Raw genomic sequence first — 54,342 nt, 5'->3', positions numbered from 1 at the left:
CGCCCGCTGTTCCACACCTTCACGACGCTCCCGGACGTGTCGCCGAAGTTCTCGAGCCGCCCGTGGGTGCCGATCACCGTGTAGTTGCGCCAGTAGTCCGGGGTGAAGTGGCACTGCTGGTAGCTCAGGAACACCCCGTTGTCGAGCTGGAAGTTCGCCATCGACAGGTCCTCGACGTCCATCACCGGCGCCAGGCCCTTCTGCTCCAGCGGCGGCCAGTTGTCGTTCGACACGAACTCGCCGAAGCGCTGGTCGGAGCGGTCCTGCCGGTCCTCGATCCCGCCGTACAGGACGAGCCCGCCGAGCGCGGTCGCGTGCGTGGTGTAGCCGCCGGCCAGCCAGTGCATCACGTCGATGTCGTGGGCCCCCTTCTGCAGCAGGAGGCTGGTCGACCGGCGCCGGTCGGCGTGCCAGTCCTTGAAGTAGAAGTCGCCACCGTGGCCGACGAAGTGCCGGCACCAGATCGCCTTCACCTCGCCGATCGCGCCCGACTGGATCAGCTCACGCATGGTCTGGACGACCGGCATGTGCCGCATGTTGTGGCCGACGTACAGCCGCGTCCCGCTCTCGTACGCCGCCTGCAGCACCCGGTCGCAGCCGTCGGTGGTGATCGCCAGCGGCTTCTCGACGAAGACCGCGACGCCGGCCCGGAGGAAGTCGATCGCCGGGTCCTCGTGCAGGTCGTCCGGGGTGGTCAGGAACACACCGTCGAGCTTCAGGTCGAGCAGTTCGTGGTGGTCGCCGTACGCCGTCGCGTCGGGGTAGGTGGTCAGCGCGGCCTGCCGCTGCTTCTCGACCGGGTCGCAGACGGCCACGATCTCGGCGCCCTCGCCCGGTCTGTGCGCGTGCCGGGCCAGGCTGCTGCGCGCGCCGAGTCCGACCACACCGAACCGTAGATCAGTCATCGTTCACTACTCCTGCACGTAGTTGTTTGTAAGAGCCTATGTCCGAACACTTGCGGTCCTCAACACCTGTTTGCTCCCGCCGTGTTGCCCGACCGGCCATCTGGCCATCACCCAGCACCCGTTCGGTGTCGTCACCATGACGGAACGTGAGCCTCCACTACGTGGCACTCGGCGACTCGACCACCGTGGGTGTCGGGGACCCGCTGAACGGCAGCACGACCGACCTTTCCGGTGCCGGAGCGCGCCCGGGCGAGGGGTGGCGGGGCTGGGCCTCGCTGCTCGCCGACTCCCTGGGCAGCTCCCACCGTGTGACGTTCTCCAACTACGCGACCAGCGGTGCGACCGTTCCCCAGGTCACCGCCGACCAGTTGCCCGAGACCGGCGACGGCCCGATCGACCTGGCCTCGCTGATCGTCGGCGTCAACGACACGCTGCGCTCGACGTTCGACGCCGGCCAGATCCGCGACTGCCTGCACCAGTGCGCGGCGCAGCTCACCGAGCGCGGCGCGCTGCTCCTCACCGTCCGGTTCCACGACCACGGACAGGTGTTCGGCCTGCCTGCCTGGTTGCGGCGACCGCTCTGGCAGCGCATCGAGCAGGTCAACGCGGTGTACGACGACCTGTTCCTCCAGTACGGCGGGGTGCGGCTCGACATGGCCGACTACCCCGAGGTGTACCGCCGCGACTTCTGGTCCGTCGACCGCTTGCACCCGGGGGAGCGCGGCCACCGGCGCCTCGCGCGGGCGTTCGCCGACGAGCTGCATGCGCGCGGCGTACGGATCGACGTACCGCCTGATCTGTCCTGTGCCGGGGAGCCGCCGAGCCGGTGGGCGGACGCGGTCTGGATGGTTCGCGAAGGCGTTCCGTGGCTCGGTCGACGGGCGGGCGACCTGACGCCGTGGGCCGCGCGGATGGTCCTCGGACAGTTCCGTCCGCCTGCCGATGCGGGGGTGCAGCGCCTCCGGGCATAAGGTTTTGGGCATGGCTCGTAGCGATGGACGTACCCCTGACCAGCTCCGCCCGGTGACGCTGACCCGGAAATGGCTCGACCACGCCGAGGGATCGGTGCTGGTCGAGTTCGGCCGGACCCGGGTGCTCTGCGCGGCGTCGGTCACCGAGGGGGTTCCGCGCTGGCGCAAGGGCTCCGGCCTGGGCTGGGTCAGCGCGGAGTACGCGATGCTGCCGCGCTCGACCAACACCCGCTCGGACCGCGAGTCGGTGAAGGGCCGGATCGGCGGCCGGACGCACGAGATCTCCCGGCTGATTGGGCGCTCGCTGCGCGCGGTCGTCGACTACAAGGCGCTCGGCGAGAACACGATCCTGCTCGACTGCGACGTGCTGCAGGCTGACGGCGGCACGCGGACCGCGGCGATCACCGGTGCGTACGTCGCGCTCGCCGACGCCGTGTCGTACCTGCGCGACCGCAAGGCGCTCAAGGGCGAGCCGCTGACCGGCTCGGTGTCCGCGGTGTCGGTCGGGATCATCGACGGCGCCCCGATGCTCGACCTCTGCTACGAGGAGGACGTGCGCGCCGAGACCGACATGAACCTGGTGCTGACCGGCGACGGCAAGTTCATCGAGGTGCAGGGCACCGCCGAGGGTGCGCCGTTCGACCGCGCCGAGCTGGACGCGCTGCTCTCGCTCGGTACGGCGGGCTGCGAGGAGCTGACCAAGCTGCAGCTGGAGGCGCTGGCATGAGCAAGGTGCTGCTCGCCTCGAACAACGCGAAGAAGCTCGCCGAGCTGCGCCGGATCCTGGCGCCGATCGTGCCCGGGATCGAGGTGCTCGGGCTGGCCGACGTACCGGCGTACGACGAACCGGCGGAGACCGAGCCGACCTTCGAGGGCAACGCGCTGCTGAAGGCGCGGGCCGCGGTGGCCGCGACCGGGCTGCCGTCGATCGCCGACGACAGCGGGATCTGCGTCGACGCGCTGAACGGGATGCCCGGGGTGCTGTCGGCGCGCTGGTCGGGGCCGGCCAAGGACAACCACGCGAACAACGTGCTGCTGCTCGGGCAGCTCGAGGACGTCCCGGACGAGCGCCGCAGCGCGCAGTTCGTGGCGGCCGTCGCGTTCGTGCAGCCCAGCGGCGCCGAGGAGGTGCTGCGCGCGGAGATGCCGGGCTCGGTGATCCGCGAGCTGCGCGGCACCGGCGGTTTCGGGTACGACGTGCTGTTCGTCCCCGAGGGCTACGACCGGACGACGGCGGAGCTGTCGATCGAGGAGAAGGACGCGATCAGCCACCGGGGCAAGTCGCTGCGCGCCCTGGCGCCGCTGGTCGCCAAAGCACTGGAGGCCTGATGCTGTTCGCCGGATCCGACACCGAGGGCGTCGCCGAGGGCCGCATCACCGCGGCGTACCGGCGCTGGGCCGAACCGCGGGTGATCGAGGGCCGCGTCTACCGCACCAACGCGGGCCGGATCGAGATCGACAGCATCAAGAAGGTCAACCCCGACCTGATCTCCGACTACGACGAGATGCTGCACCTGGCCGGCCGGATGAACGCCCGGGACGCCCGCCGCCGCCTCCGCGGCGACGAAACCCTGCCCACCTGGCTGATCCGCTTCCACCTGGTCGAGGGCCCCGACCCCCGCGAGGAGCTCGCCAACTCCACCGACCTCACCCCCGCGGACGTCGAGGAGCTCACCACCAAGCTCGCCCACCTCGACGAGCTCAGCCGCCACGGCGCCTGGACCACCGCCACCCTCCACCTCATCCGCGACACCCCCGCCACCCGCGCGGGCGACCTCGCGGCGAGCCTGGACCGGGACACCCCCGGCTTCAAGATCGACGTCCGCAAACTGAAGAACCTGGGCCTCACCCACAGCCTGGAGGTCGGCTACGAGCTCAGCCCCCGCGGCAAGGCCTACTTGGATGCTCTAGGCAACTAGCAGGCTGCGCTCGTACTCGACCTGTTCGAGTGGGGTGCCGTTGCCGAAGTCCCGGGGCTGGGTGCGGCCGGTCTCGGTGAAGCCGGATTTTGTGTAGAAGCGGCGGGACTGTGGGGTGTCGCGGAGGGTCCAGAGATGGACCCGGTCGAAGCCTTGGGTGCGGAGGGTTTCGAGGGTGCCGGTCATCAGGGCGGCGGCGAGGCCGGTGCCCCAGCCGTCGGGGTGGGCGTAGAAGCTGAGGATCTCGGACTCCTCGAGCCAGGCCATCGCGAGCGGGCGGCCGTCGAGGAGAGCGATCAGGATGGTGCCGTCGGGATTGATCAGGCGGTCGTGCCAGCGGGTGCGGCGGCTTTTGATCTGGGCGGTGGCGAAGGCCGGGTCGAAGAAGGGCGCGTAGGCGGCGGCCCAGGACGCGGCGTGGATCTCGCCGACGGCGGTGGCGTCGGCCGGGGTGGCTTCGCGGACTTCGATCATGGTCGTGAATCTAGGTGGTCGCGCCGACAGTTCAGGCGGTCGCGCCGACAGTTCAGGTGGTCACGCCGATGATCAGGCCGGCCGCCAGTCCGCCGTACGCCGCGCTGCCGCCATACTGGCTGCACTCCAGCGGGCCTAGCGCTCCGGCGTGCGGTCCTCGCGTGGTGGCTGCTGCACCGCGGGAGTGGCTGTGCTTGGTGAAGCGGCGCGGGAGCCGGTGACGTGGTTGGTGGCGTTCAGCTCGCGGAGCTTCTGGAGCTCGGGGTCGAGTTGGGCGTCCGCGCCGGGGCGCCGGAAGACCAGGTTGTTGGTGTGGCGGCTGTAGATGTCGGTGGTCCCGCCGGGCGAGATCTCGATCAGGTTGCCCTTGGTGGTCGCCCGCAGGCCGCCGTCCGGCAGTCGCTCGGTGAAGTCCTCGCGCGGCGGGTACATCCGGCCGTCGAACTTCAGCCCGGGGTTGGGGTTGCGCTCGACGCCGCTGTGCTCGTCCTCGACCTGGTCGAGGGTCTCGGCGAGTTGCCGGAACGCCTCGTCGGCGGTCTTCGCCGGCGGCAGCGCGCTCAGCCGTTCGTAGAGCAGCCGGAGCCGGTCGGGCAGGCTCAGGCGTGGTTCGTCGGCCACCGCGAGGTCAGCCGGCGACGGCGGCGTGGGCCGCGCGCAGCGCCGCGTCGAGGGTCGGCGCGGTCTCGGTGTGCCCGGCGAAGGCCGCAGCGTCGTCGGGGTCGATCGAGAAACCCCACTCGTCACCGTTCGCCGTACCGTCGATGACGACGACGCGGGCGCCCCGGACGACGATCGAGACGGCGCCCGAGGAGTGCACGGTGACTGTACGCCGTACGTCGGTGCCGAAGGTCGCGTCGACGGCCTGCTCGACTGCCTGCTGCTCGCTCATCCCCAGTGCCTCCCCTTGTCCGGATCCCGCAGTATAGAAGGCGAAAGGGCGAGCGCCGACCTGTCTCGCAGGACGGGCAGCGGCCGGACCGCCCGCCGATCCCGGAGATGATTTCCGGGCCGGGTCGAGGCCGTGTGAAGTGGGTCTCGAAAGTTGGGATCGGATCCCCGAACCGGTAAAGTTGCTTAGGTTAGCCTTACCTATTGTCTGGGGAGATCGTGCGAGAGCTCCGAGTCGCCGTTGTCGGTGCTGGGCCGGCCGGCATTTACGCCGCCGACATTCTGACCAAGGAGTACGAGGGAGCTCACGTCGACCTGATCGAGCGGCTGCCCGCGCCGTTCGGCCTGGTCCGGTACGGCGTCGCGCCGGACCACCCGCGGATCAAGGAGATCATCAAGGCGCTGCACCGGGTCGTCGGCCGGGACCGGATCCGGTTCTTCGGCAACGTCGAGTTCGGTGTCGACCTCAAGCTCGACGACCTGCGCCGGTACTACGACGCGGTGATCTTCTCGACCGGCGCGATGGCCGACCGCGAGCTGGCCATCCCCGGCATCGACCTCCCGGGCAGCCACGGCGCCGCCGACTTCGTCAGCTGGTACGCCGGGCACCCCGACGTACCGCGGGAGTGGCCGCTCGAGGCCAAGCACGTCGCCGTGATCGGCGCCGGGAACGTCGCGCTCGACGTCGCCCGGATGCTGGCCAAGCCGGCCGACGAGCAGCTCACCACCGAGATCGCCGAGAACGTCTACCAGGGGCTGAAGGCGAACCAGGCGACCGACGTGCACGTGTTCGCGCGCCGCGGTCCGGCGCAGATCAAGTTCACGCCGATGGAGCTGCGCGAGCTGTCGCACTCGCCGAACGTGGACGTGATCGTGCACCCCGAGGGCTTCGAGATCGACGAGGCCAGCCAGAAGGCGATCAACGCCAGCAAGGGCACCCGGCTGGTCGTCGACACCCTGCTCAAGTACCTGGAGGCCGAGCCGACCGGCGCGGCGCACCGGATCCACATCCACCTGTGCCACGCGCCGGTCGAGGTGCTCGGCTCCGAGAAGGTCGAGGGGCTGCGGACCGAGAAGACCGAGCTGCAGGGCGACGGGACCGTGCGCGGGACCGGCGAGTACGTCGACACTCCGGTGCAGGCGGTCTACCGCGCCGTCGGGTACCTGTCGTCGCACCTGCCAGAGCTGCCGTTCGACCACCAGGCCGGCGTGATGACCAACGACCGCGGCCGCGTGCTCGACATCGACGACGTACCGCTGCCCGGTCTGTACGTGACCGGCTGGATCAAGCGCGGCCCGATTGGGCTGATCGGGCACACCAAGTCCGACGCGGCCGAGACGATCGCGTGCCTGCTGGAGGATCTCGACAACCTGCCGCGGCCGGAGGTCGCCGACCCGGACGCGATCGTCGCCCACCTGGCCGCGCGCGGCGCGACCGTCGTCGACGCCGAGGGCTGGACCCGCCTCGACGCGCACGAGCAGTCGCTGGGCGAGGCCGCCGGGCGCGAGCGGATCAAGGTCGTCCCGCGCGAGGAGATGCTGCGCGCCTCGCAGGGCTGAGCGGATCTGCAGCACTCAGTAACTCGCGCCGCCCGGCCTGGGTCGAGCGCGGACTCGCTCGGTTCGGCCGGGCGGCGTGAGGTTACTGAGTGCTGCAGGTACCGACGCCCAGCACCCACCAACCCCGTCGCCCGCAGCCGGCCTGAGCGGGGGCGCGACGGATCCGGCGCCGCGGCGCGGGGTTGGTGGGTGCTGGGCGCCGGTCGACCGGGGGCGACCTGCCGGGGAGTGCCGGCCTGGGGGAGGAGTTGCCGGGGAGCGCTGGGGCGACCTTCCGGGGGAGTGCCTGCTCGGTGGGTAGGGTTGGTGACCTGACTCGGGCGGGGAGGTGTGGTGAGCAAGGGCTGGTGGTTGATCGTCGTCGGCGCGGTCGCCGTGGCGGCGTGCGTTGCGCGCGGTCCGGAGGCGGACGACTCCAAAGCCGGCCCGCCGAGTGCCTCCGCCTCCACGCCGACGGCGAAACCGAGTGCGAAACCGACGCCCAGGGCAACGGACTGGTGGGTCGACTACGACCCGGCGCAGTTCGCCGCCGCGGTGCGGAAGTCGGCGGCCGCGGCGAAGGTGAATCCGCAGCTGCTGATGGCGATTCTCTACAACGAGTCGTACAAACCGCACGACCCCGAGTTCGAACGCTCCTGGCAGAAGATCGACTCCAACCCGGCGCTCGGCATCGCGAACATGCACGAGGCCGCGTTCGAGGACACGCAACGCGGCAAGCGAATGCGCGGCCGCACCTGGAACGAGCTGCCCGATCATCCCGAGCTGGCCATCGAGGCCGCCGCATGGCACCTGAGCGATCTCGCGCGCGGGCTGCCGGACAAGCTGCGGACCGATCTCACCAAGGACGAACTGGTTGCCCTCGGCTACAACGCCGGGCGGGGCAACATGCGGTTGTTCGCCAACGGCCGCAAGCCGGGGACCCAAGCTCAGTCGTACCTCGACCGCCTGCACGACAACTGGCAGAAGTCGGGCGAGGCCGTCCGAGGGTAGTTAAGTGCGTGATGAGACATGTGCCCGTTCGCCCTGTGGGCCGAACAGCGTGAGCACCTCCGCCGACCGCTTCCCGGCACTCCCGATCCAGTGCGGAATCCGCGTGTCGAACTCCGCCGCCTCTCCCTCCCCGAGCACGTACTCCTGATCCCCGAGCACGAAGCGAACCCGTCCGGTGAGCACGTAGAACCACTCGTAACCCTCATGCGTCTGGCGCTTGTTCGCCGACGCCTGACCGGCCGGCGGATAAAGCACCTTGTACGCCTGCACCCCACCCGCTTGCCGGGTCAGCGGCACGATGGTGAGCCCGAACCGCCGCATCGGTCGCAGGTGAATCCGCGGGTCACCGGTCGGCGGAGCGGCGACCAGGTCGTCGAGCGGTACGCCGTGCGCGCGAGCGAGCGGCAAGAGCTGCTCGAGCGTCGGCCGGAGCTTGCCGGTCTCCAGCCGCGAGAGGGTGCTCGCGGTCAGCCCGGTCTCGCTGGAGAGCGCCGCCAGCGTGGCTCCCCGAGCTCGCCGCAACTCCCGCAGCCGCGCGCCCACACCGTCCAGGACATCGTTCTCGCTCATCTCCTGAGCTTGCAGATCCGCAATTTCTCGTGCAACACAGCAAGCTGCCGCCGATGCTGGTCGGCATGGCACAACAGGAGAAGGACATACTCCAGGACGCTCTCGACGGCCTGCGGGCCGCGATCACGCGGAAGGTGGTCGGGGTACCGGAGCCTGACGTCCGGATGCCGGGCGTGCAGTCGGGCACGAATCTGCTCGGGCTGGTCAAGCATCTGACCGCCGTCGAGCGGTTCTACCTGCTGGGGGAGCCCGTCCGGAGCTGGCCGCGGACGTTCAAGCCGACCGACGACGAGACCGTCGAGAGCGTGCTGGCCGGCTACCAACAAGCCATCGAGCAGGCGAACGAGGTGATCGCCCGATGGACGGATCTGGACCAGGCCGCTCAAGGGCCCCCGAAGAAGGGCCCGAAGCCCTCGCGGCGCTGGGTGCTCGTGCATCTGATCGAGGAGACCGGCCGCCACGCCGGCCACGCCGACATCCTCCGGGAGCGGATCGACGGCGCGACCGGGAAGTAATTTCTTAACGAGCGACAGAAAGTCTTGACATCGTCTCGGGCAGCCTTCAAGGTTCCAATATCCTATCCGATCCGCCCCGGTCGGACGGCTCACCCGAAGACCACAGAGAGGGTCACCGCTCATGACCAGATCCCGTCGGCCGAAGGCGATCCGAGGCCTGATCGCGGGGCTCGTCGTCGCCGTCGTCCTCCCGGTGGGGGCGTCGGCCGTTTCGTCGGCCGCGCCGATCACCCCGGGCACGACCACCGCCGTGGGCAAGGCGGACACCACGACGACCCCCGCGACCCCGCCGGCCGCCGACCCGCTGGCCCCGGCCGGCGCGGTCGCCGCGAAGCCGTACATGGGGTGGAGCAGCTACAGCATGGAGGTCTTCTCGCCGCTCGGCGGCAAGTGGATCACCGCGGCCCAGATCAAGGCCCAGTCCGACGCGATGCACAAGAAGCTGCAGCCGTACGGGTACAAGTACATCAACATCGACGCCGCCTGGAACGACGGGATCGACGCGTACGGCCGGCCGACGCCGTCCAAGACGCTGTACCCGAACGGGTTCCAGGAGGTGATCGACCACATCCACAAGAACGGCCAGAAGGTCGGCATCTACAGCATCCCGGGCATCTCCGACGCGGTGCTGAAGGCCAACCTGCCGGTGTACGGCGCTCCCGGCTGCACCACCGGCAACCTGGCCAAGGAGCCGAAGCAGCAGGGCGACTACTGGGGCTTCGGCTGGCGCCTCGACATGGACAACCCGTGCGCGCAGAAGTACATCGACTCCTTCGCGGACCTGTTCGCGAGCTGGGGCATCGACTTCCTCAAGTTCGACAGCGTCACCCCGGGCTCGGGCAAGAACGACCTGTCCCTCGACGCCCGCGAGGAGGTGGCCGGCTGGTCGAAGGCGCTGGCCCGGCACAAGATCTGGTTCGAGCTGTCCTGGGCGCTCGACATCCGGTACGCCGACTACTGGAAGTCGGTCGCGAACGGCTGGCGGCTGGACTGGGACGTCGAGTGCTACTGCACCAACGAGGCGCTGACCGCCTGGCCGAACATCTCCCGGCTGTTCCCGAAGGTGGCCGACTGGTGGCGCCACGGCGGGCCCGGCGGCTGGAACGACCTCGACTCGCTCAACGTCGGCAACGGCACGATGGACGGCCTGACCAAGGACGAGCGCCGTACGGCGGCCACGCTGTGGGCGGTCTCGGCCGCGCCGTTCTACATCGGTAACGACATGACCAAGCTCGACCAGTACGGGCTCGACCTGCTGACCAACCGTGAGGTCGTCGCGGTGAACCAGGCCGGCCGCCCCGCGCAGCCGGTGTCGACCAAGACCAACCGCCAGGTCTGGTACTCGCTGAACGCGGACAGCTCGTACACCGTCGCGCTGTTCAACCTCGGCACCACCGAGGCCGACATGACCGCGAACTTCGCCGACCTCGGCCTGGACGGCTCCGCCACCGTGCGCGACCTGTGGGCCGGCAAGAACCTCGGCACCTTCAAGTCGGGGTACACCGCGCAGGTCGTGCCGCCGCACGGTGCTCGCCTGTTCAAGGTGACGCCGCAGAAGAAGGCGACGATCCGAGTCAACGACGACGACCTGCGGGCCCAGTACGACGGCGACTGGCAGCGCAACGGCAACAAGGAGGTCGCCGCGGTCTCCGAGCCGCTGACCGTCAAGGTCACCGACACCGGTACGGCGCCTGCTCCGCAGGAGAACAACGCCGGCGTCCGCACGGTGACGCTGAACAACGACGACCCGCAGATCAACTACACCGGGTCGTGGAGCCGCAGCACCGGGCGTGGTCTGGGTGACTACCAGGACGACGTCCAGTACACCGAGGCGAACGGCGACGCGTTCTCGCACACCTTCGTCGGCACCGGCGTCGACTTCTTCACCGAGACCCACGAGTCCCAGGGCGAGGTGGAGATCTACATCGACGGCGAGCTCAAGCAGACCGTCGACACCCACCAGGCCGAGGGGCGCGGCGCTCAGCAGAAGGTGTTCAGCATCTCCGACCTGCCGAACGGCACGCACACGATCCGTGGCGTGAAGAAGTCGGGACAGTTCATGCTCGTCGACAAGCTCGACGTCCGGCAGGTCAGCCTGCTCAACCCGGATACCGTTGCTTTCGACAAGAAGGCGCCGGCCGACGTGACGATGGAGATCGCCCGCGACTCCAGCGAGCTGGCCTCGATCGCCCAGGGCGGCAAGGTCCTTGCCAAGGGCACGGACTACACGGTGGCCGGTCGCAACGTCACGCTGAAGAAGGAGTACCTGGCCACGCTCGCCACCGGCGACAGCGCCCTGGACTTCACCTTCCGCGGTGACTACCGCGACGACGTCCACGCCACCACCGCCAACGGCGCCTCGGTCAGCTTCACCTTCCGCGGTACGTCGGTGGACTGGATCACCGCGAAGGCGCCTGACCAGGGCGACGCCGACATCTACCTCGACGGCAAGCTGGTCCGCCGGGTCAACCTGCGCAGCGACGAGCGGGTCACCCTGCAGCCGGTCTTCACGCAGTCCGGTCTGAAGGACGCGAACCACACGCTGAAGATCGTCAAGGTCTCCGGCGACGTGCTCCGCTCCGACCAGCTGCGCTACACGCTGGCCAAGTAGCACCCAACGACACAGCGGGGGTCCGGAAGTTCCCGGGCCCCCGCTGTGCTGCGGTCAGGCCTTCCGGATCCGGAACAGCGCGACCCGCGCCTCGTGCGAGTCCACGCTCATCGGCACCGCCCGCGTCCCGGTCAGCTCGAGCTGCACCGATCCGTCGCCCGGCAGCCAGTCGATCCGGTCGATGCCGTTGGCAAACACCTTCCGCTCGCCGTCCTGCCCGGTGGCCTGGCCGTACGCCGGGTTGTTGGTGTCGGCGGTCCAGATCACCAGGTGCCCGCGCTCGTGGTGCGCCATCACCCGCTCGCGGTGCGTCTTCTTGTGCAGGTCCCACTCGTCGCGCAGCGCCGGGTTCTGCTCGCCGTTGTAGGCGCCGGCCAGGTAGTGCGTGTTGATCAGCACGAACTTCAGCCCCGGCTGCGCCGCGTGCTCGACGGCCACCTCGGTGATCCACCGCGGCGGCGTGACCCCGCCGATACCACCGTGCACGAAGGTCGCGTTCGAGTTCACCACCGTCCAGGGCTGCGGCACCGAGATCGGCACCCGGTACGCCGTCTCGTGGTACAGGAACGCGTTCTGGTACGCCGGGCCGAAGTACTGCGAGATCATCGCCGGCTCGCCCTCGTCACCCTCCCGGATCTCCTGCCAGCCGACGAACGGCCGGTTGTCCGGGTCGGCGTTGTTCCGCACGTCCCGGATCGCCGCCTCGCGGGCGCCGAGGTTCTTCCGCCCGATGTTCGCCGTCACGACCGGCAACCGAACCCACTCCGAAGCTGCTGCCGCGGGCTTGTTCCGTCGCGCCGAGGCGCCCTGCGCCGACCCGACCATCGCGGCCAGCGCACCACCCCCGAGCATCAGGGCCCGTCGCCTGCTGACTCTCTCCACCATCACTACCTCCGCAAGATCCGGCCGTGACGACCGGTGGGCGTGTGTCTTGTCGGCGAGTACGACGTACGAGAAACCCCGGCGGGTTCCCGCCGGCCGGCCCAGCAGCTACCGGCCGCGGGTAAGAATCCGCTGGATCTCGTCACAGGAAGACGTGCTGTCCGGTCCAAGCTCGTGACAGTCATTGCCAGTCAGGGGAGAGCAGAGTCATGAGTGAGAAACCGACCGTCGTGCTGGTGCACGGAGCGTTCGCGGAGTCGGCCAGCTGGAACGGGGTGGTCTCGCGGCTGCTGGAGCAGGGGTTGAAGGTCGTGGCGGCGGGCAATCAGCTGCGCAGCCTGGCCGGGGACGCGGCGTACGTGCGGGACGTGATCGCGGGGATCGGTGGGCCGGTGCTGCTCGTCGGGCACTCGTACGGTGGGATGGTGATCACCGAGGCGTCGGCGCGCAACGACGCGGTGGTGGGGCTGGTGTACGTCGACGCGTTCACGCCCGACCACGGCGAGAGCGCGCTGGAGCTGTCGGCGAAGTTCCCGGGCAGCACGCTGGGTGAGGCGCTGGCCGGTTACCCGGTGGCGACGGGCGGCAACGAGCTGTACATCCGGCACGACCGGTTCCACCAGCAGTTCTGCGCCGACGTACCGGCGGCGGAGGCGGCGTTGATGGCGGCGACGCAGCGGCCGGTGACAGAGAAGGCGCTGACCGATCCGCTGCCGACGGACTCGCCGGGATGGCGGACGACGCCGTCGTGGTTCGTGATCAGCGACCAGGACCTGAACATCCCGGTCGCCGCGCACCGGTACTTCGCGGAGCGGGCTGGCGCGCGGGTGACGCGGGAGATCGCGGGCGGGTCGCACGCGCTGAGCGTGTCGCGGCCCGGGCCGATCGCCGAGGTGATCGTCGAGGCCGTCACCGCACTCTCGAACTGATCAGGAGCCGGGCCTCGCACACGCGGCGACAGCAGGACGAGGAGAGGGCGCGACAGATGACAGCACCGGCGATGGCGGCCGAGTTCGACAACGTCGCCGGGTGGACTGCTGATGCGGTCGAGCGGCTCGGCGACCGGTACGCGATACCGGCCGCCTGCCGCGGCAGCGCGAGCCCGGCCGCACTCGCCTGGCTGGCCGAGGCCTGCGAGCTCTCGGCCGGTACGACGCTCCTCGACATCGGCGCCGGCGTGGGCGGCCCGGCAGCCTGGGCCGCGCGGCGCTTCGGCGTACGACCGGTTCTGCTGGAGCCGATGCCGTCGGCAGCCCGAGCAGCGTCCCGGCTGTTCGGCCTGCCGGTCATCACCGCCGACGGCACCGCCATCCCGCTCGGCAACGAATCGATCGACACCGCCTGGTGCCTCGGTGTCCTGTGCACCGTCGAGGACAAACCGAAGCTCCTCAGCGAGATCCACCGGGTTCTCACACCAGGCGCCTCCCTGGGCCTGCTGGTAGTGGTTGCTCAGGACAACCAGATTCACAACACCCCGGACGGCAACCACTTCCCGACCCAGCACGAGCTCAACAGCCTGCTCGCATCAACCGGCTTCACGCTGCTGGAACAGACGACAAGACCCGACGCAGCACCACTGTCGTGGTCGCGCCGGGTCGAGGAGGTCACCCGCGCCGTCGCCGCGCGGCACCGCGCGACGCCGGCGTACGCGCTGGCCGCCCGCCAGGGCGAGCGGCTCACGCGGTTGTTCAGCGAGGGACGACTGACGATGCAACTGCTGCACGCGGTTCGTCGGCCTCGGTGACGAAGGCCTCGCGCGGGCGTTGCACCGAGGCCAGCGACACGATGTCGCGGCCGTAGAACACCGCGGTGATCCAGACCGCGAGCACGTGGATCTTGCGGTCCCAGGTCGGCACCGCCAGTACGTGGTAGCCGCGGTGCATCAGCCAGGCCAGGAAGCCCTTCACGACGATCCGCCGGAACTGGAAGATCCCGGTGCCGAGGCCGAGCGTCGCGACGGCGCCGAGGCTGTGGTGCTCGTAGTTCTTCGGCGCCCGCCCACGCAGCGAGGCGATCAGGTTCTTCGCCAGCAGCTTGCCCTGCCGTACGGCGTGCTGCGCGTTCGGCGTCGTGAAGGTGCCGGGGACCGGCGAGGCCAGGTCGGGTACGGCGGCGTCGTCGCCGGCCGCCCAGGCGTCCGGGACGATCTCGTCGTCGGTACCGATCCGCAGGTCGGCCCGGACCTGGATCCGGCCCTGCGCGTTGATCGGCAGGTCGGTGTGGTTGCGGACCAGGTGCGGCGAGGCGTTGCCGGTGGTCCAGACCATCAGCGTCCCGTCGTACTCGACGCCGTTGGACAGGACGACGTGGCCGTCGACGGCGGAGACCACCGAGGTGTTCAGGTGGACGTGGGCGCCCTTCTTCTCGAGCTGCTCGACCACCCACTGGCCGGGGCGGTCGGTGACCTCGGGCAGGATCCGGTTCTTCAGCTCGACCAGGTGGAACGAGAGGTCGTCCACGCTCAGCTCCGGGTAGAAGTCGACCAGCTTGCGGGCCAGCGAGAGCAGCTCGGCGAAACCCTCGACGCCGGCGAACCCGCCACCGGCGAAGGTGACGGTCAGCAGCTTGCGCCGCTCGGGACCGGGCGGCAGGACGGACGCCTCGTCGAACGCGGTCAGCAGCCGGTCGCGGATCGCGACCGCCTCCTCGACGTGCTTCATCCCGATCGCCTGCTCGGTCAGCCCCGGGACGGCGAACGTCCGGGTGACCGCACCGGCGGTGACGACCAGGATGTCGTACTGGATCTCGAAGTCGCCGCCCTGCGCCGGGTGCACGGTCACGGTCTTGCGGCCGTGCTCGATGCTGGTCACCGAACCGGACACGATCTTGGTCCTGCGCAGGTTGCGGCGCAGCGACACGGCCGCGTGCCGGGCCTCGACGGCGCCGGACAGGACCTCGGGCAGGAACGGCTGGTAGGTCAGGTACGGCCGCGGGTCGATGACGACCACCTCGGCCTCGCCGCGGCGGAGCTTCTTCTCCAGCTTCCACGCCGTGTAGAACCCGGCGTACCCACCACCGACGACCACGATCTTGCGCATGGACGGTTCCCCTTTCTTGTCCTCCTACCAAGAAGACAACGCAGCCCGATCGAGTGTGACGCGATCCGTGTCACAGGAGAGCAGTCTGTCCGGTCTCAGTGGGTGCCGACTACTCCGGAGGACGTGATGGACCCGATGATCGAGACCGAACGCCTGGTACTGCGGCCCTGGCGCGAGGAGGACGCGCCGGACGCGCTGGCGATCTACGGCGACGAGGAGGTGACGCGCTGGCTGACGCCCGAGATGAAACGGGTCCCGGACGAGGAGGCGATGCGCGCCGTACTGCGGGAGTGGCAGGCGGGTGATGTGAAGCCGGTGAGTCACTGGGCGGTCCGGGAGCGTGACGCGGAGCGGCTCGTCGGCGGTGTCGCGTTGCTGCGGCTGGCGCCGTGGGAGGACGTCGAGATCGCCTGGCAGCTCGCTCGGCCGGCGTGGGGTCACGGGTACGCCGCGGAGGCGGGTGAGGCGCTGGCGCGGTGGTCGATGCATCACGCGAACGTGGACGAGCTGTTCGCGCTGGTCGGGGCGTCGAACGAGCGCGCGGCGGCGACCGCGCGGCGGATCGGGATGGAGTGGATCGGGGAGACCGACGAGTACCACCACACGCGGCTGGAGCTGTACCGGTTGCGGCACGACGATCTGGCGTACTGCGAGGCGTGCGGTGAGGAGGAGTGATCAACCCTTCAACGCGTCGGCGATGGCGGCACTCACGACATCTGGTGCTGAGCGGTGGAGGGTGTGGGTGGCGCCTGCGACCTCGCGGATGCCACGGGCGCCGGCTCGGCGGGCCATTGCGCGGTGCCGGGCGACGGGGATGGTGAGGTCCTCGTCGCCGAAGACGAACCACGACGGGAGAGATTTCCAGGCTGGTACGACGCCTGTCAGCGGCGCGTGCAGTGCTTCGCTGGGTACCTCCGTAGGTGTCCCGTCGGGTGACATCAGGTCGGCGGCACACTCGCCGACGTCGGGCGCGAACGCCGAGACGTAGACCAACCCGCGCACGCTGGGGTGGACGCCCTCCGCCGCGTAACCCGCGGCCGCGGCGGTGATCACCGTGCCGCCGTACGAGTGTCCGACGAGCACCACCGGCCGCCCGACGGCAGTGATCGCCTCCTGCACGCCCGCGGCGTCGGCCGCGAGCTCCCGCCACGGTGTGGCGACGGCGACCACCTCGATCGACCGGACCAGCAGCCGTTCCACGACGCTGTTCCATCCGCTGGAGTCGCCCAGCACCAGTACGACACCCTGCCTGTCTGTCACGGTGACCCTCCGATCGGCACAGGTAGGACCACCCACCCGGCGCGGTTGTGACGGTGGCCGATCCCGGACACCGCGCCGGGGCCGCGTTGACGCGGTCGCGGCGGGCGCGATGGGGTGGGAGGACGAGCACCGTGGGCGACTGGGAAGGCCGGCTGATGGCGACCCTGGACGACGTACGACGCCAGTTCCGCAACCCTCCGGCCGACGGCCGGCCGATGATGCGGTGGTGGTGGTTCGGGCCCTCGGTCGAGCGCGGCGAGATCGAGCGGCAGCTGCGCGCGATGGCCGCGGCGGGGCTGGGCGGCGTCGAGGTCGCGTTCGTCTACCCGATGGGCCCGGTGACCGCCGAGTTCGGCTCGGCGGCGCTGCTCGCCGATCTCGGGTACGCCGCGCGCACCGCGCGCCAGCTCGGGCTGCGGTTCGACCTCACGCTCGGCAGCGGCTGGTCGTACGGCGGCGGGCACATCGGCGCGGAGCACGCCGCGCGCGGACTCGGCTGGGACCGGCGGGAGATCGGCGCGGCGGAGCTTCAGGTGCCGGTGGTCGAGGCCTGGCCGGGGGACGAGATCGTGGCCGCGTTCGTCGGCGAGGGCGCCGCGCCGGCGGCGTACGAGGAACTGGTGGTGGACGGCGGGGTGATCCACGTGCCGCCCGGCAAGGGACCGCGCGAGGTGCTGATCGCGACCTCGCGGCTGACCGGGCAGAACGTGAAGCGCGCGGCGGCGGGCGCCGAAGGGCCGGTGCTCGACCACTACAGCGTCGGCGCGGCGGAGAAGCACATCGCGGCGGTCGCGGAGCCGTTCCTGCGGGCGGCCGGGCCGGAGCTGGTCGGGTCGGTGTTCTGCGACAGCGTCGAGGTGTACGGCGCGGACTGGACGCCGGAGCTGCTGAAGGAGTTCACGGCCCGGCGTGGGTACTCGTTGCAGCCGCGGCTGTGGGAGCTGCTGGTTGACGCACCCGGCGCACAGCAGGTGCGGATCGACTTCCAGCGGACGCTGGCGGAGCTGTACGAGGAGAACTTCGTCGCGGTCTTCCAGCGCTGGGCGGCCGGGCACGGGGTGCCGTTCCGGATCCAGAGCTACGGCGAACCGGGCGCGACGGTGAGCAGCTACCGGTCGGCGGACCTGTTCGAGGGCGAGGGCTGGGGATGGACGCGGGTGCCGGAGACGCGGTGGGCGGCGTCGGCCGCGGCGGCGTACGGACGGCAGGTGGTGTCGGCGGAGGTGTGGACGTGGGTGCACTCGCCGTCGTTCCGGGCGACGCCGCTGGACCTGCAGGCGGAGGCGCACGAGCACTTCCTGTCGGGCGTGAACCAACTGATCGGGCACGGGTGGCCGTACTCGCCGGCGAGTGCTGGGTGGATCTTCTACGCGGCGGGGGCGCTGGACGACCGGAATCCTTGGTGGCCGGTCGCTGGTGAGTTGTTCGGGGCGTTGCACCGGGTGTCGTGGTTGCTGCAGCAGGGGACGCCGGTGCGGGACGTGAAGGTCTACGTACCGGCTTCTGACGTGTACGCCGAGGCGCGCGGGTCGGTGAATCTGTACCGGGCTGCTCGCGATCGGATCGGGGTGGAGGTTCCGCGGCAGATCAGGGAGTCGGGGCTGGACTTCGATCTGGTCGACGACGACGCGGTCGAGGTGTTGCAGCCGGGCGGGTTGGTGGTGGTGCCGGAGGGGGCGATCGTTCCGGAGCGGACTCGGGCTTGGCTGGCGCAGTGCGAGGTGGTCAGCGATCTGGCGGGGCGGCTGCCGGACGGGCTTGCGCCGGATGTCGGCGTGGTGCGTCGGCGGCTGGATGACGGGGACGTGTACTTCCTGGCGAACACCGGGAACGAGGTGCGGAGTTTTCGGTTCGAGGTGGCGGACGCGTTCGAGCGGTGGGATGCGGCGACCGGCGAGACTCGGGTGGTCGGGTCGTCGGTGACGTTGCAGCCGTACGAGTCGGTGGTGCTCGTGCCGACCGCCGGAGAGGTGGGGGCCGAGCCCGAGGTCGGGCTGGTGGCCGGGCAGGGGGTCGAGGTCGTGGGGCGGGTGGACGGGCCGTGGCTGGTCGACTTCGGCGCCGGGCCTGAGCCGGTGGCGCTGCCGCACCGCTGGGAGGACTCACGGCCGGCGTACTCGGGGTCGGCTGCCTATCTGACCGAGGTCGAGCTGCCCGCGGCGGCCCAGGTCTTCCTGGACTTCGGCGACGGGGAGCCGGTGGAGCGGGCGGAGTACCTGCCGGAGAACTCGTTCCAGGCGCTCCTGCTGCCGCCGGTCGGGGTGGCGGCGGAGGTGTGGGTGAACGACGTGCGCTGCGGGAGCGTGTGGGCGCCGCCGTACCGCGTGGAGGTGACGGACGCCGTACGGGCCGGGAAGAACGCGGTGCGGGTCGTCGTGCACAACACGCGGGCGAACGCGCTGGCCGCTGATCAGGAGCTGGCAGCCGTTGTCGAGGCGGTGACCGCGGAGTACGGGAACCGGTTCGAGCTGCAGGACATCGAGCACGCGGCGGACCACCTGGCGTCGGGGCTGCTCAGCCCGCCCGTAGTTCTGCGGGGAGATCCGCGATGAGCAGGGCCTCGAGGTCGGTGAGGTCGCCGGCCCGGGCGGCCTTGAGGAACGCCTGCAGGAGCTGGTGGTGGGCGGCCGGGCAGACCGGGTTGTCGCGGTCGGCGCTGAGGTGGGTGCGGGCGCGGCTGACCAGCTGGCGGGTGTTGGCCGCGCCGGTGTGCAGGATCTCGGAGATGCGAGCGTACGGGTAGTCGAAGGCCTCCCGGAGCACGTACGCCGCCCGCTCGCGCGGTGGGAGGCTGCCGAGCAGGGTGAGGACGGCTCGCTCGACCTCCTCCGCGAGCTCGGCCTCGGTCGCGGGGTCGTCGTCGGTGCAGCCGATCTGGTCCTGGTACCACTCGCCGACCGGGGTCTCGCGGCGCCTCCGCGCCGACTGTGCGACGTTGATCGCGAGCCGGACGGTCATCGTGACGAGGAACGCGTGCGGGTCGGCGACCACGGACCGGTCGGTGCGCTGCCAGCGCAGCCAGATCTCCTGGACGACGTCCTCGGCGTCGGTCTGGCTGGACAGCACCCGGGAGGCGATCCGCAGCAGCCGGGGGCGGGCGCTGACGAAGGCGGAGAGTCCGTCCTCGGCGCGCAGCTCCTGGACGGGCGCGGTGGAGGGGCGGTCGATCGGGCGGTCGATCAGTTGGATGGTCACAGTCCCGGCTCCTTTCGGTGCTGGTTCCACCGTCGCCGTGGAGTCCGTGGTCACGCGCCCCTGGGAGTGCGTGGTGATCACGTGGTGCGCTCCCGGACCGCACTACGTGCGCCCACCCCGAACAGCACTGTGCGCCGGGCCGTGACCACGACCCGGCGCACAGTGACCAACTACCGCGTGACCGCCTTCGCCGCGCGCTCGACCACCTTCACCACCGTGCCCGGCTGCGACATCAACCCCAGGTGCCCGGCGTCGTACGTCGTGATGCTCGACCGGGCCCGGTTCGCCATCGAGCGCTGGACGTCGATCGGGATGATCAGGTCCTTCGTCCCGACCAGCGCCCAGGACGGGATGGTCCGCCAGGCCGGCGTCCCGGACGGCTCGTTGATCGACAGCAGGGTGGCGGGCCGCTGCGTGGCCGCGACCAGGGACTTGTCCTCGAAGCTCAGCCCGGTCGCGAACGCGTTGAACACCGTCGACCGCTTCAGGTAGACCTCCGTGGCCGGCGTCGGCGGCAGCGTGGCCGGGACGAAGTCGAAGATCGTGGTCGGGTCGGTCGACAGCGCGGAGTCCGGCCCGGCCAGCTGCCCGATGCTCTCACCGGTGTCCGGCATGAACGCGTTGACGTAGACCAGCGCCTTCACCCCCGGGTGCCCGGTCGCCGCGTTGGAGATGACGGCGCCGCCGTACGAGTGCGCGACCAGCACGATCGGGCCGCCGATCGTGTCCAGGTAGGCCCGGACCGACGCGGCGTCGGTGGCCAGCGAGCGCAGCGGGTTCGGCGGCGCGACCACCCGGTAGCCGTCGTTCTGGAGCCGCTTGATGACGCTGTTCCAGCCCGACGCGTCGGCCCAGTCGCCGTGCAGCAGGACGACGGTCGGCTTCGGGCTGCCCTGGCCGGTGCCGGAAGCGACGCTCGGGCTGAGGCCGATCACGACGAGCACGAGTGCGGTGAGCAGCGCGACCAACGACGGCCGCCGGGTGGAGCGTTGCGAGTTCCTCATGGTGTGGATGTCCTGTTCTGTACGGCGGATGGCAACGGGTAGCGATCCCGGACGATCGCGATCACCGTTGCGGTGGTGCGGTCCAGGAACGTGCGGCCGTCGGGGAGCGCGGCGGTCGGGCTGATGTAGCTGGCCGGGCCGACGTGCGTGGCCGGGTCCAGCGGGTGTTTCGTGACGCGGCCCTCGCGGACCGCGCGGTTCCACGCGCTCCAGCGGAACAGCCGCCAGCGTTGCGGGAAGATCAGGGTGCCGACGCGCTCGATCCAGTCGTTGGCGCTGGTCAGCTGATGCAGCTGGTCGGCCTGGCTGACGTCGTTCGCGCCGTTGTGGAAGCCTCCGATCGAGATCAGCAGCAGCGGTGGGTGCAGCTGCCGGTGCAGCTCCTCGACAGCGCCGGTCGCCACCTGGGCGCCGCCGCTGTAGCTGAGCAGGACGACCGGGATGCGGCTGTCGGGCTGGTAGCCGGCGAGGCGGAGCTGGGTCGCGATCTGGGAACCGACGGCCCGGTTGTAGAGCGGGCGGTAGCGGTGATCGGCGGCGACGAAGGTCTGCATCACGTTGTGCAGGAAGAGCAGCAGACCGACGTGGCTGCGCAGCCAGGACCAGACCGGTCGGTCGGCGAGCGGGGCAGCGAGTGGTGAGTACGGCTGGACCTGACCGAGCACACGCAGCTCGGGGGCGCCGTCGATCAGGGCCTTGACCAGCTGGCCGCCGTCGCGGGTGTCGCGGGCCCGGCGCTTGCCGATGCCGTCGAGGTAGACCAGGTACGCGAGCGGCGGGCGGTCTGGCGCGGCGCCGCGCGCGTACGGAACGCCTTCCGGCAGTACGGCGGTGGGGCTGCGCCAACCGGCGCTGTAGACGAGGACTTCGTACCGGGCGAGCAGGCCCTCGGCGAGCAGTGCCGGGCCGAGCAGGATGACCCAGAACAGGAAGTCGTTCATGTCACCGGCTCCAGGGTGGTCGGGACGGTGACGCGGACGACCAGGCGGCGGACGACCTCGACGGCCGCGCCGAGACCGACTCCGGCGACGGCCACGCAGGCGGCGGCGGTCGTCCAGTCGGTCGCGAGTGCATCGGCGAGGCCGAAGCCGACTCCGATGAAGAGCAACAGGTGGAGGAAGGGGCCGAGCAGCGGGAAGGCGAGGACCGCGGTGAAGATGAGTGGTGCGACCAGGCCGGGGGTCCAGGTGAGTTCGCTGCCGGTCGGTGAGGTGACCAGCTCGGCGAGCGTCCAGGCGGTCAACGGCCAGAGCGCGAAGACGATGCCTTCGACCACGGCACCAGCCGCGAGCAGTCCGATGACCGAGGGGCGCGAGAGTTTCGGGCCTCGGACAACGAGTGGAAGCACGCGTCCGGCCGCCTCGGACAGCCCGGCGAGCAGCAGCAGTACGACGACCAGTGGCGTCATCGCGCGGCCTTGCGGTGGCGGGGTGATGCGACTGGCGACGCGGCCGATGCGGCCGGCGCCTGCTTGGCCAGCGGGGCGATCGGCGGGTGCTTCGCGAGCAGGTAGCGCTCGATCTCGTCGGCCGCACGGTGGAAACCGCCGGCGCGCTGCTGCGACGTCCGCAGCTTCGCCGCGGCCGCGTGGAAGCGCGGGTCCTCGAGCAACCGCCGCGCGGCGGCCCGGACCGAGCCCTCGGTGACCGCCAGCGTCGGCATCGACAGGCCCGCGCCGAGCTCGACGACGCGCCCGGCGACCAGGGGCTGGTCGGCGCCCTGCGGGATGACGAGCATCGGGACTCCGGCGTACAGGGCCTCGTTGACGCTGTTCATCCCCCCATGGGTGACGAACAGCGCGGCGCGGGCGAGCACAGCCGGTTGCGGCAGGAAGCGGCGGACGACGACGTTCGGCGGAAGCTCGCCGAGCGCTGCAGGATCGGTCTGCCCGCTGGCGATCACGGCGGTGCCGGCCAGCGGGGCGAGGGCGACGGCGAACGTGCGGAGCAGCTCCGGGTTCGCGTTGAACACCGTGCCGAGGGAGGCGTACAGGACCGGGTCGTGCAGCTCGTCGTGCGGGAACGTCCGGTCGTCCGGGCGGGCGCCGATGCTCGGTCCGACGAACCGGTACGAGTCGTCCAGCTCCTCGACTCCCGGCTGGAACTCCGGTGAGGTGTAGACGAGGTTGAGCGGCTGCTGGATGTTGCCCAGGTCAACCGCCGGGAGGCCACTGGCGTCGTACTGGCGGTTGAGCTTGCGACGGGCGCTGACGAACCGGCGCAGGATCCGCGGGCTGGTGGTTGCCGACGACAACAACTCCCGCGAGACCGCGGTCGGGCTCGGCACCCGGCTGTTGAACGCGAACGTGGTGTACGACGACACCGCCGGTACGTCGAGCTCCCGCGCCGCGACCGCACCCCACGGGCACGCGGCGTCGTGCACGATCAGGTCCGGCCGGACCCCGCACAGATCTGAGAGCACCGCCGGCAGCACCTCGACGGCGGTCTCCGCCAGCCCGGCCAGCAAGGCCAACGGCGTGGGCGGATCGGGCAACGGCTGGTCCCCGCCGGAGTACACCCGGACGCTCGCCCCCGCGGCCTCGATCTCGGCCCGGAACGCGGGCGACGTGTGGTACGTGACGGTGTGCCCGCGACGGACCAGCTCCGCGACCAGCGGCAGCGTCGGGTTCACCCGCCCGTGCATCGCGATGTTGAGAAAGGCGATCGTGCTCATCGTTGCGACCTCCACTGTGCGGACCTGTACAGACCGGGCCCGTCGATCTGCAGCCCGTCGAGAAAGTTGTCGGCCGTGGCGCAGGCGGTGTCGATCAGCCGGTCCGCGTGGCCGAAGTCCCACCAGGCCGGCCAGGTGTCGATCCCGGTCGGCAGTACGACGGTCGGCAGGTGCCCGGCGACCTCGTGCAGGTCGCACTCGATCTGGTGGTGCAGCCGCAACAACCCGGCCCGCGCCGCGATCGCGCCCGCCCGGCGTCGCGGAACGGTCGGCTGCAGCGGCCAGCTCTCGGGGCCTGTGGTGAGCACCACCAGACTCGCCGCTCCGGCCCGCTGCGCCGCGAGAACGGGGACGTAGGCAACGACTCCGCCGTCGACCAGCATCAGGCCGTCGCGATCCACCGGCGGCAGGATCCCAGGGATCGCCGCGCTGGCGAGCAACGCGGACTCGAGGTCGCCGTGGTCGAGCAGGACCTCCGTGCCGGTGGCGAGATCGGTGGCGACCGCGGTGAACGGGATGGCCAGTTCCTCGATCCGCTCCGGCAGTTCGGCGCGGGCGATCAGACGGCGCAGCCCGCGGTCGGTGAACACGCTCGCGGCCAGCGCGGACAGGCCGAGCGGGAAGACCTCGCGGCGCCGCAGCTGCCGCCAGACGTCGTCCAGCCAGGCCGCCGCGGTGTCGGGGTGGGCGGCCGCGATCGCTCCGGTGAGCGCGCCGACCGACGTACCGACGATCAGGTCGGGGACGAAGCCGCGGCGCTCCAGCGCGTACCCGGCGCCGACGTGCGCGGCACCGAGAACACCACCGGCGCCGGCCACGACGGCGACCGGACGGGGAAGCGCGGCCAGGCCGCCGGTAGCGGCCGGCCGGCGGTCGAGCAGGGTCATCGAGCACCTCCGGGGGAGTCGTCTCTACCCCCTTGGACCAGGCTCGGCCCCGGTCTGTGACAGGCCTGGGCCGGTGTCACAGAAGCCGGCCTGGACCGGTCCACTGAGAGTCCGGACACAAAAAGTCAACGCGGGTTGACTTTCTTTCCGGCCCCCTCCTACCGTCGAAGTCAACAGCCATTGACAAAAAGTCAGGTGCGGCCATGACCCAGATGCACGCCCCCGCCCGACCCGGCCGGGCCACCCAAGAAGGCCTGCGGCGGTTCGTCGAGAGGTTCGCCGAGGAGCACCCGCCGCTGACGCTGGCCGCCGCCGACCTGACCATCCACGACCCGGCCGAGGTCCGCCGCCGGTACGGCGGGGTGTTCAACTACCTGACCCGGGTCGAGCTCGAGGTCGAGCGGAACGTGCTCGAGCTGCGCGCGTTGATGCCGGACGCGACCGAGGTCGACCGGTTCTTCTACCACGACGTCTGGTCGCCGCAGGAGCTCCAGCACGGGATCCTGCTCGACGCCGTCCAGCAGGGGTTCGGCCTGGAGCCGGAGGCGACCGACCTGCGGCTGAGCGCGAAGATGCGGCTGGTCGGCGTACTGTCGCACCTGCCCGGGATGCTCGGCGTGATCCGGCTGCTCTACTACCTGACCGGCGCCGCCACCGAACGCTCGGCCGTGATCGCCTACTCGCGGCTGGTCGACGGGCTGCAGGACATGGGCGAGCGGGCGATCGCCGAGACCGTGATCGCGCCGATCAAACGCCAGGAGCCCGGCCACTTCGCGTTCTACCGGCTGTCGGCCGAGGCGCTGATCGGCGAGGAAGGGCTGAAGGACTGGCAGCTCCAGCTGGCGCGGATCCTGCGCCGCCGGTCGTTCGGGCTGGTCGGGGTGAACAACCGCAAGCAGCAGGCCGATTTCGGCGACGTCGCGCGGGCGCTCGACTTCGACCGCGACCTGCTAGAGGTCGCGCGCCAGGTCAGCCGGGTGGAACGCGAGCTGCTCTGGTCGAAGGAGCAGGGGCTCGACGTCCCGGCGTACATCCTGGCCGCGCTGCGGGACGCGATCGAGCTCAGCGTCGTCCGGGAGGAGCTCAGTCCTTCGGAAGGTCGTCCGTGAGGTACCGCTGGATCGCGGGCGCGAGGTCCGCGACCAGGCCGTCGGGCTTGCGCCGGGTCATGTCGGGCAGGCGGAGCACGTACCGCGTGAGGGCGATGCCGAGCAGCTGGCTGCTGATCAGGCCGGCCCGGCGCGCCGCCTGGTCGGGCGCGACCGTCGAGACCATCGCGCGTAGTTGCTTCACGTACACCTCGCGCAGCCGCGCCGCCGCGGCTTCGTGGGTGGCCGCGGACCGCAGCAGGATCGGCAGCGCGGTCTGCTTGTCGTCACCTTCCCAGATCGCCAGGAAGTGCCGCAGCAGCACCTCGCCGCGCTGCTCGGCATCGACGCCGCGGAGGTCCGGCAGGTGCAGGTCGACGTCGATCGCGGTCGAGAACAGCGACTCCTTGCTGGTGAAGTACCGCACCACCATCGCCGGGTCGATCTGCGCCTGCGTCGCGATCGCCCGCACACTCACCTGCCCGTACGGCAACGCCGCGAACTGCTCCCGCGCGGCCTCGAGAATCGCCGCCCGGGTCCGCTCCGACTTCTTCATCCTCCTACCGTACAAGAGAAGTCAACGTCGGTTGACTTCTGTTGCCGGCTCTGCTCGAACTCGTTGCGGTCGGCCCGCAACAGGGAGTGATCGAGCCGGTGACGTCTATCGGGACTGCGGATTCCGGGGCTAGCCTCGGGCTGGGGTGATGACCGTGTCGATCGTCGGTTCGGAGCCCGAGCTCCGCGGGCGCCGGACGGAGTGTGGTCGGCTGGACGACGTGGTGGCGCGCGTGCGGACCGGCCACGGGCAGGTGCTGGTCGTCCGTGGTGAGGCCGGGATCGGGAAGTCCGCCCTGCTCGATTACCTGGCCGCGCGCGCCGAGGGTTGCCACGTCGTCCGCGCCTCCGGCGTCGAGTCCGAGATGGAGCTCCCGTACGCCGGGCTGCACCAGCTGTGCGCACCCCTGCTCGAGCGCGACCACCAGTTGCCGCAGCCGCAACGCGCCGCGCTCGGTGTCGCCTTCGGGCTCGAGTTCGGCGGACCACCGGATCGCTTCCTGGTCGGCGCGGCCGCGCTCAGCCTGCTCTCGTCGAGCTCGGAGAGTACGCCGCTGCTGTGCGTGGTCGACGACGCACAGTGGCTCGACCAGGCGTCCGTCCAGGCGCTGACCTTCGTCGGACGGCGGTTGCTCGCGGACCGGATCGGCCTGGTGTTCGCGCTGCGCGAGCCGGTCGCCGGACCCGAGTGGCACGCGTTCCCCGAACTGGCGGTCGGCGGTCTGCACGACCACGACGCCGCCGACCTGCTCGACTCCGTCGTTCCCGGGCGGCTCGACGTACGGGTCCGGGATCGCATCGTCGCCGAGACGCGCGGCAACCCGCTGGCGCTGCTGGAGCTGCCGCGGAGTCTGACCGCGAGTCAGCTGGCCGGTGGCTTCCAGCGCCTCGACACCCGGCCGCTGCCCAGCCAGATCGAGCAGAGCTTCGTGACCCGGGTCCAGGCGCTCCCGCCGGAGACGCAGCAGTTGCTGCTGACCGCTGCCGTCGAACCGGTCGGCGACGTACCGCTGCTGATCCGTGCGCTGGCGATCCAGAACATCCCGGTGACGGCCGCCGCTCCGGCTGAGGCGGACCGGCTGATCGACATCGGCACCACGGTGCGTTTCCGCCATCCGCTGGTGCGCTCCGCCGCGAACCGGGTCGCCGACCCCGCGGCCCGCCGGCGCGCTCACCAAGCGCTCGCGGAGGCGATCGACCCCGAGCTGAACCCGGACCGCCGGGCCTGGCACCGCGCTCACGGCGCTGCCGGGCCCGACGAGGAGATCGCCGCCGAGCTGGTCGGCTCCGCCGACCGCGCGCAGCGTCGCGGTGGGATGGCCGCGACGGCGGCGTTCCTGCAACGCGCGACCGACCTCACGCCCGACGCGGCGACGCGGGCGACCCGCGCCTTGGCCGCCGCCCAGGCGACGATGGGTGCGGGCGATTTCGAGACCGCGCTCCGGCTCCTCGTCACGGCCGGCGAAGGATCGGACGATCCCGCGCACAGCGCCCGGGTGAATCTCGTCCGCGCCCAGGTCACGCTGTTCTCCGGGCACGGCGTCGAAGCGCCGCCGCTGCTCGTCGAGGCCGCCCGCCGGCTCGAACCGATCGACCTGGATCTCGCGCGGGACACCTACCTGAACGCGCTCGGCGCCGCGCTGTTCGCCGGGCGGATGGCGGGGGAGACGGGCCTGACCGCTGTCGCCCGCGCGGCCCGGCAGCTGCCCGCGCCGGACCTGAGTCGCAAGCGCGACCTCGTGCTGCAGGGCATCGCGGTGCTCTACACGGACGGGTATCCAGCCGGGATCGAGCCCGCGCGGGACGCCGTCCGGGCGTTCGCCCGCGCGGTCGGACCGGCGGACAGCGACGACATGTACTGGCTCGGGCACGGGTCGCTGCTGGCCCTCAACCTCTGGGACGACGAGCAGTGGGAGGTGCTGACCGCGCGGAACCTCGGCATCGCCCGCGAGAACGGCGCGCTGACCGAGCTGCCGTACGTGCTGAACCACCGGATCAACCTGAGCCTGTTCTCCGGCGAGATCGCCAAGGCCGCGGCGCTGGTCGCCGAGATCCAGACCATCAACGAGTTGACCGGGGCCGCGCTCGCGCCGTACGGCGAGGTCTGTCTGGCGGCCTGGCGCGGGCACCCGGAGGAGGCCTCGGCGCGGATCACCCGCAGCGCGCAGGAGGCCGAGTCGCGCGGCGAGGGCAACGGCGTCGCGAACGCGCACTACGCGCAGGCCGTCCTGCAGAACGGCCTGGCGCAGTACCAGAAGGCGCTCGCGTCGGCTCGCGAGGCGTCGGCGTTCCCGGAGGAGCTGAGCATCGCGAGCTGGGCGCTGCCTGAGCTGATCGAGGCAGCTGCCCGCAGCGGCCGGCCGGAGCTGGCTGCCGAGGGGTTCGAACGGCTTCGCGTGATGGCCGAGGCCTGCGGCACCGACTGGGCGCTCGGCGTACTGGCTCGGTCGAAGGCGCTGCTCGGCACCGACGCCGACGAGTCGTCGTACGAGGAAGCGATCGAGCGTCTGAGCCGCACCCGGATGCGGATGGAGCTGGCCCGCGCCCATCTCGTGTACGGCGAGTGGCTGCGTCGCGAGGGTCGCCGTCAGGACGCCCGGGCGCAGCTGCGGACGGCGTACAAGATGTTCAGCACGTCAGGTGCCGACGCCTTCGCCGGCCGCGCCGGTCACGAGCTCGTCGCCACCGGCGAAGCCGTCGGCCACCGCACCGACCGCGCCACCGACAGCTTGACTCCGCAGGAGGCGCACATCGCCGAGCTGGCCGGCGCCGGCCTCACCAACGCCGAGATCGGCGCGCAGATGTTCCTCAGCCAGCACACCGTCGAGTGGCACCTCCGCAAGGTGTTCACCAAGCTCGACATCACCTCCCGCAAACAGCTCCGCCCGACCGCCCGGCACTGAACCACGTCGGTACGATGGCGCGCATGACCGCACCTCGTCGTACCGGCGCCGGCCGGGCGACCGACGGTCCCGGCGACGCCTCGCCGTTCGCGCTCGGCTTGCTGCTGCGCCAGGCGCACGCGCGCGCCGGTGCGCTGATGTCGGAGGCGCTCCGCCCGCTGGGGATCGAGCTGCGGCACTTCTCCGTCCTGATCGTGCTGGTCAACCAAGGGCCGACGCTGCAGCGGGACCTGGTGGCCGCGGCCGGGACGGACAAGGCGGGGATCATGCGGATCGTCGACGATCTCGAACGCAAGGGCCTGGCTGAGCGGCAGGCCGTGCCGGGCGACCGGCGGGCCCGGTCGGTGGCGATCACGCCGGCGGGGATCGAGCTGTTCGACGCCGCGCACGTCGCGGCGGAGCCCTCGGCCGAAGGACTGGTCGCCGGGCTCGACCACGGCGAGCGTGAGCAGCTGGTCCAGCTGCTCACGAAGCTCGCCTACCCGGCCGGGTAGCCGCTACGACGCCAGTCGCTCGGCCAGCTCCTTGGCCTTGGTGACCGCGTCCTCGAGCGCCTGCTCACGGGAGCGCTCGTACAGCGGGATCAGCTCGGCCATCGCGGGCATCTTCGGCGCCATCGTCAGCTCCGGGACGATGAACTCGACGTCCAGGCCGAGGCTCTCCCCGAGCACCTTGCGCAGGTAGGTCTGCACGAACTCCCAGTCCTCGCGCGGCGTACCGGGCCGGTACGAGCCGCCGCGGCTGGCGACCACGACCACCGGCGTGCCCTTCGACGACGGCGCGTCGCCGGAGGTCCGGCCCGGCAGCATCACGCTGTCCAGCCAGGTCTTGAGCGTCGACGGGATCGCGTAGTTGTACATCGGCGCACCGAGCAGTACGGCGTCGGCCTGCTCCAGCTCCTCGATCAGCTCCAGCCGCGCCGCCAGCGCGGCCGTCTGCTCGGGGGAGTGGCTCGCCGGGTCGCTGAGGCCCGCGGTGTAGGCGTCGGCGGTGATGTGCGGCACCGGTGCGGCGGCGAGGTCGCGGTAGACGACCGTGCCGTCCGGGTGCTGCTCCTGCCAGGTCCGGCGGAAGGTGTCGGTGACGGCCCGGGACGCGGACCGTTCGCGGGCGAACACGGACGAGTCGAGGTGCAGCAACGTGGGCATCAGGGGTCTCCTCAGATCGGCTTCTCTTGATCGTATCGAATGATACCTTCTCATCTGATACATAATCAGTCGATTGAAAGAGACAGGAGTCATGGACGTCTACGACGCAGTCACCAGCCGCCGAGCGGTCCGCGAGTTCACCGACCGACCGGTCCCGCGCCGGACGCTGGACCGGGTCCTGACCGCGGCGGCCTGGGCGCCGTCCGCGTCGAACCTGCAGCCCTGGCACGCGTACGTGGTGACGGGCGAGCCGCTGGCGGAGCTGAAGAAGCGCGCCTGCGAACGGGTGGCGGCGGGTGACCCGTTCGACGAACCGGAGTACCAGCAGTACCCGCCGGCGCTGAAGTCGCCGTACCGGGACCGTCGCTCGGCCTTCGGCGAGCAGCGCTACGGCGCGCTCGGCATCCCCCGCGACGATCTCGAGGCCCGGCACCGCGCCGCGATCGCGAACTGGGACTGCTTCGGCGCCTCGACTGCCCTCTTCTGCTACCTGGACCGCGAGATGGGCCCCGCCCAGTGGTCCGACGTCGGCATGTACCTGCAGACCGTCATGCTGCTCTGCCGCGACGAAGGCCTGCACACCTGCACCCAGATGGCCTGGGCCAAGTGCCACCGCACGGTCGCCGACATCCTCTCCCCGCCCACCGACCTGACCCTCTTCTGCGGCATGTCCATCGGCTACGAGTCCACCCCGGCACCACGAACCGGCCGAGCCCCACTCACCGAGACCCTGACGTACGTCGGGTAGGTGTTTCGGCCGGTCGCCGGGTCAGTTCCACCAGTAGAAGTGGTAGCCGCCGCCGCGGTAGTAGATCTTGCTGACGATGTAGTTCTTGACGAAGCCGTAGTCGAACCACTGCAGGTGGCACTTGTCGAAGTCGTAGCCGCAGGAGACCTCGCCTTCGGCCTGGATGCCGGTGGTCTGTGCGTTCGCGGCGGTGGCGGTGCCGCCGAACGCGGCGACCGCGATGGAGACGACCGCGACTGCTCTGGCCATGCGCTTCATGAGGGGTACCGCCCTTCGCTCTCGCTTGCCCTGCGCAACATCGTTACGCCCTGTGTTCCTGTCGGTACCCGCAGTTATCCGCGCTAATCACCAAGAAACACAGGAGTTTTCAGCCCAGCGTTCGGCGTACGACGGCGCGCGTCGCGGCGAGGACCTCGTCGGGGTGGGTCAGGTGGGCGGAGTGGGAGGCACCGGGCCAGGTGAGCAGGTCGGCGCCGAGCGCCGTCGCCAGTTGCTCGTGGCTCCGACGGATCGCGGCCGACGGCTTGCGGTCGGCGGTGATCACGGCGGAAGGGACCTTCGGCAGATCGGCGAGGTCGAAACCCTCCGACAGCGCCGCCAGACCGTGCACCGCGCGGTCGAGCTTCCCGAAGTCGAGCTCGGTCGCCCGGTACGCCGCCGCGCAGTCGGGCCTGGTCTTCGGATCGGTGGCGGCGCGTTCCAGCGAACGGCGTACCAAGGCCGCAAGACCTTCACGTACCCCGGGGACTCGGCCGAGCAGACCGGTGACGCGGGCAACGGTCTCGATCCGCCGGCTCAGCGTCGGGTCGATCACCGGCGTCGAGTCGATCAGCACCAGCCCGGCGACGTCCTCGGGGTACTGGCGAGCGAGCAGCGTCGCCACCGCACCACCGAGGCTCTGGCCGACGACGACCGCCGGATCGAACTCCTGGAGCAGCCGGTGCAGGTGCAGCGGCGCCGTCGTGAGGTTGCCCTCGGCCACCGATCGGCCGGTGCCGGGCCGGTCGTGCACGATCACCCGGCAGCCGGGGTCGTCGAGCAGGCCTTCGACGAGACCGGGAAAGAACCCTTCGGCCCGTTCAGCTCCACCGGGGAGCAGGAGGACTACCGGACCGGTCTCGCCGTACACCTGAGTCATGTCCCCAAGCTAGCGAGGAATCCCGTCGACGAAAGCCGCCGCGGCCGCGAACGTGAAGGCCGGCTCGGGATTCCAGGGCTGCACACGATCGCCCTGTACGGCGGGCAGCTCGCCCCACGACGGGATCCCGGCGAGCTGCTCCGCGCCGAGCGAGTTGCCGCGCTGGTCGTAGAGCAGCACGTCGGCGGGATGCGTGGCGCCGAGGTCGGTCCACTGGACGACCTCCCAGCCACCCTTCGCGCTCGTCGGCGCGAACGGGACGCCCGCGTCGGCGAGCAGCCGCAGGCTCGGCCAGTACGCCGGGTTGGCGACGTACGCGTCGGTCGGCGTACCGCCGGAGAGCGCCAGGAGCTGCGGCGCACCCTGCAGCTTCTCCAACGCAGCGGTCAGCGCCGCCTCGTCGTCGTCCACCGAACCACCGAGCGCGCCGGCCAACGCGTGGAACCGGCCGATGACGCCCGCGAGCGACACGTCCCCGGCGATCCGGATCAGCACCACCGGCGCGACCTCGCGCAGCTGCGCAGCAACGGCCTCGGACACGCCGTACACCTCACCCGCGTAGCTGACGCTCACCACCAGATCAGGCTCCAGCGCCTTCACCTGCTCGAGGTCGACCGCGTCGCCGGCACCGACCAGCGGCAACCCTCCAACAGCTCCCGCCGCTCCGCTGTCCGCCTGATGCTGCGACCCGAAGAACCCGACCACCGGCGCCCCGAGCGCAACCAGCGTCTCCGCCGCCTGCCCGTACGCCAGCACCCGCCGCGGCACCGCCGCCAGCTCGACGCGCTGCCCCAGATCATCCTCGAACGACCACTCACCCGACGTCATCCACTCACCCTTCCCACGCGGCGAAAGTCCGCAACCATCATCGCCGCCCGGCCCCGCGGGGAAACATGAGTTCCACCACTCGGATCAGCGGCACTACGCCGTGAGTTGCTCGCACAACCAGCGAACCGCCAGCGGGTAGCGGTACTCGATTCCGGCGTGGGTGCCCTCGAACAGCTCGAAGTGGACGGCCGGGCCGCCGATCGTGCGGACGGCGCGGTCGAAGGCGGTGGCGCCGAGGTCGAGGTGGTACTCGTCCTGTTTGCCTGCGTCGATCCAGACCGCGCGCAGTGAGCGGAGCGCGTCGGCGTACTGGGGTTGGTTGAGCATCAGGACCGGGTCGAGGGCGAGCCAGCGGTTCCAGACCTCGGGGATGATCTCGCCGAGGTCGTCGAAGGGGAGGAGGACCGTTCCGTCGGGTTCGGCTGAGTACGCCGAGGCGTAGGCGTAGAGCTCGAGTGGGCCGAGGTCCTGGAAGGTCGTGCGTCCGGCGCGCTCCTCGATGTCGGCGAAGAACTTCTCGTACGAGCCGTCGTACTTGTCGCGCAGTTGTTTGGCGCGGACGGGGAACTCGGGGCGGTAGCAGAGGTCGAACGCGGCGTCCCCGGCGTGGGTCGCGAGTGCGCCGAAGACGTCGGGGCGCAGCAGCGGTGTCACCATCGCGGCGTAGCCGCCGCTGGACTTGCCGGTGATCGCGCGGTGGTCGCGGTCGGGGATGGTGCGGTACGTCGCGTCGACCCAGGGGACGATCTCGTCGCAGAGGTAGGAGTTGTAGCGCCCGGTCCCCGGGGAGTCGAGGTACTGCGAACCGCCGTACTTCGTCCAGGCGTCGACGAACACGACGATCGCCGGCGGGACGTCGCCCGTGGCGAACATCGCGTCGAGCAGCTCGGGGAACGGCTGGCGGAACGGCGTCCGGTTGAACCACATGCCGAGGTGCCCGGTGAAGCCCATCGCGACGTAGATGCTCGGGTAGCGCTGGTCGGACTCGTCGTAGCCCGGCGGCAGGTAGACGAGCACCGGGCGCACATGCGGGTCACCGAGCGGGTTCCCCTTCAGCAGGTCGCTCTCGAACGGCGACTCCTCGAACCGTCCGGCCAGCTCGGCACGCCAGGGCAACATGCGGACTCCTCTGCGATCGGGTCTTCCCCGCATGCTTTCACGCGCCTACGACAGTTCAGGTCTTCAGCCTGGTCAGCATCTCGCCGAACTTGTTGGCGTGCAGGTCCTTCCCGGCCGCCAGCCAGGCAACACCGAAGGCAAGGAAGGCGACCACTTCACCGACGTACGTCTTACCGAGCCGCAGGTCCGCGAACGACAAAGCGACACCGAACTTGGCCCACACCCCGGCGAGCAGGATCAGCACCCCCATCGCCAGATACAACCGCACCCGCTTCTTCGGCGCCGGACCGTTCGGAACGCCCGACCACAGGTACCGCCCCAGCGAGACCCCGAGCTCCCTCAACCGCTCCCGAACCCGCACAACGTCCGGCGCCGCGGGATCACACAGCCTTCGCGCCGCCGGCCCGTACCCGAACTCGCGCAACGCGAACACGAAGCACAGCGCCGCCAGCAGCAGCACGAACACCGTCGCCGCGATCCCGTGCACGAGCCGCGCGGTGTCCTCGTGCAGGAACTCCTGTACGCCGCTGCAGCTCGGCGGACCGGTGTACACGACGCAGCTGTCCGCGCCGACCTGGAAGCCCGGCGTCTTCAGCGACCGCGCGGTCGGCACCACGGCGACGACGAACAGCGCACACCCGGCGAGCGTCGAAAGCCAGTAGTCGTAGGTCTTCCGCTTCGCCCGCAGGTAGCTGACCAGGAACGCGGCGGTGACGAACAGCCCGCCGACGAAGACGTCCCGCGCCGACGAGTGGTAGTACGCGCTCATCGAGCCGCGGATCACCCGCAGGTCGTCGATCAGCAGCCAGTCGATCGCCACCAGCACCCACGGCAACCAGAACCCGAGCAGCCCGATCCGGCGCCGCATCGCGAGGTACGACCGCACGAACGGATCGTCCGCCGGCGCGGACTCGCGGTCGAAGGTCCTGAGCTCCAAACCGAACACGGCCCACCTGCCCCCGCGGCCGTTCCAGAGCGGCCGCCCCACCTCCGAAAGTACGCCGGAGCAAGGGAAACCGCGAGACCTCAGCCCCGCCGCCGCGCAGCCGAAGCCCCGCCGCCGCGCGGCGGGACACCGCTCGCTCAGCCCTTCACTCGCGCCACCCCGTCAGGTCCACCGACTTCCCGGTCTCCACCCGGAACCCAAGCTTCACCACGGTCTCCGCGCCGGCCTCCAGCTCGAGCTTCCACGTCACAACACCAAGCTCTGTCGTCTCGTCCGGCTCGGGCTCCGCCCTCACAGGTTTGACCGTGATCTCGTGGTCCCGCGCGACCGGCAGCTGATCGAGCACCGTCACCCGAGCAGCCCGCGGCGTGTGGTTCTCGATCGTCGTCTCGTACTCGACCTCACGCCGCCGCGTCGAGCCCAGCGTCGCCTTCGTCGCGGTCCGTCGAACAAGCTTCCGTTCGACCCTGATCCGGTCGTCCAGCCCGAGCGCCAGCTCGACGTCCTCACCCGGCGACCACAACGGCAGCGCGGTCGACCCGACGAAGTCCGCCTCGTGGAAGACCGCAGCCTTCCCCGCGGGCAGCGTGTGCTCCGACGAGTTCACCACCGTCGCCCGCAGGTGCACATCCGTCGAGCGCACCGGCGCGGTGATGTAGTCGAGCTCGGTCTCCAGCTCCAGCGACGTGATCGTCGCCCGGTGCGACGCACCGTCAGCCGGTACGGCGACCGCCCGCGGCGGCGTGTACGTCGCCGCCGTGACCCCCTGCTCCACAACGGCCGCGGACTCCCGGAACTCGACCGCCAGGTCCATGTCCTCCGCCGCGGCCGCCCCGTACGCGACAGCCTTCTGCCGCATCATCGGCGCAGCGGCCGGTACCGGCGCCGCAGCGACCGGCACCGGCGGGTGGAACCGATCCAGGTACCACGGATCGAGCTCCGGCACCTTCGCGGTCACCGTTGGCCGCGCGGTCGACAGCGTCAGGTCGCACTCCGGCCAGTCCTCACCCGTGTGCTGCGTGATCAGCCCGTACCAGCTCAGCGTCAGCCGGTCCCCGACCAGGCGGACGTCGTACGAGCTGGTCCACCCGGCGCGCGGTACGACGTACGACAGCTCGATCTCCACCTCGGCCTCGGACTCCACCGTCAGCCCGACCGCAGCCACCCGCCGATCAGGCGCGCGCTGCTCGGCGACCGCAGCCAACCGGCGCCCGACAGCGGCAAGCCGCTCCTCAGCCTCCGCGCGCTGTCGAGACAGCTCCCGCCGCTGCCCGCGGACAGCCGACAACCTCCCGGCCAGCGAGTCGGTGAACTCGCCCAGATCGGCCGACGCCTCGCCGCCCGCGAGCGTCCGCGCGAACGTCCCACCGGCCCGCCGGGCCAACTGGGCCAGGAAAAGATCGAGCTGCGCCTGCACCTCGTCGGCGTCGGCCAGCTCGTCGACCTCGGCCTGCGCCGCACGGCGCTGCCGCTCCAGCTCGGCGACGGTTTCGTCGGGCGCCTGTGGATGGTGCCGCATCGCGACATCGACTCCGAGCACGGTCGCCGGCCCCCGGCCGGAGACGCGGACGGAGTCGTCCTGCAAGGCCAGCGGCAGCCCGTCGACGTGCACGGTCCGATCGCCGGAAGGCACGGTGATCCGCCCGCGGCGGGTCACCCGCGCGCGGTCGGGGTACACGACGACGGCCACGATCGGGGCGTCCACCACGAGTTCGCTCATGCCCAAGACAGTAGCCGCACAAGGGCTTTTCCCGTCGAGCGTCATCCACAGGCCACCGGAGCGAGCCGGACCCGGCGCGAACGCCGAACGGGCCGGACCCCGAAGGAATCCGGCCCGTCCGACGAGCACCTAGTTGACGGTGATCTTGTCGACCTCGATCGTGAGGCCCTTGACGAGCGGCGTCGAGGTCCCGGTCGTCACGGACCCGGTCCCCTTCTGCACGCCCTTGAGGTTCATCGTGTAGCTCATCGACCCGCCGGGTGCGCCCGGCGTCGAGACGACCCGCAGGTCCTGGGTCGGCGGACCGGCGATCTGGCTGCCGGCCGTCCCCTCGAAGTTCTCCGCACCGACCGTCAGCCCGTACGCCGGACCAGGATCACCCGGCAGGTTCCCCGGGTCGTAGGTGTAGGAGATGTCCTCGGTGCCGTTCAGGCCGATCCACTGCTGGAACACCTTCTGGCTGCTGGTCCCGAACAGGTTGACCCGCCACTCGATGACGAGCCACTCGCTCACACCGTCGGTCAGCGTACCGGCGAAGATGCCCGGCGCCCCGGTCCCGTCGAGGTCGGTCCAGTACGGCGCCAGCACGCTGTTCGGCCGGGCCGGATCAGGCAGCGTCTGCGGCGTGAACTGCACGTCGTCCGACCCCGTGGTGCCACCGGCGACCGAGTAGCCGTTGGAGGTGACGCCGATGCTGGTGAAGGTGCGTCCCGCGAACTGGAAGGCCGGGACGGTGAAGTTGATCGACTGCTCGTCGCCGATCGGCACCGGTGCGATGCCGAACGCGTCCAGCGGGAGGTACGGGGCCGGACCGGCCCCCGGTGCGATCGCCGGCGCGTCCGGCTGACGCCCGGCCAGGGTCGCGGTCTTGGTCGCGATCTGCGTGCCGATCTTGGTCGCGCCGGTGACGCTGTTCAGCCGCAGCTGCGAGCTGAGCGTGCTCGCCGCCGTCACCGACGTGGTCTGCAGGCTGTTGTTCTGCACGGTCACCGTGCAGGTGGACTGGCCGGTGTTGCGTGCGATGGTCGACGGCGTACAGGTCTGGTCGACCGGTACGACGCCTTCCTGGCGGAAGAACGCGACTGGCAGGTGCAGGGCCCGGCTGCCGCCGACCTGCTTGAGGTTGACCTGCCCGAAGTACTGGCCGTCCGGTACGTCGGGCGCGGTGATCGCGACGGTCAGCTTCTGCGTCTTTCCCGGCTTCACCTGGAACACCGGCGGCAGCACGGTGATGTTCGCGCCGCTGACCGTGGTTCCGGTCGCGGTGAAGGTGAGCGTCTGGTTGGTGACGTTCTTGACCGTCCGCTCGGCGGTGATCAGGCCCGGCATCGTGGGTGCGTTGATCGACGGCAGGTTCAGGTCGATCCGGTTCAGTGCGTCGGTCGCCGCGGCCGCGTAGTTGGCGGCGGTCTCGTCGAGGGTCAGACCGGGGTCGCCGGCCTTGGTCAGGTCGATCCGGCCGCTGCCGGTGTCGAACGGGTCGGCCTGGGTGACCCGGTCCGGCTTCTTGACCGCGGTCTTGGCCGTCGTACCGAGCGCGGACTTGACCTGCCCGGCGGTCCAGGTCGGGTGCAGCGCGAAGACCAGCGCGGCCGCGCCGGCCACGTGCGGCGACGACATCGACGTACCGGCGATCACCTGGTACAGGTTCCCGGGCGGGCCCTCGGCCGGGGACTCCGGCGTCGGCGTCTGGCCGGCCAGGATGTGCAGGCCGGGTGCGGTGACGTCGGGCTTGAGGAAGTCACCGCCGGGACCGCGCGACGAGAACGACGTGATCACGTCGCCCTGCCAGGTGGTCTTGGTGCCCTGGGTGAACGAGGCAGTGCTGCCGGGGTGCGCGGCCAGGAACGCGAGCAGCGCGTCGGCGTCCGGCTTCTCCAGCTGGACGGCGGGCAGCCAGTGGTTGTCGGTGAAGACGTCGGACGGGCCGGTGGTGTTGTACATCAGCATGCCGGCCGCGCCGCCCTGCAGGACGTTGAAGCCCTTCATCACGCGTCCCGGCGTGAACTCGCAGGCGACGATCTTGTTGGTGAAGATCCCCGCCGGTGCGGGCGTCGTACAGGCCGCGTTGCTGTACGGCGGTGCGGAGGCGAGCACGACCTGCCGCGGAGTGGCGACCCCGCCGGTGATCGACGCGCCGGAGATCGTGGCGGTCGCGCCACCACCGGCCAGCGTCACCGTCGAGCGGAAGGTCCGGGCCTGCGTCGACGCCGCGACCGTGGTCACCCACGGGCTGCGGTGGTCGGTCGTCCCGGCGCCCGGGCCGGAGTTGCCGGCCGAGGTGGCGACGAACACGCCGGCGGCGTACGCGTCCAGGAAGGCGAGCTCGACCGGGTCGCTGTACGGGTCGCTGCCGCCGGAGATCGAGAAGTTGATCACCTTGACGCCGTCCAGGATCGCCCGGCCGACCGCTGCCGCCGAGTCGCTCGGGAAGCAGCCGGTGGCGCCGCAGACCTTGTAGACCGACACGGCCGCGGCCGGCGCGATCCCGGCGATCGGGCCGCGGTTGATGCCCAGCGGGTTGGCGTTCGCGACCGGTCCACCGGCCGACGTGGTCGCGGTGTGCGTACCGTGGCCGTTGGAGTCGCGCGCGGAGTCGGGGTAGATGTCGCCGCCGACGACCGCGTTGTAGGTGTCGAGGAACGGCTGTCCACCGATCAGCTTGCGGTTGCAGGCGAACACGTCGGCGGCCGGGGTCAGCGGGTTGTCGCCGAAGTCGCAGACCCGGGCGGTGCCGTCGACGGTCGGCGGCGGTACCGGCAGCGTGCCGGGGTCGGCGAACGACGGGTGCTCGGGCCAGGCGCCGCTGTCCAGGATGCCGACGATGACACCCTTGCCGGAGCTGGCTGCGCCGCCCAACTGGTTGTAGATGGTCGGCGCGCCGATGAACGCGGCGCTGGAGTCGGTGAGCAGTTTCTGCGGGTTGTCCTGCTGGACCGCGGCGACGCCGGGCAGCTTCAGCAGGTCGCGCGCCTTGTTCGCCTCGACGCTGAGCGCGACACCGCCGTACACGGTGCGGAGCTTCTGGCCGGCGCGAGCGCTCGGGACCTTGTCCCGCAGGGCGGCGAGGAACTTGTCCTCGACCGCGGTCACGTGCTGGAGGTACTTCGCGGCGTTGGCGCTCTTCGGCTCCAGCTTCTTGCCGGTGACCGCCGGGCTGGTCCCCGGCAGGCCCTTGAGCCCACCGCGGTACGCCGCCAGCGAGTCGTAGTCGAGCTTGACGACGACACGGACCTGCTGGGCGGACGTGCTGTTGATCAGAGCCGGGTCGCTCTTGGCCAGCTGACCGCTCGGCGACTTGGCGCCGCTGATCGTGCTGGCGACCGTCAACGGTGTGGCGGTCCAGTTCGTCGGTGGAGTGGGGGACGGGTCGGCCGCTGTCGCGGGCAGCGTGGCGGCGACCAGCAGACCGGCGGACAGGCCGGCGACGGCAGCACGTCGAGTGGAACGGGTCCGGGTTCTGGACCTCATGTGGGCCTCCTGTGAAGGCAGTCGACGCCATCACCGAAGGAAGGCGGACAGGCCACACCGGGCGACGCCGTACGGCGTCACCGCCCCCAAGTCCCTGACCGAACCCCCCGGGTTCCGGCGTACCGGCAGACACCCCCGCGGCACCCGCCTGGCCCGAGGCTAGACCCAAACCCCGCCGCGGGCCAGAGCTCCGCGCTGGGTCAAGCGCATGACCCAACCCATTGCCATCAGCAACGTGTTTCAGTCACACGTGTCACAGACGCCGCTGGCCGGCATCTGCAGGTTGCAGCGCGAGCAGGCGTTCACCGGGCGCTCGGCGATCGCGGCCTTGCGGGCCCGCGCCTTGGCCGCGGCGAGCTTGGCCGGGATCATCGCGGTACCGCCGTCCTCGGGCAGGCCCGCGGCCTCGAAGTGCCGGTACGCCGCCAGCCGCTCCTGCGCGGCGTACGCGTCCGGGTCGGCCGGGGTGGTCCCGGTCGCGGCGCCGACGATCGCGGCGTACCCGTCGAAGACGCTCTCGTCGGCGTTCACGCAGAACGCCGACAGCATCGGCTCACCCTGCCGCAGGCTCTCGCCGGAAACCTCGGCGAGCACGCCGCCCATCCACTGCCGGGTCGGCTGCTTGGTGCGGATCCCGGTCCGCTCCTGGACCCCGGCGGCGATGTCCTTGTACTGCACCAGAGCCTGGTACTTGCGCGCTGCCACCAGCAACATCTCGCGGGCCGCGCCCGCCCACTCGACCCGGGCGGCGGCGATCCCGACGTCCGAGACCTCCCGCCAGTCCCGCTGCTCGACATCCGTCATCTCGGCCACACCAGAAATCGACACGCGGAGGACCTTAACCGGCCGACCGGCGTGCCGCGAAACCAGGTCGCGACGGTGTTCAGGGACCGGTCGGTTCGTGCGGCCCGAAGCTCACCTCGATGGTCTCGGCGGCCTTGTGGCGCTGCGCCTGCGCGTACATCGCGTAGGCCCGGTGGTCGGCCGCGGTCAGGTTCGCGGCCGAGTCGTTGAACAGCGCGAGCAGCGAGCGCGGGTAGAGCTTGTAGGCGATCACCGAGTTCAGCTCGGCGCCGATCACGGCGATCACCGACGCGGCGTAGATGAGGCCGATCAGCCCGAGCGTCAGCGCGAAGACGCCGTTCACCTCGCTGGCCTTGGCGAGCACGTGCTCGACGTAGATCCCGCCCAGCCGCTCGAGCAGGTGCCAGCCGAGCGCGGTGAAGAACGCGCCCGGCACGATCTTGCGGAAGGCCGGCCGCGGCCTGATCCCCGGCCGCAGGCAGAGCGTCAGCATCGCGGTCAGTACGAGGACCGAGCCGACCGAGACCAGCCAGCCCATGTTGCTGGCCTGACTGCCGGCCAGCACGGTCAGCGTCGCGAAGCTGAGCACGGTGAGCCCGGCCAGCGAGAGCAGCGCGCCCGACCGGAGCCGGCCGTGGAACGGGTTCGGCCGGCCGTTGCGGGGGACACCCCAGGTCACGTTGACGGCGTTCTGGACGGCCTGGCCGAGGCCGATCACGCCGTACACGGCGGCCAGCGAACCGACGATGACGGCCGGCGTACTGCCCTGGAGGCCCTGCGGGGTCGCGAGCTGGGTCCCGACTATCGGGAACTCCTTGAGCGCCGACTCCAGGACGGCCCGCTGCAGGTCCTCGTTGCCCTGGAGCACGAACCCGAGGACCGAGGACGAGATCAGCAGCATCGGGAAGATCGCCGCGAACGCGTAGTAGGTGACGATCACGGCCAGGTAGCTGCCCTGGTCGTCGAAGAACTTGTAGACCACGGCGAGCGGGAACCCCAGCCGTTTCCGCCGCCGCTGCACGGCGTCGATCCACTGCCCGAAGGTACTCACGCCCCCACCGTACGGTCCACACCCCTCGATCCCGCGCACGCGCCCGGGCCGTGGTTGGCTGAGCTGCCACCAGGACCACCGAGAGGAGCCGGCCGTGAAGGTGTTCTTGTCCACGGACATGGAGGGGACGACCGGGGTCGTCGACTGGGGCCAGGTCCGGGGGCCGGCCACGGAGTACGAGTACTACCGCGGGCTGCTGCAGGCGGAGGTGAACGCCGCGATCGACGGCGCGCTGGCCGCCGGTGCGACCGAGTTCCTGGTCAACGACTCGCACTCCACGATGCAGAACCTGCGCCCGGACGGGCTGCACGGCCAGGCGAGCTACCTGTCCGGCCGGCACAAGCGTTGGAGCGTTTGAGTGACTTCCGGCCGCCGGAGATCGCCCCGGCCGAGCTGACCGTTCGCTACCACAACCACGCGTTCGCGGAGCTGGCCTGTGCGCTGCGCGACGTCGAGCAGATCGGCGACAACGTGGTTGCTATTCGCAACGATGACCCGCTGCAGCTGTTCCGGACGTTCATCGCCGCCGTGCTGCTCAGCCGTGGGGTCGGCGACTGAGGTTCACCAGGTCCAGCCGCGGGCGGCCAGCTCCTGCTCCTCGGACCAGCGCTTGTCCTCACCGTCCAGCCCGTCCACCTCCGGTACGCCGGCCAGCCGGCACGCCTCGTCCAGCAGCGCGTCGTACGCCGCCTCGATCGCCATCAACCGGTGGGCCCGCGCGTAGATCCGGGGCGCGTTCTCGACCCGCCGGATCTCGGTCGCCAGGTACCCGAGCCGGGTCTGCAGGCGGAGCGTGTCGAAGGGGTCCGCGACCGTGACGGGCTGCCGGCGGAACCGCCCCGCCAGCTGACCCAGCGACGTCCGCAGCCTCTGCATCGCGCACACTCCCTGCTCCGAGACTACGACGCGTCCGGCGCGGAGGCGAGAGCCCGGGAATTCCCGTGCAGGCGGGCGTCCGGGCGTGTGACGATGCCCTATGGCGAACTCCGAGTACGTACTGCGGGCGGCGACGGCGGACGAGCACGACCAGTTCCTGGGGCTGTTCGCCGCGGCGATGATGTTCGAGGCGACCCCGACCGACCTGGACCGGGAGCTGTTCGAGCCCGAGCGGGCGCTGGTCGCGTACGACGGCGACCAGCTGGTCGGGACGGCCAAGGCGATGAGCCGCGACCTGTCGGTCCCCGGAGCGGTGGTTCCGGCGGCGCACGTGACGGCGGTCGGCGTGCGGGCAACGCACCGGCGGCGAGGGATCCTCGCCGGGATGATGAGCCGGCAGCTGCGCGAGGCACCCGAGGCGCTGGCGGTGCTGTGGGCCAGCGAGGCGGGCATCTACGGGCGGTTCGGGTACGCCGCGGCGGCGTTCGGCGTGTCGTACGAGGTCGACCTGCGGTCGGTCCGGCCGCGTCCGCTGCCCAGCGACTCCGGCCGCATCGAGGAGGTGTCCGCCGAGGACGCACCGGCGTTGCTGGCACCGCTGCTGCAAGCCCTGCAGGCCACCCGGCCGGGCGTGTCGGGCCGGTCCGAGCAGGTCTGGCGCCAGCACCTGCAGGACGACCCGGCGCACCGTGGCGGCAGCACCGCGCGGCAGATCCTCGTGCACCGTGACGAGTCCGGCGCCGTCGACGGGTACGTGCTGTGGCGCGGCAAGATGAACTGGGGCCCCACCGGACCGGCTTACGAGGTGTCGGTGCAGGAGCTGGCCGCGCTCGACCCCACGGCGTACCACGCGCTCTGGCTGCACCTGCTGACGTTGGACCTGGCCGCCAAGCTGGAGTACGGCCACGCCGCGGTCGACGAGCCGCTGCTGCAGCTGGTGAGCAACCCGGTCGCGCTGGGCCGGCGGCTGTCGGAGACGCTGTGGATCCGGATCACCGACGTACCACGTGCTCTCGCCCAGCGCCGGTACGCCGTCGCCACCGACGTGGTGATCGAGGTGACCGACGACCTGATCGAGGCGAACAACGGCCGCTTCCGCCTGACCGGCGACGCCGAGAAGGCGACCTGCGAACGCACCGACGCCGCCGCCGACCTGGCGCTGTCGATCAACGAGCTGTCGGCGGCGTACCTGGGCGGGCGTGGGCTCGCCGAGTTCGCGACCACCGAGCGCGTCACCGAGAACACGCCCGGCGCGCTGGCCGCGACCACCGCCGCCTTCGGTTGGCCGCTCGGCCCGCAGAGTCTGGAGATCTTCTGAGCCCTATCGTTGGGCGCCATGAGCTACCAGCAGCCCCCGCCGTACCAGCCGCAGCCGCCGATGGGGATGCTGCACCTGACTCTCCAGGGCAGCGCCTTCACCGGCACCCTCACCCCGCCGACCGTGCGCCTGAACGGCTACCCGGTGCGGGTGAAGTACGGCCGCAACGACATCCCCGTGTACGCCGGGCCGCTGCGCGTCGACGTCCACTCGCAGTGGATGCGGGAGTTCGGCCGGGCCGCGCTCGAGTTCACCGTGCTGCCGGGGCAGGGCGTACCGGTGTTCTACGCGTCGCCGTACCACCAGTTCGCGTCCGAGGGCAGCATCGGGCACAGCCAGGTGAAGCGGAAGGGCCTCGGTGTGCTGCTCGCCCTGGTCGGGCTGATCGTCACCGCGAGTGTGGTGTCGATCCTGCTCGCCGTGCTGAGCTCCTTGTAGGTTTCGGTCCCATGGCGACTACCCGCGTACGCCGGCCGCGCCCGGCCGACATGACCGTCCCCGCCGGCGCCCGGAGCGTCTTCACCGACGGCGCCTGCTCGGTCAACCCCGGTCCCGGCGGCTGGGCCTGGGCGCTGTCGAAGACCGAGTTCGCCGCCGGCCACGAGGCGGCCTCGACGAACCAGCGGATGGAGATCCGCGCCGCCCTCGAAGCGGTCCGGGCCAACGAGGGCCCGCTGCTGGTGGTGTCCGACTCGACGTACGTCGTGAACTGCTTCCGCGACCGGTGGCACGTCGGCTGGCTGCAGCGTGGCTGGCTCACCTCGGCGCTGAAGCCGGTCGCCAACCGCGACCTGTGGGAGCCGCTCGTCGAGCTGTTCACCGAGCGCGGCGACGTCGCGTTCCAGTGGGTCAAGGGCCACTCCGGCCACGAGATGAACGACTTCGTCGACGAGCTCGCCGTCGCTGCCTGCTTCCCCGACCGCTGAGGTCAGTCCCGGCCGAGGATGCCCTGTTCGTAGCCCTTGGCAACGGCCGCGGCCCGGTCGGTGACGCCGAGCTTGGTGAACAGGTGGCTCAGGTGCGTCTTCACCGTCGCCTCGCTGATGAACAGCTCGCGGGCGATCTCCCGGTTCGAGGTGCCCTTGGCAACCAGTGCGAGCACCTCGCGCTCGCGCGCGGCGAGCGGGCTGGCGGCCGGCGTACGGACTGCTGAGACGAGGCGCGACGCGACCGCGGGGGAGAGGACCGTCCGCCCGGCCGCCGCCTCCCGTACGCCGGTGAACAGGTCGGTCGCCGGCGCGTCCTTGAGCAGGTAGCCGGTCGCGCCGGCCTCGATCGCGGGCAGCGTGTCGGTGTCGGAGTCCCAGGTGGTCAGCACCAGGATCTTCGCCCGGGCCCCGCGCCGGGTCAGCTCGGTGATCGCGTCCAGCCCGCTGCCGCCGGGCATCCGCAGGTCCATCAGGATCACGTCCGGGTCGAGCTCGGTCGCCAGCGCGACCGCCTCGACGCCGTCGGAGGCCTCGGCCAGCACGGTGAACCCGGGAACCGACTCGAACAGACCGCGGAGGCCGTTGCGGACGACGGGGTGGTCGTCGACGAGGAGGAGCGAGATGTCAGCCATGGGGCACCAACGGTACGCGGGCCGACAGCGCCGTACCGGCTCCTGGTTCGGACTCGACGGTGAGCGAGCCGGCGATCCGTTCGGCCCGCGCCCGCATCCCGTCCAGGCCGAACCCGCCGGTGCTGCTGCGGGCCGGACGGGCCAGCGGGTCGAAGCCCTTGCCGTCGTCGCGAATGTCCACGGTCACCTCGTCGTCGATGAAGCTCAGCGTCACGCCGACGCGCTCGGCGGCGGCGTGCTTGGCGACGTTCGCGAGCGCCTCCTGGGTGATCCGGAGCAGCGTCGCCGAGACCTCCTGGTGCAGCGGCTGCGCCGTACCGGCGAGTGTGAAGTCCGCCCGTACGGCGGTGCGCTCGGCCCACTGGTCGACGGTCTTGCGCATCGCCTCCGGCAGATCGTCGGACGACAGCTCCAGCGGTGCCAGGTTCTGCACCGACCGCCGCGCCTCGCTGAGACTGTGCCGGGCCAGGTCGGTCGCGCGGGTGACGCGCTCCTGGACGGCCGGCTCGTCGGTGATGTTCGCGACCACCTGGAGCTGGGCGATGATCCCGGTCAGGCCCTGCGCGATGGTGTCGTGGATCTCGGCCGCCAGCCGGCGGCGCTCGTCGGCGACACCGGCCTCCCGGGCCTGGACCAGCAGTTGCGCCTGCAGCGCGGCGTTCTCGGCCTGAGCTCGTTCGAGCTCGACGATCGTCGCCGCCCTCGCCCGGGACCGCGCGTCCTCCTGCTCGGAGAAGTGGATCACTGTGGTCAGCAGCACGTTGTTCGCGACCAGGAGACCGCCGAACACCACCCAGCGCATCGTGTCCCCGACGGGGATCCCGCTGGTCTGGGCCGCGGCGACCGGGATCGAGCAGCCGAACAGCGCGATCCGCCGCCAGCGCCGGTCGGCGATCTGCTCGTTGGTGTCGAAGTACCCGGCGACGGCGTAGAAGGCGAAGAACCCGTTCAGCAGCGTGAGCGCGAACCCGATCGCCAGCCGGACGGCGTAGTACGTCGCCGAGAGCCAGTGCGGTCCGGGCCGGACGCGCTCGGTCCGCGTCCACCAGATCTCGAGCGCCAGCGCGGCGATCACCAGGACCGCGGCCGCGACCTGGAGGTCGTTGCTCGGCGTGATCAGCCCTGCGGTCGCGACGGCCAGAAAGGTGCCGACCACCAGCAGCCCGTACGGCAGCCACTTGCGGAACATCTCCTGCCGGCGCTCGATCTCGGTGTCCACCTGCTCAGTCTCCTACTCCCACCGGAACCAGCGCGCCGCCACGGCGGTCAGCACGACAGCCCAGGCCGCGAGGACCCCGAGGTGCGACCAGTCCGGCCAGTGCCCCGTCGACGCCTGGTCGAGCGCGCTCGCCGCCGCGCCGAACGGCGTCAGTTGCACGATGTGCGCCATCAGGTCCGGCATCGACCGCACCGGGATCCAGAGACCGGCGCAGAACAGGCTGGGGAAGAACACCACGGACCCGATTGCGCTCGCGATCTTCGCCGTACGGGCCAGTGCTGAGACCAGGGCACCGAGTGCGAGCGCGGCCGCTGCGGTGAGGAGGAGGGCGAGCACGTACCCGAAGGCCTGCTGCGGCAGCGGTACGTCGAACGCGACCCGCCCGATCGCGAGGCAGAGCAGCGCCGACACCACGGCCGCGGCGCCGTTCAGCCCCATTTGCGCGGCCAGCAACGCTGCTGGGCGGACCGGTGTCGCCGACATCCGGCGCAGGATCCCGCGCTCGCGGTACCCGGTCAGCACCGGCGGCATCGTCTGCAACCCCGCCACGACCAGCGCGACCAGCACCAGAATCGGCACGTAGACGTCGATCAGCCGGAACCCGCCGCTACCGTCGCGGAACGACGGGATCGAGCCGAGGATCACCAGCAGCAGCGGCGGGAAGCCGATCACCCAGAACAGCACTCCTGGCTCGCGCCGGAACAACCGGGCCTCGGCCTTGAAGACCGCCGTCGTCGCACTCATTTCGCTGCTCCTGTCAGGTCGAGGAAGGCGTCGTCGAGGGTCGCGTCGGTGACGCGGAGCTGCCGCGCGGTGATCCGCCGCCGGGCCAGCAGCGACAGCAGCGCCGTCACCGTGTCGTCGTCGCCCTTGAGGGTGATCCGGCCGTCCTTCTCCTCGACCGTCACCACGGCGGGCAAGGCCGCCAGCTCCGGGGTCGCGAGCGGCTCGGACGGCGTGAACGAGATGACGGTCGCGCCGGTCGCCCGGCTGATCAGCCCGCGCGGGGTGTCCAGCGCGGTGATCCTGCCCTTGTCGATCACGGCCACGCGGTCGCACAAGCGCTGCGCTTCCTCCATGAAGTGGGTGACCAGCAGGACGGTCACGCCTTGCCGGCGCACGTCCTCGACGATCTCCCAGGTGTCGCGCCGGGCGCGGGGATCGAGTCCGGTGGTCAGCTCGTCGAGCACGACCACACGCGGGTTCCCGACCAGCGCGAGCGCGATGAAGAGCCGTTGCTTCTGGCCGCCGCTCAGCGTCCCGAACCGCTTGTCCAGGTGCTCGACCAGCCCGAGCCGCTCGGCCAGCTTGCCCCAGTCGGCCGGCCGCGGGTAGAACGCGGCGTACAGCTCCAAGGCCTCCCTCACGGTGAGTTTCGCCTGCAGCTCGCTCTCCTGCAACTGCGCCCCGAGCACCTGCCGTACGCCGGCCCGATCCCCGACCGGATCCAGCCCGGCCACCCGCACCTGGCCGCCGTCCGGGACCCGCAGCCCCTCCACACACTCCACGGTCGTCGTCTTGCCGGCGCCGTTCGGCCCGAGGATCCCGAAGATCTCGCCCTCCTCGACCCCGAACGACAATCCGCCGACGACCTCGCGGCCGCCGTACGACTTCCGCAGCTGTTTCACCTCGACCACTGTTGTCATACCCCGAGCTTCGGCCAGAGCACCCCGTCCCCACATCGCCCATCGAGCTCGCGATCCGTCAGCCGATCGGTTGATCTCCTCCTCGTGCGACAGTGGCCCGACGATGACGATCTTCACCTTCCACCTCGCCGAGCTCCGCCCGGCCACGACGGCGCGCGCCCTGTGGAAACCGCCGACCGCGCCCGGTCTGCGGTACGCCGAGTGCCTGGCGCTGATGCGGCTCGGCGCGCCGACGATCTCCCCGGCGCGGATGCAGCTGCGCCGGATGGCGATGTTCGCCCGGTGGGAGGACGAGGCTGCTTTGGAGAGCTTCCTGGCTGAGGATCCTCTTGGCCGGCAGCTCGCCGCAGCCTGGCACGTCCGCCTGCAGTACCTCCGCCGCTGGTCCCGCCTGGCCGCCCTCCCCGATCTCCCGGCTCGAGCCGGCGAGTGGGATCAGACCGAGCCGGTAGTAGCCGTCACCCTCGCCCGCATGCGCCTCCCCGAGGTCCCCAGATTCCTCAAGTGGGGCAAGCCCGTAGAACGACTGGTCCGCGACCACCCGGCCACCACCCTGGCCCTGGCCGCGATGCGCCCACCCCGCACCATCTCGACATTCTCGATCTGGCGTTCCGTCCAGGAGATGGAGCAGATGGTCCACGGCCACAGCACCGTCCCCGATCCCGCCCGCCACGCCGTCGCGATGAAGGAACGCCGCCGCCGCGACTTCCACCACGAGTTCGCGACGCTCCGGTTCCGGCCGCTGTCGGAGCACGGCTCCTGGCAGGGCCGGACCGGAATCGTCCCTCGCTAACCCACCGACGGCCCCAGGCCCAGCGACTGCGGCGTACTGGAGTCAGGTGACGGTTGGTGCAGCCCCTCGTCCAACGGCCCGAACTCCGTCATCAGCGCCGCGCTACCACCCCACGGCGTCTGTTCCTCGGCGATCATCGCGTTGGTGGTGAGCAGCAGGCCGGCGACCGACGCGCCGTTCTGCAGCGCCGAGCGGGCCACGCGCAGCGGGTCGACGATGCCCATCTCGAGCATGTTCCCGTACCGGCCGTCGAGCGCGTCGAAGCCGTCGTCGGGGCCGAGCTGGTCGATCTGAGCCAGCACCTCGTCGCCGTTGTAGCCGGCGTTCGCCGCGATCAGGTACGCCGGTTCGCGCAGCGCCCGCCGTACGATCTCGACGCCGGTCTTGTAGTCGTCCTTCACCTCCAGGTCGTCCAGCGCCGACGCCGCGTGCAGGATCGCCACGCCGCCGCCGGCCACGATGCCCTCGGCCATCGCCGCCCGGGTCGCCGACAGCGCGTCCTCGACCCGGTGCTGCAACTCCTTCAGCTCGGCGGGCGTCGGCGCTCCGACGGAGATCACCGCGACCTTGCCGGACAGCGCCCCGATCCGCTCGGTCAGCACGTCCTCGTCGACCCCGAAGGTCGCCCGCTCCAGCTCCGCCCGCAGCTGCGCGAGCCGGAACTCGACGTCCTTCTCGTGCCCCGGCGAAGCGACGATCGCCGTCCGGTCGGCGGTGACCCGGACCTGGTCGGCCCGGCCGAGCTTGTCGACGCCCATCGTCTCCAGCGTGAATCCGGAGTGCCGGCTGAGCACCGCGCCACCGGTGATCGCCGCGATGTCCTCCAGCTTGTGCAGCCGCCGGTCGCCGAAGCCCGGCGCCCGCACGCCGACGCACTGGAAGTGCCCGTTGACGTGGTTGTGCACCAGCATGCTGAGCGCCGTACCTTCGAGGTTCTCCGCGATGATGACCAGCGGCTTCGGGTCGCGCATCACCTTCTCCAGCAAGGGCATCAGCTCCTGCACCTTGCTGATCTTCTCGCTGCACAGCAGCAGGTACGGGTCGTCGACCACAGCCTGCAGGCTGCCCGGGTCCGTCACCATGTACGGCGACAGGTACCCGTTGTCGAACTCGAACCCCTCGACGAAGTCGACCCGGATCCCGTGCACCGCCGACTCCTCGACGGTGACGATGCCGCCGTCGCCGACCGAGTGCAGCGCCTTGGCGATCACCGCGCCGACCGCGTCGTCGTCGTTGGCCGAGATCGCCGCGACGCGGCCGAGATCCTGCTCGGTGGCGACCGGGTGCGCGACCTGCCGCAGCCGCTCGACCAGCCGGGCCACCGCGATGTCGATACCGCGTTTGACCAGCACCGGGTTGCCGCCGGAGCCGATCGCGGCCATCCCCTCGCGGACGATCGCGTGCGCCAGCACGGTCGCGGTGGTGGTGCCGTCGCCGACGATGTCGTTGGTCTTGATCGCGGCTTCCTTGACCAGCTGGGCGCCCATGTTCTCGAACTGGTCCTTGAGGTGGATCTCGCGGGCGATCGTGACACCGTCGTTGGTGACCACCGGGGAGCCGGTGATCTTCTCCAGCACGACGTTGCGCCCCTTCGGCCCGAGCGTGGAGCTGACCGCCTCCGAGAGCTGGTCCACCCCCGCCAGCATCAGCTCGCGCGCCTGGGCACCGAACCGCAGTTCCTTGGCCATCGTTTGCTCCTCAGTACGTGCCCGGTCCGGGCGAACGGTCTGCCGGAGTGCGCTACGGGACGAGGATCGCCCGCCCCCGCACCCGGCCGGCATCGAGATCCGCGACCGCCTCGGCGGCCGCCTCCAACGGGTAGGTCCTGGTGTGCAGGGTGACCTTGCCGGCCTGGGCGAGGGCCATCAGCTCGGCCAGGTCGTTGTAGGTGCCGACGATGTTGCCGATCACGTTGCGCTCGGTCGAGATGATGTCCAGCGTCGGCACCCGCAGCTCGCCGCCGTACCCGATCACGAAGTACGAGCCGCCCGCCGCGGTCATCGCGAAACCGTCCTGCTCCGCGCCCTGCTCGGCGACGAAGTCCAGTACGACGTGCGCCCCGGTGCCGCCGGTCAGCTCCCTGACCGCCTCCACCTGATTGCCATCGGCAACGACAGTCTGGTCGGCGCCGAGCTGCTCGGCGAGCTTCAGCGCGTCCGGGTTGCGGTCGACGACGACGATCCTGGTCGCGGTCAGCGCGGCCAGGCACTGGATGCCGATGTGGCCGAGGCCGCCGGCCCCGATCAGCACGCACGTCGTACCGGGGACGAGTCGCGGGATCGCCTTGCGGACCGCGTGGTACGCCGTGATGCCGGCGTCGGCGAGCGCCGCGACGTCCTTCGGCTGGGTCTCCGGATCGAGCTTCACGCACGCGCGGGCCGAGGTGAGCAGGTACTCGGCCATCCCGCCGTCGCTGTCCAGCCCCGGGAAGGTGCTCAGCACGCAGTGCATGTCGTTGCCGGCCCGGCAGGCCTGGCACAGGCCGCAGGTCGGCGTCGGGTGCAGGATGACGGTGTCGCCGACCTTGACGTTGGTCACCGCGCTGCCGATCTCGTGCACCCAGCCGGCGTTCTCGTGCCCGATCGTGTACGGGAGCGTGGGATTCATCGCGTCGGCCCACTGGCCCTCGATGATGTGCAGGTCGGTCCGGCAGACGCCGGCACCGCCGATCTTGACGATCACGTCCAGCGGGCCGCTGATCTTCGGCTCCGGGACGTCCTCGACCACTGGTTGCTGGTGGTAGCCGTGCAGCCGGACAGCTCTCATCCTGGTCCCTCCTCACCCGCTCCGGCCCCGGCGTACCGGTGCTGGAGCATTCCCCTGCAGATCCCGGTGTTGGCCTCGATCCCGGTCCGGGTGAGCCGGGCCAGGCCCAGGTGCCTCGGTACGCCGGCCGCGGCCACCGGCGTACCGGTGCCGGGGTCGACGAGCAGTGCCGCGCCGTCGTCGCTGGGCAGCCCGAGCTCGGCGCGGCGGCGGCGCAACCTGTCCAGGTCGACCGACGGCGGGACATCGCCGAGCGTCAACCGGGACAGGTCCGCCGGATCGGTGCCTGCGGCAACCAGTGGCCGGCAGACCTGGTCGGTGCCGGCCAGCATCGCCTTGGTCACGAAGACCCGGCGCAGCTCGTCCAGCTCCGCCGCCGCCTCGCCGTCGAACGCCGCCACGAACCCGGCCCGCGCGGCGACGCCGGCGTTGATCTGGTCGGCGGCGAAGTGGTCCTCGAGCGCCACGTCGACGGTCCGGACCTCGGGCAGGGCCGCCAGTACGTCGTACGCGTCGGCGACCATCAGAAAGGCGAAGTTCGGCGCGCAGAAGTACGTCGGCAGCCGGAGCCGGACGACCACGTCACCGGCCGCGGACACGTGGCAGGACGCGACGAACCCGAGCGTGGTGACGGGTTCGTCCAGCTCGGGGTCGCGGACCAGGTCCAGGGCGCTCAGCACCCTGGACCTCTGCGTGGCCGTCGTCATTACTGGGTGACCAGCTTCGCGTCGTCCTGCGCGGCCGGCTCGGCGTCGCGCAGCTGCAGCTCGTCGGGCACCTTCAGGTCGTACAGCTTGGCCGCGTTCAGGCCGAGGATCTTCTTCTTGCCCTCGACGCCGAGGCGCGGGTAGTCGGCGAACTCCGGCAGGTCCGGGAAGTCCCAGTCCACGAAGCCCTCGATCTGCCACTTCGGCTCCCAGATGCCGTAGTCGCTGCCGAAGGTCATCTTGTCCTCGCCGACCCAGAACAGCAGCTCGCCCATCACCTTGTTGAAGAAGTGCGGACGGGCCGCCATCAGGCCGCCGATCACCACCGACAGCCCGGCGTACACGTTGGGCTCCTGGGTGGCCATGAAGCAGAAGTCCTCGATCCGCGGCAGGCCGACGTGCTCGACGATGAAGTTGAGCTCGGGGAAGTCGGTCGCGGCGTGGTCGATGTCGGAGACGTCGAACGCGTCCTTGTCCAGCGGCCAGATGGTGGGGCCCTTGTGGACGTGGATGTTCTTGATCCCCAGCTCCTGGGCCCGGGCCAGGTAGGTGTACGCGGCCGGGTCGGTGAGCTTGTACCCGCGCGATCCCGCGTTCCACTCGGCCGTGTAGAGCTTCACCCCCTTCGACCCGTACCGCTCGACGTTGCGGGCCAGCTCCTCCAGACCGGCGTCACCGTCCCGCGGGTCGAACCGGGTGTTCAGCACGAACATCCCCGGGTGCTTCTCGCCGAGGCCGGCGTTCTGCTCGGTGGTGTTGAAGCCCTGCGTGTACCACTCCTTCAGGTACGTCGGCTGGAAGACCGCGACGTCCACGTAGCCGTCCTCGAAGACGTCCTTCATCAGGTCGTCCTCGGTGTAGCTCATGAACTTCTCGATCGGCCAGTGGGTCTCCTTCGGGGCCAGGCTCTGGTACGCGTGGAAGCACTCGATCCAGCCCTTGGCGTACTGCTCGGCCCCCGGCACCCAGTTGTCCGGGCCGGCGTTCCAGTAGTGCATGTGGCTGTCGACCACGAAGTACTTCTCGCCGTTGTGCTCGTACACGGTTCCCCTCCTGAGCTGGTCAGCGGGTGGTCAGGTCGAAGCCGATGTACTCGGCGGCGTCCTCGGGGTTGGCGAACATGATGGTGCGGTCGTCGAGGTGGATCATCCGCCCGTAGTGGGTGGACATGTTCTCCTCGAACTGGGCCGCGTCGAAGAAGCCCTGCTCCTCGCCGAGCGCCTCGGAGATCTCGTCGTAGACGACCTCCATCTTGCCGACCGCGTCGACCCGGATCATCGACGGCAGCGGCGTCACGGTGACGTTGTCCTCGGCGCTCATCACCTCGGCCACCACGGCGCCGACCTGGTTGTTCATCAGCGTGAAACCGCACCGGTTGGACGGGGTGTTGTCGGACTTGAACGGGCTCTCTGCGGTGGTGAAGGTGGTGCTCACAGTCCCAGCTCCTTGGGCTCGGTGAGGCCCAACCCGGTGACGATGCCGCTGAAGCGGCTCTTCACCCGGTCCAGCCCGTCCTCGAATCGGGGCGGCTTGGTGTCCGGCTGCGACCACAGCGGCTGCAGCTTGCGGGCCGCGCTGATCGACCGCTCGGT

58 protein-coding genes (2 of these 58 only partly in view) are annotated in these 54,342 nt (G+C 70.8%); 22 read left to right on the top strand and 36 right to left on the bottom strand.

The annotated features are described in order from the left end of the window. Positions 1–905 carry the 5' portion of a Gfo/Idh/MocA family oxidoreductase gene (locus AB0M01_RS23855; RefSeq protein WP_363672977.1) on the bottom strand. 268 nt of this gene lie to the left of the window's left edge, so 905 of the gene's 1,173 nt are visible here — the first part of the coding sequence; its start codon is at positions 903–905; its stop codon lies beyond the left edge, outside the window. Between the two features lie 146 nt (positions 906–1,051). On the opposite strand from AB0M01_RS23855, the gene AB0M01_RS23850 reads away from it, so the two are divergent. Genes AB0M01_RS23850 through AB0M01_RS23835 form a run of 4 tightly spaced genes read left to right on the top strand, consistent with a single transcriptional unit; the run spans position 1,052 to position 3,795 of the window. After that, positions 1,052–1,876, top strand: coding sequence for an SGNH/GDSL hydrolase family protein (locus AB0M01_RS23850; protein ID WP_363672975.1), 825 nt, complete (start codon positions 1,052–1,054; stop codon positions 1,874–1,876). Between the two features lie 10 nt (positions 1,877–1,886). Then, the gene (gene rph / locus AB0M01_RS23845) at positions 1,887–2,603 is read left to right on the top strand and encodes a ribonuclease PH (protein WP_344174244.1); all 717 of its coding nucleotides are present in this window, start codon (positions 1,887–1,889) and stop codon (positions 2,601–2,603) included. Further along, positions 2,600–3,205, top strand: a complete 606-nt coding sequence (gene rdgB, locus AB0M01_RS23840) for an RdgB/HAM1 family non-canonical purine NTP pyrophosphatase (protein WP_363672972.1) — start codon at positions 2,600–2,602, stop codon at positions 3,203–3,205. The genes rph and rdgB overlap by 4 nt, the downstream gene beginning before the upstream one ends. Next, the gene (locus tag AB0M01_RS23835) at positions 3,205–3,795 is read left to right on the top strand and encodes a hypothetical protein (RefSeq protein ID WP_363672970.1); all 591 of its coding nucleotides are present in this window, start codon (positions 3,205–3,207) and stop codon (positions 3,793–3,795) included. The genes rdgB and AB0M01_RS23835 overlap by 1 nt, the downstream gene beginning before the upstream one ends. Here the strand turns inward: AB0M01_RS23835 and AB0M01_RS23830 are convergent. The 3 genes from AB0M01_RS23830 to AB0M01_RS23820 all read right to left on the bottom strand — a co-directional run bounded on the left by AB0M01_RS23830 (position 3,784) and on the right by AB0M01_RS23820 (position 5,161). Further along, positions 3,784–4,269, bottom strand: a complete 486-nt coding sequence (locus tag AB0M01_RS23830; protein ID WP_363672968.1) for a GNAT family N-acetyltransferase — start codon at positions 4,267–4,269, stop codon at positions 3,784–3,786. The genes AB0M01_RS23835 and AB0M01_RS23830 overlap by 12 nt on opposite strands. Before the next feature lie 135 nt (positions 4,270–4,404). Then, on the bottom strand, positions 4,405–4,890 hold the full coding sequence (locus AB0M01_RS23825; RefSeq protein WP_363672965.1) for a hypothetical protein: 486 nt from the start codon (positions 4,888–4,890) through the stop codon (positions 4,405–4,407). Positions 4,891–4,897: 7 nt separating this feature from the next. Further along, positions 4,898–5,161, bottom strand: a complete 264-nt coding sequence (locus tag AB0M01_RS23820; protein WP_363672963.1) for a hypothetical protein — start codon at positions 5,159–5,161, stop codon at positions 4,898–4,900. Between the two features lie 218 nt (positions 5,162–5,379). Here AB0M01_RS23820 and AB0M01_RS23815 point away from each other — a divergent pair, with 218 nt between their 5' ends. Next, a complete protein-coding gene (locus AB0M01_RS23815) occupies positions 5,380–6,720 on the top strand; it encodes an FAD-dependent oxidoreductase (RefSeq protein ID WP_363672961.1) in 1,341 nt (446 codons plus the stop codon). 333 nt (positions 6,721–7,053) lie between these two features. Continuing rightward, a complete protein-coding gene (locus AB0M01_RS23810) occupies positions 7,054–7,710 on the top strand; it encodes a transglycosylase SLT domain-containing protein (protein WP_363672959.1) in 657 nt (218 codons plus the stop codon). Here AB0M01_RS23810 and AB0M01_RS23805 read toward each other — a convergent pair whose 3' ends face one another. Further along, positions 7,711–8,280 carry an XRE family transcriptional regulator gene (locus tag AB0M01_RS23805; protein WP_363672957.1) on the bottom strand — a complete coding sequence of 190 codons (570 nt, stop codon included), beginning with the start codon at positions 8,278–8,280 and terminating at the stop codon, positions 7,711–7,713. It abuts the gene before it with no gap. 65 nt (positions 8,281–8,345) lie between these two features. Here AB0M01_RS23805 and AB0M01_RS23800 point away from each other — a divergent pair, with 65 nt between their 5' ends. Beyond that, positions 8,346–8,795, top strand: a complete 450-nt coding sequence (locus AB0M01_RS23800; RefSeq protein WP_363672955.1) for a DinB family protein — start codon at positions 8,346–8,348, stop codon at positions 8,793–8,795. A gap of 121 nt (positions 8,796–8,916) precedes the next feature. Further along, the gene (locus tag AB0M01_RS23795) at positions 8,917–11,406 is read left to right on the top strand and encodes a X2-like carbohydrate binding domain-containing protein (RefSeq protein WP_363672953.1); all 2,490 of its coding nucleotides are present in this window, start codon (positions 8,917–8,919) and stop codon (positions 11,404–11,406) included. 54 nt (positions 11,407–11,460) lie between these two features. Here the strand turns inward: AB0M01_RS23795 and AB0M01_RS23790 are convergent, their stop codons facing one another. Then, on the bottom strand, positions 11,461–12,291 hold the full coding sequence (locus AB0M01_RS23790) for a hypothetical protein (protein WP_363672951.1): 831 nt from the start codon (positions 12,289–12,291) through the stop codon (positions 11,461–11,463). A 206-nt stretch (positions 12,292–12,497) separates the two neighbouring features. On the opposite strand from AB0M01_RS23790, the gene AB0M01_RS23785 reads away from it, so the two are divergent. Together AB0M01_RS23785 and AB0M01_RS23780 are read left to right on the top strand one after the other, a co-directional pair. Next, positions 12,498–13,217 carry an alpha/beta hydrolase gene (locus AB0M01_RS23785; RefSeq protein WP_363672949.1) on the top strand — a complete coding sequence of 240 codons (720 nt, stop codon included), beginning with the start codon at positions 12,498–12,500 and terminating at the stop codon, positions 13,215–13,217. A 56-nt stretch (positions 13,218–13,273) separates the two neighbouring features. Continuing rightward, positions 13,274–14,032, top strand: coding sequence for a methyltransferase domain-containing protein (locus AB0M01_RS23780; RefSeq protein ID WP_363672947.1), 759 nt, complete (start codon positions 13,274–13,276; stop codon positions 14,030–14,032). Here the strand turns inward: AB0M01_RS23780 and AB0M01_RS23775 are convergent. Then, a complete protein-coding gene (locus tag AB0M01_RS23775) occupies positions 13,977–15,326 on the bottom strand; it encodes an FAD-dependent oxidoreductase (protein ID WP_363672945.1) in 1,350 nt (449 codons plus the stop codon). The two genes, AB0M01_RS23780 and AB0M01_RS23775, sit on opposite strands and share 56 nt — an antisense overlap. A gap of 102 nt (positions 15,327–15,428) precedes the next feature. Between AB0M01_RS23775 and AB0M01_RS23770 the strand changes: the two genes are divergently transcribed. Further along, positions 15,429–16,001 (top strand): GNAT family N-acetyltransferase, encoded by a 573-nt coding sequence (locus tag AB0M01_RS23770; RefSeq protein ID WP_363672943.1) that lies wholly within the window; start codon positions 15,429–15,431, stop codon positions 15,999–16,001. Here AB0M01_RS23770 and AB0M01_RS23765 read toward each other — a convergent pair whose 3' ends face one another. After that, a complete protein-coding gene (locus AB0M01_RS23765) occupies positions 16,002–16,586 on the bottom strand; it encodes an alpha/beta fold hydrolase (RefSeq protein ID WP_363672941.1) in 585 nt (194 codons plus the stop codon). A 131-nt stretch (positions 16,587–16,717) separates the two neighbouring features. Here AB0M01_RS23765 and AB0M01_RS23760 point away from each other — a divergent pair, with 131 nt between their 5' ends. Next, complete coding sequence (locus AB0M01_RS23760; protein WP_363672939.1) at positions 16,718–19,138, top strand: glycosyl hydrolase; 2,421 nt, start codon at positions 16,718–16,720, stop codon at positions 19,136–19,138. Here the strand turns inward: AB0M01_RS23760 and AB0M01_RS23755 are convergent. The 6 genes from AB0M01_RS23755 to AB0M01_RS23730 form a co-directional block, all read right to left on the bottom strand. Next, on the bottom strand, positions 19,101–19,781 hold the full coding sequence (locus tag AB0M01_RS23755; protein ID WP_363672937.1) for a sigma-70 family RNA polymerase sigma factor: 681 nt from the start codon (positions 19,779–19,781) through the stop codon (positions 19,101–19,103). The two genes, AB0M01_RS23760 and AB0M01_RS23755, sit on opposite strands and share 38 nt — an antisense overlap. Positions 19,782–19,951: 170 nt before the next feature. Continuing rightward, a complete protein-coding gene (locus tag AB0M01_RS23750; RefSeq protein ID WP_363672935.1) occupies positions 19,952–20,785 on the bottom strand; it encodes an alpha/beta hydrolase in 834 nt (277 codons plus the stop codon). Beyond that, a complete protein-coding gene (locus AB0M01_RS23745; protein WP_363672933.1) occupies positions 20,782–21,726 on the bottom strand; it encodes a hypothetical protein in 945 nt (314 codons plus the stop codon). The genes AB0M01_RS23750 and AB0M01_RS23745 overlap by 4 nt, the downstream gene beginning before the upstream one ends. After that, on the bottom strand, positions 21,723–22,193 hold the full coding sequence (locus tag AB0M01_RS23740; protein WP_363672931.1) for a hypothetical protein: 471 nt from the start codon (positions 22,191–22,193) through the stop codon (positions 21,723–21,725). The genes AB0M01_RS23745 and AB0M01_RS23740 overlap by 4 nt, the downstream gene beginning before the upstream one ends. Further along, positions 22,190–23,458: a macrolide family glycosyltransferase gene (locus AB0M01_RS23735; RefSeq protein ID WP_363672929.1), complete on the bottom strand. Its 1,269-nt coding sequence runs from the start codon at positions 23,456–23,458 to the stop codon at positions 22,190–22,192. The genes AB0M01_RS23740 and AB0M01_RS23735 overlap by 4 nt, the downstream gene beginning before the upstream one ends. Continuing rightward, positions 23,455–24,345 carry a patatin-like phospholipase family protein gene (locus tag AB0M01_RS23730; RefSeq protein ID WP_363672927.1) on the bottom strand — a complete coding sequence of 297 codons (891 nt, stop codon included), beginning with the start codon at positions 24,343–24,345 and terminating at the stop codon, positions 23,455–23,457. The genes AB0M01_RS23735 and AB0M01_RS23730 overlap by 4 nt, the downstream gene beginning before the upstream one ends. Positions 24,346–24,548: 203 nt before the next feature. Here AB0M01_RS23730 and AB0M01_RS23725 point away from each other — a divergent pair, with 203 nt between their 5' ends. Further along, on the top strand, positions 24,549–25,454 hold the full coding sequence (locus tag AB0M01_RS23725; protein WP_363672925.1) for a GTP-binding protein LepA: 906 nt from the start codon (positions 24,549–24,551) through the stop codon (positions 25,452–25,454). On the opposite strand, the gene AB0M01_RS23720 is transcribed toward AB0M01_RS23725, so the two are convergent. Beyond that, entirely contained in the window at positions 25,429–25,989 is a 561-nt protein-coding gene (locus AB0M01_RS23720) for a TetR family transcriptional regulator (protein WP_363672923.1), read from the bottom strand. The genes AB0M01_RS23725 and AB0M01_RS23720 overlap by 26 nt on opposite strands. Positions 25,990–26,137: 148 nt before the next feature. Here AB0M01_RS23720 and AB0M01_RS23715 point away from each other — a divergent pair, with 148 nt between their 5' ends. Both AB0M01_RS23715 and AB0M01_RS23710 read left to right on the top strand, forming a co-directional pair. Further along, a complete protein-coding gene (locus AB0M01_RS23715) occupies positions 26,138–28,891 on the top strand; it encodes an AAA family ATPase (RefSeq protein WP_363672922.1) in 2,754 nt (917 codons plus the stop codon). A gap of 23 nt (positions 28,892–28,914) precedes the next feature. Next, complete coding sequence (locus AB0M01_RS23710; RefSeq protein ID WP_363672920.1) at positions 28,915–29,385, top strand: MarR family winged helix-turn-helix transcriptional regulator; 471 nt, start codon at positions 28,915–28,917, stop codon at positions 29,383–29,385. 3 nt (positions 29,386–29,388) lie between these two features. On the opposite strand, the gene AB0M01_RS23705 is transcribed toward AB0M01_RS23710, so the two are convergent. Beyond that, complete coding sequence (locus tag AB0M01_RS23705; protein ID WP_363672918.1) at positions 29,389–30,039, bottom strand: NAD(P)H-dependent oxidoreductase; 651 nt, start codon at positions 30,037–30,039, stop codon at positions 29,389–29,391. A gap of 91 nt (positions 30,040–30,130) precedes the next feature. Here AB0M01_RS23705 and AB0M01_RS23700 point away from each other — a divergent pair, with 91 nt between their 5' ends. Continuing rightward, positions 30,131–30,787: a nitroreductase gene (locus AB0M01_RS23700; RefSeq protein ID WP_363672916.1), complete on the top strand. Its 657-nt coding sequence runs from the start codon at positions 30,131–30,133 to the stop codon at positions 30,785–30,787. Positions 30,788–30,808: 21 nt separating this feature from the next. Here AB0M01_RS23700 and AB0M01_RS23695 read toward each other — a convergent pair whose 3' ends face one another. The 9 genes from AB0M01_RS23695 to AB0M01_RS23655 form a co-directional block, all read right to left on the bottom strand. After that, positions 30,809–31,036 (bottom strand): hypothetical protein, encoded by a 228-nt coding sequence (locus tag AB0M01_RS23695; protein ID WP_363672914.1) that lies wholly within the window; start codon positions 31,034–31,036, stop codon positions 30,809–30,811. Positions 31,037–31,154: 118 nt separating this feature from the next. Then, complete coding sequence (locus AB0M01_RS23690) at positions 31,155–31,925, bottom strand: alpha/beta hydrolase (RefSeq protein ID WP_363672912.1); 771 nt, start codon at positions 31,923–31,925, stop codon at positions 31,155–31,157. Between the two features lie 9 nt (positions 31,926–31,934). Next, the gene (locus AB0M01_RS23685) at positions 31,935–32,753 is read right to left on the bottom strand and encodes an ABC transporter substrate-binding protein (protein WP_363672910.1); all 819 of its coding nucleotides are present in this window, start codon (positions 32,751–32,753) and stop codon (positions 31,935–31,937) included. A 93-nt stretch (positions 32,754–32,846) separates the two neighbouring features. Next, on the bottom strand, positions 32,847–33,872 hold the full coding sequence (locus tag AB0M01_RS23680; RefSeq protein ID WP_363672909.1) for an alpha/beta hydrolase-fold protein: 1,026 nt from the start codon (positions 33,870–33,872) through the stop codon (positions 32,847–32,849). A gap of 55 nt (positions 33,873–33,927) precedes the next feature. Beyond that, the gene (locus tag AB0M01_RS23675) at positions 33,928–34,818 is read right to left on the bottom strand and encodes a hypothetical protein (RefSeq protein WP_363672907.1); all 891 of its coding nucleotides are present in this window, start codon (positions 34,816–34,818) and stop codon (positions 33,928–33,930) included. Positions 34,819–34,963: 145 nt separating this feature from the next. Beyond that, positions 34,964–36,538, bottom strand: a complete 1,575-nt coding sequence (locus AB0M01_RS23670; protein ID WP_363672905.1) for a mucoidy inhibitor MuiA family protein — start codon at positions 36,536–36,538, stop codon at positions 34,964–34,966. Positions 36,539–36,667: 129 nt separating this feature from the next. Next, positions 36,668–40,009 carry a S8 family serine peptidase gene (locus AB0M01_RS23665; RefSeq protein WP_363672903.1) on the bottom strand — a complete coding sequence of 1,114 codons (3,342 nt, stop codon included), beginning with the start codon at positions 40,007–40,009 and terminating at the stop codon, positions 36,668–36,670. A gap of 240 nt (positions 40,010–40,249) precedes the next feature. Then, on the bottom strand, positions 40,250–40,837 hold the full coding sequence (locus tag AB0M01_RS23660) for a hypothetical protein (RefSeq protein ID WP_363672901.1): 588 nt from the start codon (positions 40,835–40,837) through the stop codon (positions 40,250–40,252). A 55-nt stretch (positions 40,838–40,892) separates the two neighbouring features. Further along, on the bottom strand, positions 40,893–41,864 hold the full coding sequence (locus AB0M01_RS23655; RefSeq protein ID WP_363672899.1) for a YihY/virulence factor BrkB family protein: 972 nt from the start codon (positions 41,862–41,864) through the stop codon (positions 40,893–40,895). 94 nt (positions 41,865–41,958) lie between these two features. Between AB0M01_RS23655 and AB0M01_RS23650 the strand changes: the two genes are divergently transcribed. Together AB0M01_RS23650 and AB0M01_RS23645 are read left to right on the top strand one after the other, a co-directional pair. Continuing rightward, the gene (locus AB0M01_RS23650) at positions 41,959–42,222 is read left to right on the top strand and encodes a M55 family metallopeptidase (RefSeq protein WP_363672897.1); all 264 of its coding nucleotides are present in this window, start codon (positions 41,959–41,961) and stop codon (positions 42,220–42,222) included. Beyond that, the gene (locus tag AB0M01_RS23645; protein WP_363672896.1) at positions 42,219–42,422 is read left to right on the top strand and encodes a hypothetical protein; all 204 of its coding nucleotides are present in this window, start codon (positions 42,219–42,221) and stop codon (positions 42,420–42,422) included. The genes AB0M01_RS23650 and AB0M01_RS23645 overlap by 4 nt, the downstream gene beginning before the upstream one ends. 3 nt (positions 42,423–42,425) lie before the next feature. Here AB0M01_RS23645 and AB0M01_RS23640 read toward each other — a convergent pair whose 3' ends face one another. Then, on the bottom strand, positions 42,426–42,740 hold the full coding sequence (locus AB0M01_RS23640) for a hypothetical protein (RefSeq protein WP_363672894.1): 315 nt from the start codon (positions 42,738–42,740) through the stop codon (positions 42,426–42,428). A gap of 100 nt (positions 42,741–42,840) precedes the next feature. Here AB0M01_RS23640 and AB0M01_RS23635 point away from each other — a divergent pair, with 100 nt between their 5' ends. The 3 genes from AB0M01_RS23635 to AB0M01_RS23625 are packed head-to-tail and all read left to right on the top strand — an operon-like array spanning position 42,841 to position 44,984. After that, the gene (locus AB0M01_RS23635) at positions 42,841–44,058 is read left to right on the top strand and encodes a GNAT family N-acetyltransferase (protein WP_363672892.1); all 1,218 of its coding nucleotides are present in this window, start codon (positions 42,841–42,843) and stop codon (positions 44,056–44,058) included. An 18-nt stretch (positions 44,059–44,076) separates the two neighbouring features. Then, positions 44,077–44,496, top strand: a complete 420-nt coding sequence (locus tag AB0M01_RS23630) for a hypothetical protein (protein ID WP_363672890.1) — start codon at positions 44,077–44,079, stop codon at positions 44,494–44,496. Positions 44,497–44,507: 11 nt separating this feature from the next. Next, positions 44,508–44,984 carry a ribonuclease H gene (locus AB0M01_RS23625; RefSeq protein WP_363672888.1) on the top strand — a complete coding sequence of 159 codons (477 nt, stop codon included), beginning with the start codon at positions 44,508–44,510 and terminating at the stop codon, positions 44,982–44,984. Positions 44,985–44,986: 2 nt separating this feature from the next. On the opposite strand, the gene AB0M01_RS23620 is transcribed toward AB0M01_RS23625, so the two are convergent. From AB0M01_RS23620 to AB0M01_RS23605, 4 genes are read right to left on the bottom strand one after another with little or no spacing between them, the layout of a single operon-like run. Further along, entirely contained in the window at positions 44,987–45,619 is a 633-nt protein-coding gene (locus AB0M01_RS23620) for a response regulator transcription factor (RefSeq protein ID WP_363672886.1), read from the bottom strand. Continuing rightward, complete coding sequence (locus AB0M01_RS23615; protein ID WP_363672884.1) at positions 45,612–46,838, bottom strand: sensor histidine kinase; 1,227 nt, start codon at positions 46,836–46,838, stop codon at positions 45,612–45,614. The genes AB0M01_RS23620 and AB0M01_RS23615 overlap by 8 nt, the downstream gene beginning before the upstream one ends. 12 nt (positions 46,839–46,850) lie before the next feature. Next, positions 46,851–47,582 carry an ABC transporter permease gene (locus tag AB0M01_RS23610; protein ID WP_363672883.1) on the bottom strand — a complete coding sequence of 244 codons (732 nt, stop codon included), beginning with the start codon at positions 47,580–47,582 and terminating at the stop codon, positions 46,851–46,853. Beyond that, complete coding sequence (locus AB0M01_RS23605; RefSeq protein ID WP_363672881.1) at positions 47,579–48,484, bottom strand: ABC transporter ATP-binding protein; 906 nt, start codon at positions 48,482–48,484, stop codon at positions 47,579–47,581. The genes AB0M01_RS23610 and AB0M01_RS23605 overlap by 4 nt, the downstream gene beginning before the upstream one ends. Before the next feature lie 103 nt (positions 48,485–48,587). On the opposite strand from AB0M01_RS23605, the gene AB0M01_RS23600 reads away from it, so the two are divergent. Then, positions 48,588–49,277, top strand: a complete 690-nt coding sequence (locus tag AB0M01_RS23600; protein ID WP_363672879.1) for a hypothetical protein — start codon at positions 48,588–48,590, stop codon at positions 49,275–49,277. Here AB0M01_RS23600 and groL read toward each other — a convergent pair. The 6 genes in view from groL to AB0M01_RS23570 are tightly spaced (at most 52 nt apart) and all read right to left on the bottom strand, a layout consistent with a single transcriptional unit that may run on beyond the window. Next, positions 49,274–50,965, bottom strand: coding sequence for a chaperonin GroEL (groL, locus tag AB0M01_RS23595; RefSeq protein WP_363672877.1), 1,692 nt, complete (start codon positions 50,963–50,965; stop codon positions 49,274–49,276). The two genes, AB0M01_RS23600 and groL, sit on opposite strands and share 4 nt — an antisense overlap. 52 nt (positions 50,966–51,017) lie before the next feature. Beyond that, the gene (locus AB0M01_RS23590; protein WP_363672875.1) at positions 51,018–52,043 is read right to left on the bottom strand and encodes an NAD(P)-dependent alcohol dehydrogenase; all 1,026 of its coding nucleotides are present in this window, start codon (positions 52,041–52,043) and stop codon (positions 51,018–51,020) included. Next, positions 52,040–52,723, bottom strand: coding sequence for an iron-sulfur cluster assembly protein (locus tag AB0M01_RS23585; protein ID WP_363672873.1), 684 nt, complete (start codon positions 52,721–52,723; stop codon positions 52,040–52,042). The genes AB0M01_RS23590 and AB0M01_RS23585 overlap by 4 nt, the downstream gene beginning before the upstream one ends. Positions 52,724–52,749: 26 nt before the next feature. After that, a complete protein-coding gene (locus AB0M01_RS23580; RefSeq protein ID WP_363672871.1) occupies positions 52,750–53,793 on the bottom strand; it encodes an amidohydrolase family protein in 1,044 nt (347 codons plus the stop codon). A gap of 19 nt (positions 53,794–53,812) precedes the next feature. After that, the gene (gene mimD / locus AB0M01_RS23575) at positions 53,813–54,184 is read right to left on the bottom strand and encodes a propane 2-monooxygenase effector subunit MimD (RefSeq protein WP_363672869.1); all 372 of its coding nucleotides are present in this window, start codon (positions 54,182–54,184) and stop codon (positions 53,813–53,815) included. Next, positions 54,181–54,342 carry the final stretch of a hypothetical protein gene (locus AB0M01_RS23570; RefSeq protein ID WP_363672867.1) on the bottom strand. It continues 1,023 nt past the right edge of the window, so the window shows 162 of its 1,185 coding nt (coding positions 1,024–1,185); its start codon lies beyond the right edge, outside the window — the gene reads right to left on this strand; its stop codon occupies positions 54,181–54,183. Before AB0M01_RS23570 ends, mimD begins: the two co-directional genes overlap by 4 nt.

The sequence above is a fragment of the Kribbella sp. NPDC051770 genome, from assembly GCF_040681455.1.
Classification (GTDB): domain Bacteria; phylum Actinomycetota; class Actinomycetes; order Propionibacteriales; family Kribbellaceae; genus Kribbella.
This window is presented reverse-complemented; position numbering and strand designations above follow the sequence as displayed.

What these genes read in the sequence shown, in the direction of transcription:
- rph (WP_344174244.1), top strand. Translation starts at nt 1,887, where the DNA reads ATGGCTCGTAGCGATGGACGTACCCCTGACCAGCTCCGCCCGGTGACG.
- rdgB (WP_363672972.1), top strand. Translation starts at nt 2,600, where the DNA reads ATGAGCAAGGTGCTGCTCGCCTCGAACAACGCGAAGAAGCTCGCCGAG.
- AB0M01_RS23835 (WP_363672970.1), top strand. Translation starts at nt 3,205, where the DNA reads ATGCTGTTCGCCGGATCCGACACCGAGGGCGTCGCCGAGGGCCGCATC.
- AB0M01_RS23830 (WP_363672968.1), bottom strand. Translation starts at nt 4,269, where the DNA reads ATGATCGAAGTCCGCGAAGCCACCCCGGCCGACGCCACCGCCGTCGGC.
- AB0M01_RS23820 (WP_363672963.1), bottom strand. Translation starts at nt 5,161, where the DNA reads ATGAGCGAGCAGCAGGCAGTCGAGCAGGCCGTCGACGCGACCTTCGGC.
- AB0M01_RS23805 (WP_363672957.1), bottom strand. Translation starts at nt 8,280, where the DNA reads ATGAGCGAGAACGATGTCCTGGACGGTGTGGGCGCGCGGCTGCGGGAG.
- AB0M01_RS23800 (WP_363672955.1), top strand. Translation starts at nt 8,346, where the DNA reads ATGGCACAACAGGAGAAGGACATACTCCAGGACGCTCTCGACGGCCTG.
- AB0M01_RS23795 (WP_363672953.1), top strand. Translation starts at nt 8,917, where the DNA reads ATGACCAGATCCCGTCGGCCGAAGGCGATCCGAGGCCTGATCGCGGGG.
- AB0M01_RS23790 (WP_363672951.1), bottom strand. Translation starts at nt 12,291, where the DNA reads ATGGTGGAGAGAGTCAGCAGGCGACGGGCCCTGATGCTCGGGGGTGGT.
- AB0M01_RS23785 (WP_363672949.1), top strand. Translation starts at nt 12,498, where the DNA reads ATGAGTGAGAAACCGACCGTCGTGCTGGTGCACGGAGCGTTCGCGGAG.
- AB0M01_RS23780 (WP_363672947.1), top strand. Translation starts at nt 13,274, where the DNA reads ATGACAGCACCGGCGATGGCGGCCGAGTTCGACAACGTCGCCGGGTGG.
- AB0M01_RS23775 (WP_363672945.1), bottom strand. Translation starts at nt 15,326, where the DNA reads ATGCGCAAGATCGTGGTCGTCGGTGGTGGGTACGCCGGGTTCTACACG.
- AB0M01_RS23750 (WP_363672935.1), bottom strand. Translation starts at nt 20,785, where the DNA reads ATGAGGAACTCGCAACGCTCCACCCGGCGGCCGTCGTTGGTCGCGCTG.
- AB0M01_RS23745 (WP_363672933.1), bottom strand. Translation starts at nt 21,726, where the DNA reads ATGAACGACTTCCTGTTCTGGGTCATCCTGCTCGGCCCGGCACTGCTC.
- AB0M01_RS23740 (WP_363672931.1), bottom strand. Translation starts at nt 22,193, where the DNA reads ATGACGCCACTGGTCGTCGTACTGCTGCTGCTCGCCGGGCTGTCCGAG.
- AB0M01_RS23735 (WP_363672929.1), bottom strand. Translation starts at nt 23,458, where the DNA reads ATGAGCACGATCGCCTTTCTCAACATCGCGATGCACGGGCGGGTGAAC.
- AB0M01_RS23730 (WP_363672927.1), bottom strand. Translation starts at nt 24,345, where the DNA reads ATGACCCTGCTCGACCGCCGGCCGGCCGCTACCGGCGGCCTGGCCGCG.
- AB0M01_RS23725 (WP_363672925.1), top strand. Translation starts at nt 24,549, where the DNA reads ATGACCCAGATGCACGCCCCCGCCCGACCCGGCCGGGCCACCCAAGAA.
- AB0M01_RS23720 (WP_363672923.1), bottom strand. Translation starts at nt 25,989, where the DNA reads ATGAAGAAGTCGGAGCGGACCCGGGCGGCGATTCTCGAGGCCGCGCGG.
- AB0M01_RS23715 (WP_363672922.1), top strand. Translation starts at nt 26,138, where the DNA reads ATGACCGTGTCGATCGTCGGTTCGGAGCCCGAGCTCCGCGGGCGCCGG.
- AB0M01_RS23710 (WP_363672920.1), top strand. Translation starts at nt 28,915, where the DNA reads ATGACCGCACCTCGTCGTACCGGCGCCGGCCGGGCGACCGACGGTCCC.
- AB0M01_RS23705 (WP_363672918.1), bottom strand. Translation starts at nt 30,039, where the DNA reads ATGCCCACGTTGCTGCACCTCGACTCGTCCGTGTTCGCCCGCGAACGG.
- AB0M01_RS23700 (WP_363672916.1), top strand. Translation starts at nt 30,131, where the DNA reads ATGGACGTCTACGACGCAGTCACCAGCCGCCGAGCGGTCCGCGAGTTC.
- AB0M01_RS23695 (WP_363672914.1), bottom strand. Translation starts at nt 31,036, where the DNA reads ATGGCCAGAGCAGTCGCGGTCGTCTCCATCGCGGTCGCCGCGTTCGGC.
- AB0M01_RS23690 (WP_363672912.1), bottom strand. Translation starts at nt 31,925, where the DNA reads ATGACTCAGGTGTACGGCGAGACCGGTCCGGTAGTCCTCCTGCTCCCC.
- AB0M01_RS23685 (WP_363672910.1), bottom strand. Translation starts at nt 32,753, where the DNA reads ATGACGTCGGGTGAGTGGTCGTTCGAGGATGATCTGGGGCAGCGCGTC.
- AB0M01_RS23680 (WP_363672909.1), bottom strand. Translation starts at nt 33,872, where the DNA reads ATGTTGCCCTGGCGTGCCGAGCTGGCCGGACGGTTCGAGGAGTCGCCG.
- AB0M01_RS23670 (WP_363672905.1), bottom strand. Translation starts at nt 36,538, where the DNA reads ATGAGCGAACTCGTGGTGGACGCCCCGATCGTGGCCGTCGTCGTGTAC.
- AB0M01_RS23665 (WP_363672903.1), bottom strand. Translation starts at nt 40,009, where the DNA reads ATGAGGTCCAGAACCCGGACCCGTTCCACTCGACGTGCTGCCGTCGCC.
- AB0M01_RS23640 (WP_363672894.1), bottom strand. Translation starts at nt 42,740, where the DNA reads ATGCAGAGGCTGCGGACGTCGCTGGGTCAGCTGGCGGGGCGGTTCCGC.
- AB0M01_RS23635 (WP_363672892.1), top strand. Translation starts at nt 42,841, where the DNA reads ATGGCGAACTCCGAGTACGTACTGCGGGCGGCGACGGCGGACGAGCAC.
- AB0M01_RS23630 (WP_363672890.1), top strand. Translation starts at nt 44,077, where the DNA reads ATGAGCTACCAGCAGCCCCCGCCGTACCAGCCGCAGCCGCCGATGGGG.
- AB0M01_RS23625 (WP_363672888.1), top strand. Translation starts at nt 44,508, where the DNA reads ATGGCGACTACCCGCGTACGCCGGCCGCGCCCGGCCGACATGACCGTC.
- AB0M01_RS23620 (WP_363672886.1), bottom strand. Translation starts at nt 45,619, where the DNA reads ATGGCTGACATCTCGCTCCTCCTCGTCGACGACCACCCCGTCGTCCGC.
- AB0M01_RS23610 (WP_363672883.1), bottom strand. Translation starts at nt 47,582, where the DNA reads ATGAGTGCGACGACGGCGGTCTTCAAGGCCGAGGCCCGGTTGTTCCGG.
- AB0M01_RS23605 (WP_363672881.1), bottom strand. Translation starts at nt 48,484, where the DNA reads ATGACAACAGTGGTCGAGGTGAAACAGCTGCGGAAGTCGTACGGCGGC.
- AB0M01_RS23600 (WP_363672879.1), top strand. Translation starts at nt 48,588, where the DNA reads ATGACGATCTTCACCTTCCACCTCGCCGAGCTCCGCCCGGCCACGACG.
- groL (WP_363672877.1), bottom strand. Translation starts at nt 50,965, where the DNA reads ATGGCCAAGGAACTGCGGTTCGGTGCCCAGGCGCGCGAGCTGATGCTG.
- AB0M01_RS23590 (WP_363672875.1), bottom strand. Translation starts at nt 52,043, where the DNA reads ATGAGAGCTGTCCGGCTGCACGGCTACCACCAGCAACCAGTGGTCGAG.